Annotated in this window: 43 protein-coding genes, 2 pseudogenes and 1 riboswitch (1 of these 46 running past the window's edge); of the genes and pseudogenes, 20 read left to right on the forward strand and 25 right to left on the reverse strand. The window is 68.5% G+C overall.

Annotated elements, in window-relative coordinates; genetic code table 11:
• Window positions 1–682, reverse strand: the 5' portion of a protein-coding gene (locus K228_RS0107215; RefSeq protein WP_025617816.1) for a nitroreductase family protein. 26 nt of this gene lie to the left of the window's left edge; only the first 682 of its 708 coding nucleotides appear in the window; it begins with the start codon at window positions 680–682; the stop codon falls past the left edge of the window.
• Between the two features lie 48 nt (window positions 683–730).
• Here K228_RS0107215 and K228_RS0107220 point away from each other — a divergent pair, with 48 nt between their 5' ends.
• From K228_RS0107220 to K228_RS0107235, 3 genes are all read left to right on the forward strand, one after another.
• Window positions 731–1,462 carry a helical backbone metal receptor gene (locus K228_RS0107220; RefSeq protein WP_025617817.1) on the forward strand — a complete coding sequence of 244 codons (732 nt, stop codon included), beginning with the start codon at window positions 731–733 and terminating at the stop codon, window positions 1,460–1,462.
• A 113-nt stretch (window positions 1,463–1,575) separates the two neighbouring features.
• Window positions 1,576–2,139 (forward strand): DoxX family membrane protein, encoded by a 564-nt coding sequence (locus K228_RS0107225; protein ID WP_025617818.1) that lies wholly within the window; start codon window positions 1,576–1,578, stop codon window positions 2,137–2,139.
• Between the two features lie 140 nt (window positions 2,140–2,279).
• Complete coding sequence (locus K228_RS0107235) at window positions 2,280–2,657, forward strand: FKBP-type peptidyl-prolyl cis-trans isomerase (RefSeq protein ID WP_025617819.1); 378 nt, start codon at window positions 2,280–2,282, stop codon at window positions 2,655–2,657.
• Between the two features lie 87 nt (window positions 2,658–2,744).
• On the opposite strand, the gene K228_RS0107240 is transcribed toward K228_RS0107235, so the two are convergent.
• The 4 genes from K228_RS0107240 to pdhA form a co-directional block, all read right to left on the reverse strand.
• On the reverse strand, window positions 2,745–4,010 hold the full coding sequence (locus K228_RS0107240; protein WP_025617820.1) for a L,D-transpeptidase: 1,266 nt from the start codon (window positions 4,008–4,010) through the stop codon (window positions 2,745–2,747).
• A gap of 260 nt (window positions 4,011–4,270) precedes the next feature.
• A complete protein-coding gene (locus K228_RS0107245) occupies window positions 4,271–5,629 on the reverse strand; it encodes a dihydrolipoamide acetyltransferase family protein (RefSeq protein WP_025617821.1) in 1,359 nt (452 codons plus the stop codon).
• Window positions 5,614–6,618 (reverse strand): alpha-ketoacid dehydrogenase subunit beta, encoded by a 1,005-nt coding sequence (locus K228_RS0107250; RefSeq protein WP_025617822.1) that lies wholly within the window; start codon window positions 6,616–6,618, stop codon window positions 5,614–5,616. Before K228_RS0107250 ends, K228_RS0107245 begins: the two co-directional genes overlap by 16 nt.
• A complete protein-coding gene (pdhA, locus tag K228_RS0107255; protein ID WP_025617823.1) occupies window positions 6,618–7,799 on the reverse strand; it encodes a pyruvate dehydrogenase (acetyl-transferring) E1 component subunit alpha in 1,182 nt (393 codons plus the stop codon). The genes K228_RS0107250 and pdhA overlap by 1 nt, the downstream gene beginning before the upstream one ends.
• Window positions 7,800–7,871: 72 nt before the next feature.
• Between pdhA and K228_RS0107260 the strand changes: the two genes are divergently transcribed.
• A complete protein-coding gene (locus K228_RS0107260) occupies window positions 7,872–8,423 on the forward strand; it encodes an Lrp/AsnC family transcriptional regulator (RefSeq protein WP_025617824.1) in 552 nt (183 codons plus the stop codon).
• Here the strand turns inward: K228_RS0107260 and K228_RS0107265 are convergent.
• Complete coding sequence (locus tag K228_RS0107265; protein ID WP_080671552.1) at window positions 8,364–9,440, reverse strand: DNA polymerase domain-containing protein; 1,077 nt, start codon at window positions 9,438–9,440, stop codon at window positions 8,364–8,366. The genes K228_RS0107260 and K228_RS0107265 overlap by 60 nt on opposite strands.
• 43 nt (window positions 9,441–9,483) lie before the next feature.
• Window positions 9,484–10,365 (reverse strand): metallophosphoesterase family protein, encoded by an 882-nt coding sequence (locus K228_RS0107270; protein WP_025617826.1) that lies wholly within the window; start codon window positions 10,363–10,365, stop codon window positions 9,484–9,486.
• Window positions 10,366–10,478: 113 nt separating this feature from the next.
• Window positions 10,479–10,569: riboswitch (ZMP/ZTP riboswitch) on the forward strand.
• A gap of 30 nt (window positions 10,570–10,599) precedes the next feature.
• Between K228_RS0107270 and K228_RS0107275 the strand changes: the two genes are divergently transcribed.
• Window positions 10,600–12,036 carry a glycine hydroxymethyltransferase gene (locus tag K228_RS0107275; RefSeq protein WP_025617827.1) on the forward strand — a complete coding sequence of 479 codons (1,437 nt, stop codon included), beginning with the start codon at window positions 10,600–10,602 and terminating at the stop codon, window positions 12,034–12,036.
• A 24-nt stretch (window positions 12,037–12,060) separates the two neighbouring features.
• On the opposite strand, the gene K228_RS0107280 is transcribed toward K228_RS0107275, so the two are convergent.
• From K228_RS0107280 to K228_RS0107290, 3 genes are all read right to left on the reverse strand, one after another.
• Window positions 12,061–12,861 carry a DedA family protein gene (locus K228_RS0107280; protein ID WP_025617828.1) on the reverse strand — a complete coding sequence of 267 codons (801 nt, stop codon included), beginning with the start codon at window positions 12,859–12,861 and terminating at the stop codon, window positions 12,061–12,063.
• An 85-nt stretch (window positions 12,862–12,946) separates the two neighbouring features.
• The gene (locus tag K228_RS0107285; RefSeq protein WP_188116174.1) at window positions 12,947–13,780 is read right to left on the reverse strand and encodes a helix-turn-helix domain-containing protein; all 834 of its coding nucleotides are present in this window, start codon (window positions 13,778–13,780) and stop codon (window positions 12,947–12,949) included.
• Window positions 13,781–13,944: 164 nt separating this feature from the next.
• On the reverse strand, window positions 13,945–14,184 hold the full coding sequence (locus K228_RS0107290) for a DUF397 domain-containing protein (RefSeq protein WP_018252881.1): 240 nt from the start codon (window positions 14,182–14,184) through the stop codon (window positions 13,945–13,947).
• Window positions 14,185–14,419: 235 nt separating this feature from the next.
• Between K228_RS0107290 and K228_RS0107295 the strand changes: the two genes are divergently transcribed.
• Complete coding sequence (locus K228_RS0107295; RefSeq protein WP_025617830.1) at window positions 14,420–15,067, forward strand: GGDEF domain-containing protein; 648 nt, start codon at window positions 14,420–14,422, stop codon at window positions 15,065–15,067.
• A gap of 26 nt (window positions 15,068–15,093) precedes the next feature.
• Here K228_RS0107295 and K228_RS0107300 read toward each other — a convergent pair whose 3' ends face one another.
• Window positions 15,094–15,717, reverse strand: a complete 624-nt coding sequence (locus tag K228_RS0107300; protein ID WP_025617831.1) for a DUF998 domain-containing protein — start codon at window positions 15,715–15,717, stop codon at window positions 15,094–15,096.
• Between the two features lie 222 nt (window positions 15,718–15,939).
• Between K228_RS0107300 and K228_RS0107305 the strand changes: the two genes are divergently transcribed.
• The 6 genes from K228_RS0107305 (at window position 15,940) to K228_RS0107330 (ending at window position 21,389) form a co-directional block, all read left to right on the forward strand.
• Window positions 15,940–16,209 (forward strand): metal-sensitive transcriptional regulator, encoded by a 270-nt coding sequence (locus K228_RS0107305; RefSeq protein ID WP_025617832.1) that lies wholly within the window; start codon window positions 15,940–15,942, stop codon window positions 16,207–16,209.
• 131 nt (window positions 16,210–16,340) lie between these two features.
• Window positions 16,341–17,753: an MBL fold metallo-hydrolase gene (locus K228_RS0107310; protein WP_025617833.1), complete on the forward strand. Its 1,413-nt coding sequence runs from the start codon at window positions 16,341–16,343 to the stop codon at window positions 17,751–17,753.
• 75 nt (window positions 17,754–17,828) lie between these two features.
• Window positions 17,829–18,425, forward strand: a complete 597-nt coding sequence (locus K228_RS0107315) for a rhodanese-like domain-containing protein (RefSeq protein ID WP_025617834.1) — start codon at window positions 17,829–17,831, stop codon at window positions 18,423–18,425.
• A complete protein-coding gene (locus K228_RS0107320) occupies window positions 18,422–19,321 on the forward strand; it encodes a sulfite exporter TauE/SafE family protein (protein ID WP_025617835.1) in 900 nt (299 codons plus the stop codon). Before K228_RS0107315 ends, K228_RS0107320 begins: the two co-directional genes overlap by 4 nt.
• A 101-nt stretch (window positions 19,322–19,422) precedes the next feature.
• The gene (locus K228_RS28765) at window positions 19,423–19,599 is read left to right on the forward strand and encodes a hypothetical protein (RefSeq protein WP_188116175.1); all 177 of its coding nucleotides are present in this window, start codon (window positions 19,423–19,425) and stop codon (window positions 19,597–19,599) included.
• Between the two features lie 101 nt (window positions 19,600–19,700).
• The gene (locus K228_RS0107330) at window positions 19,701–21,389 is read left to right on the forward strand and encodes a long-chain-fatty-acid--CoA ligase (protein WP_025617836.1); all 1,689 of its coding nucleotides are present in this window, start codon (window positions 19,701–19,703) and stop codon (window positions 21,387–21,389) included.
• A 353-nt stretch (window positions 21,390–21,742) separates the two neighbouring features.
• Here the strand turns inward: K228_RS0107330 and K228_RS0107335 are convergent, their stop codons facing one another.
• A complete protein-coding gene (locus K228_RS0107335) occupies window positions 21,743–22,885 on the reverse strand; it encodes a fatty acid desaturase family protein (RefSeq protein WP_025617837.1) in 1,143 nt (380 codons plus the stop codon).
• A gap of 15 nt (window positions 22,886–22,900) precedes the next feature.
• Window positions 22,901–23,992, reverse strand: a complete 1,092-nt coding sequence (locus tag K228_RS0107340; RefSeq protein ID WP_025617838.1) for a ferredoxin reductase — start codon at window positions 23,990–23,992, stop codon at window positions 22,901–22,903.
• 87 nt (window positions 23,993–24,079) lie between these two features.
• Between K228_RS0107340 and K228_RS0107345 the strand changes: the two genes are divergently transcribed.
• Window positions 24,080–25,324: a PucR family transcriptional regulator gene (locus K228_RS0107345; protein WP_025617839.1), complete on the forward strand. Its 1,245-nt coding sequence runs from the start codon at window positions 24,080–24,082 to the stop codon at window positions 25,322–25,324.
• 90 nt (window positions 25,325–25,414) lie between these two features.
• Here K228_RS0107345 and K228_RS0107350 read toward each other — a convergent pair whose 3' ends face one another.
• Both K228_RS0107350 and K228_RS0107355 read right to left on the reverse strand, forming a co-directional pair.
• On the reverse strand, window positions 25,415–26,188 hold the full coding sequence (locus K228_RS0107350) for a hypothetical protein (protein ID WP_029723400.1): 774 nt from the start codon (window positions 26,186–26,188) through the stop codon (window positions 25,415–25,417).
• Complete coding sequence (locus K228_RS0107355) at window positions 26,188–27,471, reverse strand: VWA domain-containing protein (protein ID WP_025617841.1); 1,284 nt, start codon at window positions 27,469–27,471, stop codon at window positions 26,188–26,190. Before K228_RS0107355 ends, K228_RS0107350 begins: the two co-directional genes overlap by 1 nt.
• Before the next feature lie 100 nt (window positions 27,472–27,571).
• Between K228_RS0107355 and K228_RS25410 the strand changes: the two are divergent.
• Window positions 27,572–28,819: pseudogene (locus tag K228_RS25410) on the forward strand (MFS transporter).
• Window positions 28,820–28,846: 27 nt separating this feature from the next.
• Here the strand turns inward: K228_RS25410 and K228_RS0107365 are convergent.
• Both K228_RS0107365 and K228_RS0107370 read right to left on the reverse strand, forming a co-directional pair.
• Window positions 28,847–29,980: a hypothetical protein gene (locus K228_RS0107365; protein ID WP_025617842.1), complete on the reverse strand. Its 1,134-nt coding sequence runs from the start codon at window positions 29,978–29,980 to the stop codon at window positions 28,847–28,849.
• A 146-nt stretch (window positions 29,981–30,126) separates the two neighbouring features.
• Window positions 30,127–30,543 carry a cold-shock protein gene (locus tag K228_RS0107370; protein WP_025617843.1) on the reverse strand — a complete coding sequence of 139 codons (417 nt, stop codon included), beginning with the start codon at window positions 30,541–30,543 and terminating at the stop codon, window positions 30,127–30,129.
• A gap of 179 nt (window positions 30,544–30,722) precedes the next feature.
• On the opposite strand from K228_RS0107370, the gene K228_RS0107375 reads away from it, so the two are divergent.
• Window positions 30,723–31,403 carry a formylglycine-generating enzyme family protein gene (locus tag K228_RS0107375; protein ID WP_025617844.1) on the forward strand — a complete coding sequence of 227 codons (681 nt, stop codon included), beginning with the start codon at window positions 30,723–30,725 and terminating at the stop codon, window positions 31,401–31,403.
• A gap of 15 nt (window positions 31,404–31,418) precedes the next feature.
• Here K228_RS0107375 and K228_RS0107380 read toward each other — a convergent pair whose 3' ends face one another.
• Window positions 31,419–32,015 carry a TetR/AcrR family transcriptional regulator gene (locus K228_RS0107380; protein WP_025617845.1) on the reverse strand — a complete coding sequence of 199 codons (597 nt, stop codon included), beginning with the start codon at window positions 32,013–32,015 and terminating at the stop codon, window positions 31,419–31,421.
• A gap of 114 nt (window positions 32,016–32,129) precedes the next feature.
• Between K228_RS0107380 and K228_RS0107385 the strand changes: the two genes are divergently transcribed.
• Window positions 32,130–33,620, forward strand: a complete 1,491-nt coding sequence (locus tag K228_RS0107385; protein WP_025617846.1) for an MFS transporter — start codon at window positions 32,130–32,132, stop codon at window positions 33,618–33,620.
• Here K228_RS0107385 and abc-f read toward each other — a convergent pair.
• Window positions 33,562–35,154 carry a ribosomal protection-like ABC-F family protein gene (gene abc-f, locus K228_RS0107390; protein ID WP_025617847.1) on the reverse strand — a complete coding sequence of 531 codons (1,593 nt, stop codon included), beginning with the start codon at window positions 35,152–35,154 and terminating at the stop codon, window positions 33,562–33,564. The genes K228_RS0107385 and abc-f overlap by 59 nt on opposite strands.
• A 193-nt stretch (window positions 35,155–35,347) precedes the next feature.
• Here abc-f and K228_RS0107395 point away from each other — a divergent pair, with 193 nt between their 5' ends.
• The 3 genes from K228_RS0107395 (at window position 35,348) to K228_RS0107405 (ending at window position 39,074) form a co-directional block, all read left to right on the forward strand.
• Window positions 35,348–35,932 carry a TetR/AcrR family transcriptional regulator gene (locus tag K228_RS0107395; RefSeq protein WP_025617848.1) on the forward strand — a complete coding sequence of 195 codons (585 nt, stop codon included), beginning with the start codon at window positions 35,348–35,350 and terminating at the stop codon, window positions 35,930–35,932.
• A 375-nt stretch (window positions 35,933–36,307) separates the two neighbouring features.
• Entirely contained in the window at window positions 36,308–37,150 is an 843-nt protein-coding gene (locus K228_RS0107400) for a HalD/BesD family halogenase (protein WP_025617849.1), read from the forward strand.
• A 118-nt stretch (window positions 37,151–37,268) separates the two neighbouring features.
• Complete coding sequence (locus tag K228_RS0107405) at window positions 37,269–39,074, forward strand: choline/carnitine O-acyltransferase (RefSeq protein ID WP_025617850.1); 1,806 nt, start codon at window positions 37,269–37,271, stop codon at window positions 39,072–39,074.
• Window positions 39,075–39,164: 90 nt separating this feature from the next.
• Here the strand turns inward: K228_RS0107405 and K228_RS25415 are convergent, their stop codons facing one another.
• The 6 genes from K228_RS25415 to K228_RS29400 all read right to left on the reverse strand — a co-directional run bounded on the left by K228_RS25415 (window position 39,165) and on the right by K228_RS29400 (window position 48,887).
• On the reverse strand, window positions 39,165–42,845 hold the full coding sequence (locus K228_RS25415) for a discoidin domain-containing protein (RefSeq protein WP_029723401.1): 3,681 nt from the start codon (window positions 42,843–42,845) through the stop codon (window positions 39,165–39,167).
• A 149-nt stretch (window positions 42,846–42,994) separates the two neighbouring features.
• The gene (locus K228_RS0107415; protein WP_025617852.1) at window positions 42,995–44,557 is read right to left on the reverse strand and encodes a glycoside hydrolase family 5 protein; all 1,563 of its coding nucleotides are present in this window, start codon (window positions 44,555–44,557) and stop codon (window positions 42,995–42,997) included.
• Window positions 44,558–44,565: 8 nt separating this feature from the next.
• A complete protein-coding gene (locus K228_RS0107420; RefSeq protein ID WP_025617853.1) occupies window positions 44,566–45,354 on the reverse strand; it encodes a carbohydrate ABC transporter permease in 789 nt (262 codons plus the stop codon).
• A 34-nt stretch (window positions 45,355–45,388) separates the two neighbouring features.
• On the reverse strand, window positions 45,389–46,348 hold the full coding sequence (locus K228_RS0107425; protein ID WP_025617854.1) for a carbohydrate ABC transporter permease: 960 nt from the start codon (window positions 46,346–46,348) through the stop codon (window positions 45,389–45,391).
• A gap of 27 nt (window positions 46,349–46,375) precedes the next feature.
• Complete coding sequence (locus K228_RS0107430; RefSeq protein WP_223160741.1) at window positions 46,376–47,491, reverse strand: extracellular solute-binding protein; 1,116 nt, start codon at window positions 47,489–47,491, stop codon at window positions 46,376–46,378.
• Window positions 47,492–47,531: 40 nt separating this feature from the next.
• Window positions 47,532–48,887, reverse strand: a complete 1,356-nt coding sequence (locus tag K228_RS29400) for an ROK family transcriptional regulator (protein ID WP_025617856.1) — start codon at window positions 48,885–48,887, stop codon at window positions 47,532–47,534.
• A 319-nt stretch (window positions 48,888–49,206) separates the two neighbouring features.
• Here K228_RS29400 and K228_RS29405 point away from each other — a divergent pair.
• Window positions 49,207–49,320 (forward strand): annotated as a pseudogene (locus K228_RS29405) (nuclear transport factor 2 family protein); the annotation flags it as partial.
• Window positions 49,321–49,645: the final 325 nt, after the last annotated feature.

Raw genomic sequence — 49,645 nt, forward strand, 5'->3', positions numbered from 1 at the left:
GCGGCTTGCGGGAAATGTCGGGCACGGTCGCCCCCTCCGCCGGGTAGCCGACCGGAACGATCAGGTTTCCCCGCTCCTCAGCAGGCCGTTCCAACAACTCGTTGAGGAAACGCATCGGACTCGGGGTATGGGTCAGGGTGGCGAGGCCAGCCTGATGCAGCGCGGCGAGCAGTAGCCCGACCGCGATCCCCACCGACTCCTTGACGTAGTAGGGGCGTGGACTCTGGGGGCCGCGGTGGACCTCGAAGACGACGATCACCGCTGGGGCGGTCTCCAGGAACGGCTTGCTGGCGTCCGTTCCCAGCGGCGCCAGCGCCGACAACCACTCCTGCGGCGCGCGCTGCTCGTAGAACACCCGCTCTTCGGCCTCCGCGGCGATGCGCAGCCGCCGCTTGAGCTCCGGTTCGGTTACCACCACGAACCGCCACGGCTGCCGATTTGCGCCACTCGGCGCCGAGGCCGCCGCCCGGAGGGCGTGCTTGAGCACCCCCTCCGGGACTGGCTTCTCGCTGAAGTCCCGCACGGTACGACGCCGGACCATCGCATCGGCGAACCCACGTACCCGAGCCAGCGCCGCCGCGGGCGGCACGCCGTAGTCGGACAGTGGTCGGACGGCAGGGGGTTGCTCAGCACGGTTCGGCGACATCCGGCCATTGTCGGCCTCCCGGGTGGCCGTGGCCACTCCCGCAACGGCATGATCGACCTAACGGACCTACCGGAGGCGGAGCGGATGCGGGTCGTATCACTGGTGCCGTCGCTGACCGAGGCGGTGGCGTTGACGCTGCCCGGAGTGCTGGTCGGCGCCACCGACTGGTGTACCCACCCGGTGGGGCTGGAGGTGCCCCGGGTCGGCGGCAGCAAGTACCCGGACCTGGACCGGGTACGCGCGCTCCGGCCGGATCTGGTCCTGCTCAATGTCGAGGAGAACCGGCGCGAGGACGCGGACGCCCTGGTGGCGGCGGGGGTTCCGGTGCGGGTCACCTACCCTCGTACCGTCGATGGGGCGCTCACCGAGCTGGCCGAGTTACTCACCGAGTTGGGTTCGCCAGGTGAGCCCGACTGGTTGGTAGCCGCCCGCCGCGCCTGGGCGGAGCTGCCCGAGGAGGGGCCGCCGCACCGCGCCGTGGTGCCGGTCTGGCGGCGCCCATGGGTGGTGCTGGGCCGGGACACCTTCGCCGGGGACGTGCTCCGCCGACTGGGGCTGACCAATCAATACGCCGGCCACGCCGAGCGGTATCCCCGGCCGTCCCTGAACGAGCTACGCGGCCAGGCTCCCGCGCTGGTCGTGTTGCCCGACGAGCCCTACCGTTTCACCATGGATGACGGGCCGGACGCATTCCCCGAGCTGCCGTGTGCCCTCGTCTCCGGTCGGCACCTGACGTGGTACGGCCCGTCCCTGGTGGAGGCACCCACCGTCCTGGCCGCGCAGCTGGCGGCGCCGGTCACCTACCCGGCGGGGTGATCCACAGGCCCAAGGTCCCGTCCGACGGACCCGATTGACCCTGCCCACACACCTTGCCGCTGCGATCGAATTGAAGAGCCACAGACAGTGCGCGAGGCACCGGCAGGAAGGGCGTGGAGACGATGACCGCTACGACCAAGCGGAACGCCACCGAGACAACCAGCAACCTGAACCAGGTCGAAACCGGGCAGGGGCGAGCCGCCCGTTACGTACTGGCTGGCACCCGCCTGGCGCTGGGCTGGATCTTCCTCTGGGCCTTTCTCGACAAGCTGTTCGGGCTGGGGCGGGCCACCGAGGCCGACAGCGCCTGGATCAACGGTGGCAGCCCAACGAACGGGTTCCTGAGCTTCGCTGCGACCGGCCCGTTCAAGGGCTTCTACAACAGCATCGCGGGCGCGGCCTGGGCCGACTGGCTGTTCATGATCGGACTGGCGGCCATCGGCACCGCCCTGCTGCTCGGGATCGGCATCCGGGTCGCCGCCGCGACCGGCGGACTACTCATGGTCCTGATGTGGACGGCCGCCCTGCCGCCATCGAACAACCCGTTCATGGACGACCACCTGATCTACGCCGCGGTACTGGCGGTCATCGCCCTGCTCAACGCCGGTGACACCTGGGGTCTCGGTCGAGCCTGGGCCGGACTCCCGATCGTCCAGCGGATGCCCTGGCTCCGTTGACGATCTCGGCACTCCGCTGGGCGGGCGTCACCAGTGGTGACGCCCGCCCAGCGCTTTGCCGCCCCCCAGGAGTTCGGCCACCCGCGCCGATCCGGCAGGATCGGGCAGGTCAGCCAGCACGACAAGGACAGGAGACGCTGGTGAACCAGGCAACGAAGCCCGAGGTGGGACCGATCGAGGGCGCCCCGCCGAGTGGCCTCCTCGTCGAGGAGATCACCGTCGGCGAGGGAGCGGAGGCGCAGGCCGGGCAGGTCGCCCGCGTCCACTACGTCGGCGTCGCCCACTCCACGGGCCGTGAGTTCGACGCGTCATGGAACCGTGGCGAGCCGCTCGAGTTCCCCCTCGGCGGCGGGCGGGTCATCGCCGGCTGGGACCAGGGTGTGGTCGGCATGCGGGTCGGCGGCCGACGGCGACTGACCATTCCGCCGCACCTCGCCTACGGCGACCGCGGCGCTGGCGGCGTCATTCGGCCGGGCGAAACACTGATCTTCGTCGTTGACCTGGTCGGCCTCCGCTGAGGAGGTCCGACCAGCCGGGCCCGGGCGTTCCCTCCGGCTCACCGGAGGGAACGCCCGTGGGTCCACTCGTCATGTCAGCGCTGGCGGTCAACCCCCGCTCACGGAGGGCTCCGGGGCAGGGGAACCGCTGCCCTCGGACGGCACCGGTGCGGGGGACCCACCGGCCACCGCGCCCGGGTTCGGGGCGGCCGGACTTGGTTTCAGGCCGGCGGGCACGGGCAGGGCGCTGCCCTTGACATACTCCTCCCAGCTCACGTTCCAGGCGGTCCAGCCGTTGCCCTCATCCAGCGTCACCTCGGTGCCCTTGATGGTCACCAGGTCGCCGACCTGAGTGACGCCCATCAGCCAGTCGGCGCTGGCGGCCGAGAGGTTGGTACAGCCATGGGAGACGTTTTGGTACCCCTGAACTCCCTCCGACCAGGGCGCGCCGTGGAGGAACTCACCCCGCCAGGTCAGCCGCTGCGCATCCTCGACATCCACCACGTACGGGTCGGCCGAGCCACGGGTGTCGAAGGTGGTGAACTCATGCTTCTCCATGATCACCATCTTGCCGCTGGAGGTCGGCGTGCTCGGCTTGCCGAGGCTCACCGGTAGCTCCCGCAGCAGCTTTCCGTCCTGGAACACCGACATCTGCTTGGTCTCGTTGTCGATCTCCAAGGCGACCTGGCGACCAATTTTCGAGGTCGCCCGCCGGTCGGCGTCGCCCACGTACTCCTCACCGATCGGCAGGCCCTCCAAACCGGCGCGGAAGCTGATCGTCGTACCCGGTCGCCAGAAGTCCGGTGCCCGGTAGTAGACCTGACTGCCGTCGGACACCCAGGACCACACCCCCGGCTGGGACGGGTTGGTCCGCACAAACAAACGCCGCTGAACGGCGGCCCGGGCCTCCTCCGGAATCGGCGGATCGAACGCTACGGTCACCGGCATGGCGGTTCCGTACGTCCGGTCACCCATGAAATACAACGTGCTGGTAATTGCCGGTTTCGTGGACTTCGGCCTAGTGGTGAAGGTGGTTTTCCGGGTGGTAGTGGTTTTACCGGAGCTACCGGTAGCAGTCACCTCAGCAGTATATGTCCGTTTTGGCGTTAGTGGCGTGCTCGGTACCCAGGTCGAGCCATCCTCCCGGGGCTCCCCCTTGACCTCGGCCCCCGCATCATCGGTGACGCGGACCGCAGTAATCGTCCCGCCCTTGACCGCGGTGCCGACCTCAGCGCTGATCGGGACATCTGTCGCTTGGTCGGCCGGCGTCACGGTCAGTTCCGGCGGAGCCGGTCGGGCCTCCTCGCGCCCGCTGCCGGTACACCCGCCGAGTGCTACCGATACGGCCGCGACAGTTACCGTGAGCAGCGTCATTCGCCGCCTGAATGTCATGTGCGCCCCCCGTTGTCGCCTCCTCCGCCACATTCTCTCCGCCGTGCTGCCCGGGGAACGCATTTTTGACAAATTCGACGGGGTGATTATCTTCCCCATTTTCTGGCTTTGCGCTATCTGTTCCGAGCCTGCCCGATCATGGGTCACCGCTCACATCCGAACCGTCCGGGGCGGTTCGTCCGAAATTCACTCCAACGTGCGGCGGAGCCCGGAACGCGGGGCCGTGCGGCCCCGCGTCCCGGTCAGAGGTTCGCGATCAGCACCGCTGGCCGCTCGACACAGTCCGCGACATGCCGCAGGAAGCCACCGGCCACCCCGCCGTCACAGACCCGGTGATCGAAAGTGAGGCTGAGCTGCGTCACCTTGCGGACCGCAAGCTGCCCGTCAACCACCCACGGCTTGTCCACGATCCGTCCGACGCCGAGCAACGCCGCCTCCGGATGGTTGATGATCGGCGTGGACCCGTCCACCCCGAACACGCCGTAGTTGTTCAGCGTAAACGTCCCGCCGGTCAGCCGATTCGGTGGCAGTGTGCCAGCCCGCGCCGCCGCCGTGGTCTCGGCCAGCGCCGCGGCCAGCCCCGCGGTGGTGAGCTGCTGCGCGTCGCGCAGCACCGGAACCACGAGCCCTCGGTCGGTCTGGGCGGCGATACCCAGGTGCACCCCGGCGGACTGGATGATCCGCTGTGCCGCACTGTCCACCCGGGCGTTGAGCTGGGGGTACCGTCGCAGCCCAGAGAGGCAGATCCGGGCGAACAGCGCCAGAATGCTCACCGGTTCGGCCGGGTTGGCCGCGTTGATCGTCGCGCGGGTCTCCAGCAGGGCGGTCGCGTCGGCATCCACCCAGATCGTCACCTCGGGAATCTCCTGCCGGCTACGGGAGAGCTTGTCGGCGATAACCTTGCGGATCCCGGTCAGCGGCACGATCACATCGCCGTCGACGGGCACGGCGTTCGCAGCGGGCACGGTGACCGGAGCCGGGGTGGCGGCCTCCACATCAGCCCGGCGAATCACGCCGCCACGGCCGGTACCACGCAGGGCGGCCAGGTCAACGCCACGCTGCCTCGCCAGCCGCCGCACGATCGGCGAGATGACCCGAACGCTCTCGCCGGCCGGACCGAGGCCGCTACTCGAGGCGGCCTCCGTCCGAGCGACGCCGCCCGAGGCGGCCTCGGTCCAAGTGGCGCCGCCCGAGGCGGCCTTGGTCGGTGCGACCCGGGGCCGGCGCCGGCGAGCCGTTCCGCCATGGCCGGTGCCATATCCGATCAGGACGTTCCCGGAGCCAGCCCGCTCCTGCTCGCGGTTGACCATGGGCCCGCCAGAGACGCTCTCCGCCTCGCCCGCTTCCGGCGACGCGATGGTGATCAAGGGCTGGCCAACCGGCCGCACCTCGCCCGCCGTGCCGTGCAGGGCCACCACCCGTCCGGCGTACGGGCAGGGCACGTCTACGACTGCCTTGGCGGTCTCCACCTCCACGACGGCCTGGTCCACCGTCACCGTGTCGCCCACGGCGACCCGCCACTCGACGATCTCCGCCTCGCTCAGCCCTTCCCCAAGATCCGGCAGAAGGAAGACTCGCTCACTCATCAGGCCGCCACCCACCGCTCGTCGAGCTGGTCGTCCCACTGGAGGCGGGCCACCGTGTCGAGCACGCGATCCACCGACGGCAGGTGGGTGTGCTCCAGCATCGGTGCCGGGTACGGGATGTCCAACCCGGCGACCCGCAGCACCGGCGCGTGCAGGGAGTGGAAGCAACGCTCCTGCACCCGCGCGGCGATCTCCGCGCCGACGCCGGCGAAGCCCTGGGCCTCGTGGATCACCACGCACCGGCCTGTCTTCCGCACCGACGCCGCGATCGTGCCGTCGTCGAACGGTACGATCGTCCGCACATCAACGACTTCAAGGTCCCGGCCCTCTGCCTGGGCCGCCTCGGCGGCCGCCAGGGCCACCGGCACCGCCGGCCCGTACGCGACCAGGGTGGCATCGGTGCCCTGACGGCGTACGACGGCGCGGCCGAACGGCTCGGTCCGGGCTGGCAACTGCGTCTCGGCGCTGGCGAAGTAGAGCTTCTTCGGCTCCAGGAAGACGACCGGGTCCGGATCGTCGATCGCCGAACGCAGCAGCGAGTAGGCGTCGGCCACGGTGGCCGGGGTGACGACCTTCAGACCGGGGGTGTGCGCGTAGTACGCCTCGGAGGAGTCGCAGTGGTGCTCCACCCCGCCGATGCCGCCAGCGTACGGAATCCGGATGACGATGGGCGCGGTCAGCGCGCCCCGGGTGCGGTTGCGCAGCTTCGCCACGTGCGAGGCGATCTGCTCGAAGGCCGGGTACCCGAACGCGTCGAACTGCATCTCCACCACCGGCCGTAGCCCGGACATGGCGAGGCCAACCGCAAAGCCGACGATGCCGGCCTCGGCGAGCGGGGTATCGAAGCAGCGCTTGTCGCCGAAGCGGGCCGCCAGCCCGTCGGTGATCCGGAAGACCCCGCCGAGTTGGCCGACATCCTCGCCGAAGACAACCACCCGGTCGTCGTCGAGCATCGCGTCGGCGAGCGCGGCGTTGAGCGCCTTCGCCATGGTCATGCTTGCCATCACCCGGCTCCCTCCTGGTCAGCGGCCAACTCGGCACGAACCTGCGCCCGCTGTTCGACCAGCTGCGGCGTCGGTTCGGCGTAGACGTGTTCGAAGAGCGTCAGCGGGTCGACGGTCGGCTTGTCGTGCATCCGCTCGCGCAGGTCGCCCGCGTACTCCTCGGCCTGCGCGGCCACCCGCGCCACCGTGGTGTCGTCCAACGCCCCCCGGTCCCGCAGGTAGGTCTCCAGCCGAACGACCGGGTCCCGGTCCTGCCAGCTCGCCACCTCGTCGGTGTCCCGGTAGCGGGTGGCGTCGTCGGCGTTGGTGTGCGGCTCCATCCGGTAGGTGTGCGCCTCCACCAGGAAGGGACCGTGACCGGCACGGGCGTGCGCCACGGCCCGGTTGAGCACCGCGAGGACGGCGACCGGGTCGTTGCCGTCGACCTGCTCGCTGCGCACGCCGTAGCCGACGCCCTTGTACGCGAGACTCGGTGCGGCGGTCTGCCGGGACAGCGGCACGCTGATCGCGTACTGGTTGTTCTGCACGAAGTAGACGACCGGCGCCTTGAAGACGGCGGCGAAGTTGACCCCCTCGTGAAAGTCACCCTCGCTGGTGGCGCCGTCGCCGAGAAAGGCCAGTGCCACCGTGTCCCGGCCCTGGTACGCCTCGCCGTGGGCGACGCCGGCGGCGTGCACGCACTGGGTGGCCAACGGGGTGCACTGCGGGGCGGTGCGCCGGACAGCCGGATCGTAGCCACAGTGCCAGTCCCCACGGAGCAGGGTCAGCACCTCCACCGGGTCGATCCCGCGGGCGGTCAACGCCATCGACTCGCGATAGGTCGGGAAGACCCAGTCGTCGTCGCGCAGCGCGAGAATCGCGCCGACCTGACACGCCTCCTGGCCCCGGGCCGACGGGTAGACAGCGAGTCGACCCTGTTTGGTCAGGGCGGTGGCCTGCAGATCAAAGCGGCGGCCGAGAACCATCCGGCGGTACAACTCGACAAGCACCTCAACCGGGGGTGCCGGGTAGTCGGGGTGCGCCGGTAGCGGGGTGCCGGCGGGGTCGAGCAGGCGAATCTGCTCACTGGCTGGCAACAGTGGGCGGGCCGGGTCCGGCGGTGCGGCCAGCCGGGATTTTCTGCGAACCGCCCGGGGTGTGGTCGTCACGGCGGATACCTCCTGGACATCTGGTGCGCCCATGCTCCTGTGGTCGGATGGTTGACTCAAGATCCCCCGCAAACGCAGGATGGTTGGTATGCGGGAGGTACTACGATGAGCCAAGAGTCCGGCCCAGGTGGGGCCTCGACGACCGGGTCGGGACGATCGGCCCGGCCGCTGGACCATGTGGATCGCCGGATCCTGGCCGAGCTGGTCCGGGACGGACGCACATCAGTACGGACACTCGCCGCGCGGCTGCACATCTCCCGAACCAACGCGTACGCCCGGGTGGAGCGGCTACTGCGCGACGGTGTGGTCACCGGCTTTCAGGCCCGGGTGGTACCGGAGGCCGCCGGGTTGGGTACCTCGGCGTACATCGCGATCACCATCGAGCAGAACACCTGGCGCGAGGTCTCGGCGGAGCTGGCCCAGGTGCACTACCTGGAGCACGCCGCGCTGGTCGGCGGCGATCACGACGTACTCGCTCTGGTCCGGGCGCCGGACAACGCCACCCTGCGAGACGTGGTACTGACCCGGGTGCAGAGCATCCCCGGAGTGCTCTCCACCCGCACCTGGCTGGTCTTCCACGAGTTCGACGGCGAGACGTCACCCTGGGGCCCGGCCGCGTCCCCTCCGCTCCCCGGTCCCGGGCGCCTGGGACCCTGAACGCTCCGGTGGCACCGGCAGCTTCTCCCGGTCGGCCAACTCCAGCAACGGCTCCAGCGAATAGGCCCGCTCGTCCAGGCCCGCGTGTGGGTCACCGTGCTCGGTGAAGCGGGCCGGCATCGTGGTGATGTCGAAGTCCTCCGGCCGGGCATCGTCCAGTTCGGTCCAGGCCACCGGTGCGGAGACCAGCGCCGCCGGAGTGGGCCGGATCGAGTACGCCGAGGCCATCGTGTGGTCCCGGGCCATCTGGTTGTAGTCGACGAAGACCGGCCGATCCCGCTGCTCCCGCCACCAGGTGGTGGTGACCAGGTCGGGCCGGCGGCGTTGGATCTCCCGGCCCATCGCCAGCACCGCCCGGCGGCAGTCACCGAAGCCCCACCGTGGCTCGATGGTGAGGTAGATGTGCAGCCCTCGTCCCCCGGTGGTCTTCGGGTAGCCGACCAACCCGAGCTCGTCGAGGAACGCGCGGACCTCGTGCGCCACCGGGACCACCTGGTCAAACCCGACCCCGGGGAGCGGATCCAGATCGATGCGTAGCTGGTCTGGTCGCTCGACGTCACGTCGGGAGACCGGCCACGGGTGGAATCGGAGCGTGCCGAGGTTGACCGCCCAGGCCACCACGGCCAGCTCACTCGGGGCGAGTTCGTCCGCGCTCCGACCGCTTGGAAACGTCAGGTGCGCGGTGCGAACCCAGTCGGGGGCACCCGCCGGCAGCCGCTTCTGATAGAAGGCGTCACCACGGTTGTCCGCCCGGGTCGCGATCTTGGCACCGGCGAAGACACCGCGCGGCCACCGCTCGAGCATCGTCGGCCGGTCCCGCAGGGCGCGCAGGATGCCCTCGCCGACGGCCAGAAAATAGCGCACCACATCGAGTTTGGTCAGTCCCAACTCGGAGAAGTAGGGCTTGTCCGGGTTGGAGACGCGGACCAGTCGCCGTCCCACCCGGATCTGCTCGGCCGCGGTCGCCACGCCCACACCGTAACCGTGATCCGGGCGCGCGCCGGGCCGGACGCGCATCACCAGCAGCACGGATCCGACTACCCCCGGCGCGGCAACGGGGCTACCAGGCGGTCGGTGGCGACCCTGCCGGCACCGGCAGAATTCGACGCGGCTGTCCCGGCGGCCCGCTCCGTCGCCGCCATTCTCGGGGGTAGCCCACCGACACCTCCTCGAAGCGCACCCCGTCGTACCAGGTGGTGCGAGGGATGTGGAGGTGGCCATAGACCACCGCGACGGCGTCGAAACGCCGATGCCAGTCGGCCGTCGCCTCGGTGCCGCACCACTGCGCAAAGATCGGATAGCGGAGAACGCGGGTGGGCTCGCGACGCAGCGGCCAGTGGTTCATCAGGACCGTCGGCAGCGCCGGGTCCCGCTCCGCCAGCCGCCGGGCCGTCCCGGCGACTCGGGCGGCACACCAGGCCGACCGACTCTCGTACGGGTCAGGGTGCAACAGGTACTCGTCAGTGCAGACGATCCCGGTCCGGTACGCCTCGGCGAGCGCCGCCGCCGACGTGTCGAGGCCCGCGGGGCGCCAGCTGTAGTCGTAGAGCAGGAACAGGGGCGCCACCGTGACCGGGCCGCCGGGCCCCTCCCACACCGGGTACGGGTCCTCCGGCGTGACGACACCGAGCTCTCGACAGAGTTCGACCAGGTGGGCGTAGCGGGCGGCACCGCGCAGGGGCACCGGGTCGGCCGGCAGACTCCACAGCTCGTGGTTGCCGGGCGACCAGAGCACCTTCGCAAACCGGGCAGCCAGCAGCCGCAGCACCCATTCGACCTGCCCGACCGTGTCGCCCACGTCGCCGGCGACCAGCAGCCAGTCCGCCGGCGACTCCGGGCGGAGCTGTTCGACGACCCTCCGGTTCTCCGCGTGCCGCACGTGCAGATCGCTGATTGCGAGCAGACTCCCCCGACCGCCCGCCCGATCGCCCGGCCCCGCCATGTTCCGATCCTAGCCGCGCTCGCCATCGCCGTCGATCTTCGATTCGGGTTCCGGGCGGCCGAGCAGTGCATACGAACGGGTGCCGGCGCTGCAGAAGCGATGCCGGTAGGATCCCCTCGGGTCGGGACTGGCGCGATTTGGGATGGAGCACCATCGGGGAACGGCCCATCACGAGGACGCACGCCGAGCGCCTGGGCCTCCACACGTCCACCGGAACGTTCACCAGGAGGTCACATGTCGGGTAACGCCGAGTCCACCGCCTATCGGAGCGCACTCGAGGTGATCGGTGCCGTCGAGCCGCGGGTCGCCAACGCCATCCGCGCCGAGCTGGCCGACCAGCGTGAGTCGCTCAAGCTGATCGCCAGCGAGAACTACGCCTCCCCGGCGACGCTGCTGGCCATGGGCAACTGGTTCAGCGACAAGTATGCCGAGGGCACGGTCGGCCGTCGCTTCTACGCCGGCTGCCAGAACGTCGACACCGTCGAGGCGCTCGCCGCCGAGCACGCCCGGGAGTTGTTTGGCGCGCCGTACGCCTACGTGCAGCCGCACTCGGGGATCGACGCCAACCTGGTCGCCTTCTGGGCGGTCCTTGCCGACCGGATCGAGTCGCCCACGCTCAAACGTGCCCAGGCCCGGCACGTCAACGACCTCACCGAGGCCGACTGGTTCGCCCTCCGCCGTGAGTTGGGCAACCAGCGGATGCTGGGCATGTCACTGGACGCGGGGGGCCACCTCACCCATGGCTTCCGGCCGAACATCTCCGGCAAGATGTTCGACCAGCGCAGCTACGGCACCGACCCGGAGACCGGGCTGATCGACTACGACCGGGTCGCCACGGCGGCCCGTGAGTTCAAGCCGCTGATCCTCCTCGGTGGCTACTCGGCGTACCCCCGGAAGGTCAATTTCCGAATCCTGCGGGAGATCGCCGACTCGGTCGGGGCCACCTTCATGGTGGACATGGCCCACTTCGCCGGGTTGGTCGCCGGCAAGGTCTTCACCGGTGACTTCGACCCGGTTCCGCATGCGCACATTGTGACCTCCACCACGCATAAGTCGTTGCGCGGGCCCCGCGGCGGCCTGGTGCTCTGCGGTACGGAGCTCGCCGAGCAGGTCGACCGGGGCTGCCCGATGGTGCTCGGCGGCCCGCTGCCGCACGTGATGGCCGCCAAGGCGGTCGCGCTCGCCGAGGCCCGGCGGCCCGACTTCGTCGACTACGCCGGACGAATCGTCGCCAACGCGCAGGCCCTGGCCGACGGGTTGCAGCGTCGGGGCGCGAAGCTGGTCACCGGCGGGACCGACAACCACCTGGCGCTGATCGACGTGACCGGGTACGGGCTCACCGGCCGGCAGGCCGAGCAGGCGCTCCTCGACTCGGGCATCGTCACTAACCGCAACGCGATCCCGCAGGATCCGAACGGCGCCTGGTACACCTCCGGGATCCGGGTCGGTACGCCGGCGTTGACCACCCGGGGCTTCGGCACCGCGGAGCTGGACGCCACCGCCGAGCTGATCCACACCGTCCTGAGCCGGACCTCGCCCGGGACGAACGCCGACGGCACCGCCTCGAAGGCGAAGTACGTGCTGGACCCGGGCGTCGCCGACCGGGTCGGCAAGCAGGCCAGCGACCTGCTCACCGGCTTCCCCCTCTACCCCGCCATCGACCTCGGCTAGCCTGCCGACACCTCGATCGCCACGTCAGCCCACGGTGGTGTCCTCAGACCAGCTACTCCGGTAGAGGGTTCCCCGGCCCTGCGGGTCGGGGACACCATCGAGGGGCGGCATCGGCGCTGGGAACTCGTCCGCCGCCCCGTTGGGCCGCACTCCCCCGGTCGTCCGGGAGCGACGGAGCCGGGTGACGACGAACCAGACGAGCCCCGCCACGCAGGCCAGGATGACGATGTTCTGGAGCACACCGGCGTACTCCTCGACCAGGTGCCAGTTGTCACCGAGCAGGTAGCCGGCCATGACGAAGGTGGTGTTCCAGATCAGACTGCCCAAGGTGGTGTAGACGACGAAGGTCCACACCGGCATCCGCTCCACTCCGGCCGGAATCGAGATCATGCTCCGGAAGATCGGAATCATCCGGCCGAAGAACACCGCCTTGACACCGTGTCGGAGAAACCACTCTTCGGTCTTGTCAACGTCGCTCAGCTTCACCAACGGAAGCCGGGCGGCGATGGCCCGCATCCGGTCCCGGCCAAACGCCGCACCGATGTAGTACAGCGCGAGGGCACCCACCAGCGAGCCCAGCGTGGTCCAGAAGATGGCGCTGATGACGCTCATCCGCCCCTGGCCGGCAACGAACCCGGCCAGCGGAAGGATCACCTCGCTGGGAATCGGCGGGAACAGGTTCTCCAGCGCCACGGCGAGGCCCGCACCGGGCCCGCCCAACCGTTCCACCAGACCGATCACGTGCCCGACCAGGCCATCCTGAGGGGGTTCAGCCTGGTTGGCGATGGTACTGGCGGGGAGGAGGGCATGCACGGTTTGAGGCATGGGCTATACGGTACGAACTCCGCCTGAGTGCACACCCAGGCGGTCGGCGGCACCCGGGTGATGAGATCGGTGAGCTGGCGCCGGGTCAGCCCGAGGCCAGGTCGGCCAGGATCCGGCCGAGGAGTTCCGGCGTGTGCTCCGGCGGCTCCGCCTCCACGCAGAGCCGCTCCATCGCCAACGCGTAGAACTCCAGATCTTCCCGCTTGTCGAGGTAGAGGGCGCTGGTGAGCTGCTCAATGTAGACCACGTCGGGCAGTTCCTGGTCACCGAAGCGCAGGATGGAGAAGGCGCCGCCCGCAGCGGCGTGCCCACCGGCGGCGAACGGTACGACCTGGAGCCGCACGTTCGGCAACCTTGTCGCCTCGATCAGCGCCGAAAGCTGCTGCCGCATGACCGCCACGCCGCCGATCGGCCGGCGCAGGGCCGCCTCGTCCACCACGGCCCACAGCTGCGGCGGATCCTCCCCGTGCAGCACCTCCTGCCGTCGCATCCGCAGGGTGACCCGCCGGTCAATCTCCGCCGCCGCGGCGCGGCTGTGACCGAGCAGCACCACCGCCCGGGCGTAGTCCTCGGTCTGGAGCAGGCCGGGCACGAACTGGAGCTCGTATGTGCGGATCAGGGCAGCTGCCGCCTCCAGCCCGAGGTACGCCTGGAACCAGGACGGGAGCACATCACCGTACCGGTGCCACCAACCGGGGCTGTTCGCGTCCCGGGCAAGGTGGAGCAGGGATTCCCGCTCCGTTGGGTCGGTGATGCCGTAGAGAGTCAGCAGATCGGCGACGTCGCGTTCCTTGAAACCGACCCGCCCCAGCTCCATTCTGCTGATCTTCGACTCAGAGGCCCGAATCTCCCAGCCCGCGCCCTCCCGGGTCACCCCGCGGGCCTCCCGTAGCCGGCGCAGCTGTGCGCCAAGCATCATCCGCAAGACGGTTGGGCCAGCCGATGACCCACCCTCAACGGGTATCGTCGCCACTGCCGCCCCTCCGTTTGCTGGACCGCGCCGGGCCGGACCTGACCCGGTCGCCGGGCCAGCATGCCATGGACCGCCGGTGAGGGGAATCGGTCCCGGCGGCGCGGCGTCGATCAGTGGATCAGGTGATCAAAGTCACCGTCCCGGGCGCCGAGCACGAAGGCTGCGATCTCGTCCACGGTGTAGATCAGGGCAGGGCCGTCGGGATGCCGAGAGTTGCGCACGGCGATGCCCGCACCATCGGGAAGTTCGGCCAGCTCAACGCAGTTGCCGCTGGGGTTGCTACGGCGGCTCTTCTGCCACCGCAGCGGCGGCAGCTCGGGGATGGGAACGCCATTCGGTAGCGGCTGCATGTGCGCCCTTCTCGTCATGCATCCGTCCACACCGCAGCCCCAGCGGGTGCGTTTGGACAGAGAGGCTCCTGCACGTGCATCTGCTATTGCATCTGCATCGGACAGGGAGCATGATAGCCGACGGGAGTGGTGTCGATCCGCTTACCGTAAGTCACCTTTACTGGGCGACGACCAGGGCAGACACGGGGTCGGTGACCGTCGGCAATGCCGGGGCATCGGTGTGACGGGAGGACTCATGCCGGATCCGCTGACGATCGCGTCCGGCGTCTGTGCCGCGGGCGCCCTCGTCTCGTCCTGGCAGCTGCACCGCCGGGCGGTGCAGGCCGAGGCGGAGATCGCCGTCCTCCAGGCCGAACTCGCCGCCGAACGCCACGCGGCCAGCCACGACCCGCTCACCGGCCTGCCCAACAGACGAGCCTTTCATCGATTGGCCGCCGCCCTGCTGACCCGAGCGGACGGACGACCGTTGATCGCCGTCGTCCTCGATCTTGACGACTTCAAACAGATCAACGATCGGTACGGGCACGCCGCCGGCGACCAGGTACTGGTCAACGTCGCCCAGCGGCTCGCCGACTTCGCGGGGGACGACCCGGTCGCCCGACTCGGCGGGGATGAGTTCGCCGGGCTGCTTACCGCCCCCGAGGTCGAGCGGCGGTGGCTTGAGCACGCCACCCGCCGGCTGCACGACCTCCTCGCCGCACCGATCCGGTTACACTCCGCAAGCGTGCGAGTGACAGCCTCCGTCGGGTTGGCGCCGGTCACCTGCCCCACCCAGCTCTCCGAGGCGTTGGACCGGGCCGACGCCGCGATGTACCGGGCGAAGAGTATCGACTCGCCCCACCTCCGCCAACTCCTCGACAGCGCGAGCAGCGGCGACCGCTGACCGACGGGCCGCCCGCCCTGCGGTCGTCACGGAATACGTCGTCGGGCGACCTGTCGACGGGCCAGCAACACGACGGCCAGCAAGACGAGCCCCTCGAATCCGATCAGCACCCGCTGGGCCAACCCCTGGTAGTCGGCCTGACTGAGTTCACCTCCCGAGATGTCGTAAATGATCCGCCATCCCACCAGCACCAGCTGCACCGCACTGAGCAGCAGGCCCCACCGAAGTCGCACTGGTCCGGTGCGGTTGGCGGCAAAGGTCGGCCACAGCGCCGCCGCGAGAAACACCAGCGAACCGGAGACCGTGTGGGCGTTGACCACCGCCACGGCGACCGGACGCCCATCCACCCACCGGTCGGGAAAGGCGGCCACGGCGATCGTGGCGACGCCCGAGCAGGCGAGCATCAGGCGCCCCGCCATCCGCACCGTACGCAGGCCAACGGCGGACAGCACGAGACAGAGGCCGGAGCCGAGAATAAAGAGGGTCATCACCCAACGGTGGCTGGCGCCGTGCGCGGCGAGTTCACTGATCGAGTAGCTGACCTGGTCGAGGCCGCGCGGCTGGAGGGTGACCGCGAACGCCGCGCCGCCGATCAACAGCAGCGGGGCCAGGAGGGCGGTAACCACGGTCCAGCCGGGCACGGTGGGCATGGAGCCATCATCCGACGAGCAGCACCACCCCACCCTAAATCTGGTGATATGAGAGGGCCTTGTATTGCCTACAGCTGTCATTGGCCCGCCGGACTCGCCCCTGCCGGCGCCAGATCCATGACCTCTGCAACGCCCCTCATACCTGAGTGGGTCTGGGCAGCATGATAAAGAGCACAGCACCAAAGATACCCCCCCGGGTATAGTGGCAGTCGGAGGTGCCACGTGAAGCTTCGACCCGAGATGACCAGTGACGCACTGACCCGACTCAAGCGCGCCCGAGGCCAACTCAACGCGGTGATCGACATGATGGAAGACGGCCAGGACTGCCGGGAGGCGCTGACCCAGCTCGCCGCGGTGTCGAAGGCTGTCGACCGGGCTGGCTACAAAATCATCGCTTCGGGCATGCGCCACTGCAACACCGCCCGGGAGAAGGGCGAAGCACCCGAGATGACCGAGGAGGAGCTGGAGAAGCTCTTCCTGGCCCTGGCCTGAGCCAACCGAAGAACCAACCCTCCGGCCGCATCCCAGCGACCGGAGGGGGTATCCGCACGCCAACCGAGAGATACCCATCTGCCCAATCGATACCCCCGGGGGTTTGGTCTTTCCCTGGAAGGAGCACGACGGTGAAGTTCAACGTGTCAGTCCTCGCGACCTCATCACTGGGCGACCGCAGCTACCTGGCCTCCGACGGTCAGGTGGCGGTCGTCGTCGACCCGCAGCGTGACATCGACCGAATCCTGTATCTTGCCGGAGCGGCGGGGGTCCAAATCACCCACGTGGTCGAGACCCACATTCATAACGACTACGTCTCCGGTGGGCTCGAACTGGCCCGGGTCACCGGTGCCCACTACCTGGTCGCCGCGGCCGAGCGGGTCGAGTTCGGACGACTACCGGTTGCCGACGGCGACACCCTCGCGATCTCCGACACGATGCGCCTGCGGGTGATCGCCACTCCCGGCCACACCTTCCACCATCTGTCCTACGTCCTGGACTACGCGAACGATGGCGACTGGCAACCGACGGGAGTCTTCACCGGTGGCTCGCTCCTCTTCGGCACCACCGGTCGCACCGACCTGCTCGGCCAGCAACACGCCCACGAACTGGCCCAGCACCAGCACGCCTCGGCCCAGCGGCTGGCAGACCTGCTGCCCGACGGCGCCGAGGTGTGGCCGACCCACGGGTTCGGCAGCTTCTGTTCCGCCAGCCAGACCGACGCGCCGGAATCGACCATCGGCCGGGAGAAGGAGGCCAACCCGGTGCTCCGGCTGGCCGCCGACGACTTCATCACCGAGACCCTCTCCGGGTTGGACGCCTACCCGGCCTACTACGCCCACATGGGCGTTACCAACCTCGGCGGGCCGGCACCGGTAGACCTGACCCCAATCGCCCGCGCCGACGCCGCCGAGCTGCGTCGGCGAATCAATGCTGGACAGTGGGTGGTCGACCTACGACACCGCAAGGCGTTTGCCGCCTCCCACCTGGCCGGAACGGTAAGTCTCGGACTGGACGGGCCGATGTCCACCTGGCTCGGCTGGCTGATCAGCTGGGGCACACCGATCACCCTGCTCGCCGACACCGCCGCGCAGATCGCCGAAGCACAGCGCGAACTGGTACGCATCGGCATTGACCGGCCAGCCGCCCAGGCCACCGGCGCGGCCGAGCGGTGGGCCGCGGACCACGAACAGCTACGTGAGCTGCCGCTGGCAGACTTCGCCGCGCTGGCCGCCGCCCACGCCGGACAGCTTCGCACCGGGCTGCCCGCCCCCGACGTCGTACTTGACGTGCGAATGACCAACGAGTGGATCGCAGGTCACATCGCCGGAGCCGTGCACCTTCCCCTACCCGAGCTACCCCAGCGTCTCACCGACCTGCCCGCTGGGGCGGTCTGGGTGCACTGCGGTTCCGGCTACCGCGCCACCGTCGCCGGTTCGCTGTTGGCGAACGCGGGACGCGACGTCGTCGTCATCGATGACCGGTTCGCCGAGGCAGCGGGGGCCGGAGTCACCCTGGTCGGGCCGAACACCCCCCGCGCCTGAACCGGCGCGGACCGCCCGGCGACGAGCGGCGCCCTTCGCCCCATCCCATCGGAGCACCCGAAAGACGAGGAAACCATGACCACCGCCGCCCGCACCACCCTCGACCCCGCCCAGTTGCGGGAACTCATCGACTCGGGCCGCACCCCACGCCTGCTCGACGTGCGCACCCCGGCCGAATTCGAGACCGCACACATCCCCGGTGCCTACAACGTGCCCCTCGACCTACTCAAGGAACATCGCGCGGAACTCCGCGGCCACCTCGACGAGGACGTGGTCCTGATCTGTCACTCGGGGGCCCGGGCCGCCCAGGCCGAACGGACGCTCGCCGGGGTCGGCCTACCGAACGTCAAGGTCCTGACCGGCGGCATGGTGGCGTGGCGGGGCGCTGCTGGGCCCGTTACCGAAGGCGCCCCCCGGTGGGACCTGGAGCGGCAGGTCCGGCTGGTCGCCGGCGCCATCGTGCTGGCCAGTGTCGTGGCGTCGCTGTTCGTACCCGGTGCCGAGTGGATCGCCGGTGTCATCGGCGCAGGTCTGACCGCCGCCGCGCTGAGCAACACCTGCACGCTGGGCAGGTTGTTCAGCAAGCTTCCGTACAATCGGAACGCCAGTTGTGACCTGGACATCATCGTCGGCCAACTGAGCGACGCCTCGCCCGCTGGCCCACGGTCGTGAGCGTCAGCCTCACCCTGACCGTCGGGTTGGCCGTCCTGATCGGGCTCAGCCTCGGGCTACTCGGCGGGGGCGGCTCCATCCTCGCCGTACCACTGTTGGTCTACGTCGCCGACCTGCCGGCGAAGGAGGCGATCGCCACCTCACTGCTGGTGGTCGGCGTGACCAGCGCGGTCGGCGTGCTACCGCACGCCCGTGCCGGACGGATCCGCTGGCGCACCGGACTACTCTTCGGGGCCGCCGGCATGGCTGGGGCCTACGTTGGGGGCCGGCTGGCCGCGTTCGTCCCGGCGACGGTCCTGCTCACCGGCTTCGGGGTGATGATGCTCGCCACGGCGACCGCGATGATCCGCGGTCGCCGCAGCACCGGCGGCCCGCCGGTACCGCGCGAGCTCCCGGTACAGCGGATCCTGCTGGACGGCGTCGTGGTCGGCCTGGTCACCGGCATCGTCGGCGCGGGTGGCGGCTTCCTGGTCGTACCCGCACTCGCACTGCTCGGTGGTCTGCCGATGCCGGTCGCCGCCGGCACCTCACTGGTGGTCATAGCGATGAAGTCGTTCGCGGGTCTGGTCGGCTTCCTGTCCAGCGTCAGCATCGACTGGGCCCTGGCCGCCGCGGTCACCACCGCCGCGGTCGCCGGCAGCCTCGCTGGCGCCCGGCTGGCCGGCCGCGTGCCCGAGGTCGTACTCCGCCAGACGTTCGGCGGATTCGTGGTGGTCGCGGGTGTGTTCATGCTGGTCCAGCAGATACCCGGAGATGGTCGGGTCAAGATCCTGGTAGCCGCCCTCGCCAGCGCCCTCGGGGCGGTGGCGCTGCTGGTCGCCGGCCGCCGACGCAGGCCCATCGGGACAACAGGGCCGGCGCCCCGCGCCGCGCAGGACCACCAGGCGGACAGCTGACCACGCGGGCAGGAACTCGCCGGTTCCCGCCCGGCATGTTGTCAGCCAGGCCGGGAAGGCGGCGGGGCACCCGCAACGACGGGGGCGGGACGGAGGTCGACATGCGGGTAGTACTGTGGGTCATCGGCATCGTCGCTGCCGCACTCATCCTGGTGGGGCTGCTCTGGGACGCAGCCCAATGGCTGATGGTCATCGGTGCGATCGCGCTGGTGGTGGTGGTCATCATGGCGGTGGTCAAAGTGCGCCAGATGACCCGGCAATCGCAACGGCGACACTAACCACGGGGCGCCGAATCGGCGGTGCGGCGACGGGCACCTCGCCGGGTTCTACCAGACCGTAGATTGCGGTCCCGTAGACGAACGTGGGGAGGATGGACACCATGAACCTGAGCGCCGAACGGCCGTGGCTGGGTAGCTACGCACCGGGAGTGCCGACGACCATCACCCCGACCGAGGAGTCCCTGGTCGACCTGTTGCGGGAGGCCGTTCACCGGTTCGGCGACCGGACCGCACTGGACTTCTTCGGCGCCACCACCAGCTACCGTGACCTGGCGGCACAGGTGGACCGGGCGGCCGAGGCGCTACGCCGCCTCGACGTCGGCCAAGGCGACCGGGTCGCACTGGTCCTGCCGAACTGCCCGCAACATGTGGTGGCCTTCTACGCGGTGCTGAGACTCGGTGCGGTCGTGGTCGAGCACAACCCGCTCTACACCGAGCAGGAACTCGCCCACCAACTCGCCGACCACGGTGCCCAGGTCGCTGTGGTCTGGAACAAGGTCGCCCCACTAGTGCAGCGCACCGCCAACGCCACCAAGGTCGAGACGGTCGTCGCAGTCGATCTCAGCGCGGCCCTACCCTGGCTCAAACGCTGGGCGTTGCGGCTACCGGTGCCCCGAGCCCGCACCGCCCGCGCCGCGATCACCGCTCCCGCACCGGGCACCCTGTCCTGGGAGCGCCTGCTGGCCGACAGCGGGCCGCTGGCCGCCGACCACCCCGCGCCAGAGCCGGAGGACACCGCGCTGTTGCAGTACACCGGTGGCACCACCGGCACCCCGAAGGGAGCGATCCTCACCCACCGTAACCTGCGCGTCAACGCCGCACAGGGCCGCGCGTGGGTGCCGGGACTCCGCGACGGCGCCGAGACCGTGTACGGCGTGCTACCACTGTTCCACGCGTACGGGCTGACGTTCTGCCTGACCTTCTCGGTCAACATCGGCGCAACCCTGGTGCTGCTGCCCCGCTTCGACGTGAACGAGACCCTCCAGGCGATACGTCGCCGTCCGCCGACGTTTCTGCCGGCGGTGCCGCCGATCTACGAGAAGCTCGCTGTCGCTGCCCGGGAACGTGGGGTCGACCTGACCTCCATCCGATACGCCATCTCCGGGGCGATGTCGCTGCCCCCGGCCACCGTGGCGCTGTGGGAGTCAGTGACCGGCGGGCTGCTGGTCGAGGGGTACGGGATGACCGAGACCTCCCCGGTGGCGTTGGGTAATCCGGTGTCCACGGCCCGGCAACCCGGCACGGTGGGCATTCCCTTCCCCGCCACCAATATCCGCATCGTTGACCCGAAGGACCCGGCCCGGGACCGCGCCCCCGGTGAGGCAGGCGAGTTGCTGATCAGCGGGCCGCAGGTCTTCGTCGGGTACTGGTGCCGGCCGGAGGAGACAGCGGCGGTGCTGCTGCCCGGCGGTTGGCTCCGAACCGGGGACATTGTGGAGATGAACTCGGACGGCTTCGTACGGATCGTTGACCGGATCAAAGAATTGATCATTACTGGTGGATTCAACGTCTATCCGTCCGAGGTGGAGGAGGCACTGCGACAGGTCCCCGGCGTCCGCGACGCCGCGGTGGTCGGTCTACCCGGCGCCGCCGGGGGCGAGGAGGTCGTCGCCGCGGTGGTGCTGCACCCCGACTGCACCACCGACGAGGCGGGCATCCGGGCCAAGTGCCGGGAGCAGCTGACCGCGTACAAGGTGCCGCGCCGGGTGGTGGTGGTCAACGACCTGCCCCGCTCCCAGATCGGCAAGGTCCTGCGCCGGGAGGTCCGCGACCAACTGCTCGTCACCTGACCGGACACCGGCTGACCGAGCCGATGCCACGTCAGCGGCACCACAGAGTTCAGCCGGCCGGATTTGTCCGGGAGCGGCGTCACACCCAGGGGCGGGTGCCACGGCGGCGCGACGCAGCAGTGGCGCGGTGACCCGCAGCCGGGCTCGGAGACGCTCGAAGGGCCCGCCCACCACCGTTCTGGAGGCGACGAGCGCCGGCCTGCCAGTGGTGCCGACGCGGCACTTGACAGCAAAGCACATGGGATGTCTGCGCCAACAGACCCGAGGGCTGGAACAGCTCTACCCCGGGGTCGCGGGAGCCATCCGGCCCCCGCGAGCGCGACCGTCACCGGCCTGGCTTGACCTACGCCAGCTCAGGCACCAGAGGTGCGCAGCGCCGGTGCGGACCGGTTGCTGGCCCGGTCGCGCGGCCGGCGGTTGGGCAACGACAGCCGGATGACCTTCTTCCAGGCGGAGAAGACCTGCCGGGGCAGCGATCCGGTGGTGTACTTCAGACCGTACCGGTCGAAGAGCGCCCGGACCTCCGGGACGACCTCCCGGTAGCGGTTGCTCGGCAGGTCCGGGAAGAGGTGGTGCTCGATCTGGTGGGAGAGGTTGCCGGACATGATGTGCAGCAACCGGCTACCGCTGATGTTCGCCGAGCCGAGCATCTGCCGCAGGTACCATTCGCCGCGGGTCTCCCCCTCGATCGAGGTCTTCTCGAAGGTCTCCACGCCCTCCGGGAAGTGCCCGCACATGATCACGGAGTGGCTCCACAGGTTCCGGACCAGGTTCGCGGTGAAGGTCGCGGCGAGTGTGCTCAGAAACGATGGTCCGGACAGCAGTGGGTGCAGCACGTAGTCCTTCAGGACCTGACGGCGGATCTTACGGCCGACCGCTCGGGCCCGGGCCCGGAACGCCGGATCCCGGTGCCGGCCCTTCTTCAGGTTGCGCCCCAGTTCCAGGTCGTACGCGGCGATGCCGTACTCGAAGAAGCAGGCGTTGATCAGATTCCACAGCGGCTGCCCCAGGTAGAGCGGGTGCCACCGCTGGTCCTCATCGACACGCATGATGCCGTACCCGAGGTCGTTATCCTTACCGATCACGTTGGTGTAGCGGTGGTGCAGCTCGTTGTGTGAGTGCTTCCACTGCTCGGCCGGAGAGACGTGGTCCCACTCCCAGGTCGTGGAATGGATCTTCGGGTCCCGCATCCAGTCCCACTGGCCGTGCAGGATGTTGTGCCCGATCTCCATGTTCTCCAGGATCTTGGCGATCGACAGACCGGCCGTCCCGATGATCCACGCCGGCGGGAACAGCGAGAAGAGCAACACCGCCCGACTGCCCAGTTCCAGACGCCGCTGCGTCCGGATCAGCCGGCGAATGTAGCGGGCGTCCCGTTCCCCCAGGTCGGCCATCACCCGGTCCCGGATCGCGTCCAGTTCCTTTCCGATCACCTCAATGTCTTCGGCGGTGAGGTGAGCGATCGGGTTGACGGGCTTGCGTTGCATGACGGTCACGTCGGTACTCCGGAATCAGTGGTCGAGGTCGCAGGGGCCGGCAGCGGCCGACACGCAGGTCTGGACGAGGACACCGTCACCGGGAACCGCTGTGGTGAGCGACCCGTTGCGCAGGTCACGGACGGCACCCTGGCGCAGCGGCAGGACGCAGCCGTAGCAGATGCCCATGCGGCAACCGGACGGCATGAGTACACCGGCCGTCTCCCCCGCCTCCAGCAGCGGGGTGCTGCCGTCGGCGGCGACGGTCACACCGCTGCGGCCGAAGGTGACGGTGCCGCCCTCACCGGGCGAAATGATGGTCGGGCGGAACCGCTCGGTGTGCAGTCGCTCGCCGCGGCCGGCGGCGGTCCAGTGCGCGGTCAGGCCGTCGAGGAGCCCGGCCGGGCCGCACGCCCACGTCTCCCGCTCGAGATGGTCCGGCACCAGCGCGGCCAGGTCGGCGAGGCTGAGCTGACCGTCATCCCTGGTGTGCCGCTCCACCAGCCGGAGCGCGCCGCCGGCGGCCAGGTCCCGCAGCGCCGCACCGAAGATCACGTCCGCTGCGGTGGGCGCCGAGTGGACCAGCGTGACGTCCGCCCCGGCGAGGGCCCCACTGCGCAGCATCCCCATGACGGGAGTGATTCCGCTGCCCGCGGTCATCAGCAGCACCCGCGCCGGCGGTGTGGCCGGTAGCACGAAGTCGCCCTGCGCCTGGTCAAGCTGCACAATCGTGCCGGGCTGAGCGTGCCGCACCAGATGGTTGCTGACCAGACCGTCCGGGATCGCCTTGACGGTGATCGTGATCGGGTCGTGGCGGCCCGCCGGAGCCGAGGTCACCGAGTAGGACCGCCACTGCCGCACGCCGTCGACATCCACGCCGAGCCGGACGTACTGCCCCGGACGGTGTCCCTGCCAGTCCCGCCCCGGCTGGATCACGACGGTGGCGGCGTCCGGGGTCTCCGGGCGCACCTCGACGATCCGGCCCCGTAGTTCGGCGCCGGCACGCAGCGGGGCGACCAGGTCGAGGTAGTCGTCGGGCAGCAGCGGGGTGGTGACCGCCGCGGCGAGCCGCAGCAGCCCGCGACGCAGGGACGCCGGCGCGGACGGACGCTGGACGGTGGTGGTCATACCCCCGATCGTCGCGGCACACTGGCATAAAATCTTGACCTGGGAAGGTGAACCCGACGCGCGAATTTATACGAAGGGAACAAGATCGTGGCCGAACGGTCCGAGGCAACCCGGCGGGCGGCCGGGCTGGACCTGGATGATCGAGTTGCCGCGGAGCTCCGCAACCGGCTCGCCCTGCTCGCCGAGCACACCGTCACCGCCATCACCGCCGAGGTACCCAGCTACTCCGGCACCCTCACCGGACAGATGCGGGACAAGATCGAGAATGCGGTACGAATCGCCCTCGGCACCTTCCTCCAACTCGTCGAACGCTCCTACGGGGCCGACCCCAGCACCCCACTCGTTCCCGCCGTCGAGGCTGCGTACGCGCTCGGCAGCGGAGAGGCCCGCTCCGGCCGCAGCGTGGACGCGTTACTCGCCGCGTACCGGGTGGGTGCCCGAGTTTCCTGGCGGGAGATGTCCGCCATCGCCGTACGCGGAGAGCTGCCGGCCGCCACGGTGGCCGAGTTCGCCGAGCTGATGTTCGCCTACATCGACGAGCTCTCCGCCGCCAGCGTCGCCGGGCACGCCGACGAATTGGCCAGTACCGGCCTCATCCGCCGCCGAAACCTGGAACGACTCACCCAGCAGCTGGTCACCGGAGCCGACGAAGAAGTACTGCTGCGCAGCGCCGAGCGGGCCGACTGGCCACCGCCGCACACCCTCACCGTCGTGCTGCTGCCCCGGTCGAACCTACGCCCGGTGCTCAAGCTGCTGCCCACGCAGACGCTGGAGAGCGCCGACGACCTGCCCGGTGGCGGGCCCGGTGACGAGACCGCCGGCCTGCTCGTCCCGGATGCCCACGGCGACCGGCGACGGCAGCTTGCCCGACTGCTGCGCGGTCGGCAGGCGGTGCTCGGCCCGGCCCGCCCGTGGACCCAGGTCGCCTACTCCTGGCAGCGGACCACCCGGGCGCTCGCTCTGGGTCTGCGTCCGGACGGTGCCGGTGCACCCCTGGACACCGAGGCGCACCTCGCCGAGCTGCTACTCAGCCACGACCCGGAAGGCCTGGCGGACCTGCGGGCACGGGTGCTGGCGCCGCTGGCGGCGCTGCCACCCACCACCGCCGATCGGTTGACCGAGACGCTGCGCTCCTGGCTGCTGCACCACGGCCGCCGCGACGATGTCGCCGCCGACCTCTTCGTGCACCCACAGACCGTGCGCTACCGAATGGGCCAGCTGCGCGAACTGTACGGGGAGCGGCTCACCGACCCCGTCACGGTGCTCGACCTGACCCTGGCTCTGGCATTCCCACCCCGCGGACGGATCAACGAACTACTGCCGCAGGACTGACCGGCAGTGGTCCGGTCATCGTGACCAAAACGGCCGGGAGGGTGCCCGCGTCCGCAGGCACCCTCCCGGCCTACACCGGTACCGTCGTCGTCACCGACGGCGGGGGCGCCGGGTCAGACCGAAGCCGACGACTCCCGCCACGGCAGCGAGGATGCCGCCGACCGTGCTCCAGGCCCAACGCGATCCGAGCTCAGGCAGCCAACCGAAGAAGCCGTCGTCGTCGCCCTCGGCCAGCTCCGTCGGAGCGGCGTCGAGGATGGTGCCAGCCTCGGTGGGCAGCACCAACGGCTCCGCCAAGACGCCGTCGTCGCGGGACCCCTCACCCACCGCGCCGACCAGTAGGTCAACCTCGATCGGCAGGCCAAGGTCTTCCTCCGGCAACTCGGCCACGGAGAGCCGGACGTAATAGGTCCCCGGTAGCGGATCGGCGGACCACGGCTCCGCCCAGGAGCGCACCTGCCGCAGGGTGCACCCGAGCGAGACGCTCTCAGCCTCGGCGGTAGCCGTCGGCGTCTGGGCACCGGCGGTGCAGGCCTGACGCCGCCGCAGCCCGTCGAAGACCTCCACGGTCCATGTGGACTCACCACTACGCTGCTTGGGGAACGACACGGTCGCGGTGATCTCGTGGCGCTCGCCGGCCGCCGCCGGGAACGACCAGTACAGGTAGTCACCGGTTGCGGCGTCCATCTGCACCGGCTGCCCGGCAGTGATATCGGTGGCGGTCAGGAAGGAGGTCCCCGCTCGGGTGACCGGGGTCGCCCCCGGTGAGGGTGTCGGAGTAGCCCGGGCCGCCCCGGGCAGGACCAGCAGGGCCAGGCCGACAGCGGCCAGGACGGCTCCACCCTGCATTGACCGGAAGCGCATCACTTCTCCCTCCAGGTCGCCACCCACCACCGGGTGAGTACCCCGGACGCCAGTCCGGCCACCAGACCGGTCACCGTCAGCAGGACGAGCAGTACCCAGCCACGACCGAGATCCGGGGCAGCCGGAGCCGGCGAGGACGCGACCATGTCCACGGTCAACTCAACCGGCATCCCCGGCGAGGTCTGAGTCCCCGGCTGGGGCGCGAAGGCGTTACTCACCACGAGACAGACGACGGTGGCTTCGGCGTCGGTCGTGGTGGACGGGGTTGGGGAGGGCCCATCCTCCGGCTCCTCCCCCGCCGACCAGCGCAGACCGGCGGAGACGACGTCGGTCCGGCCGCTACCGGCGTCCACGCCACGCACCAGCTCCCGACCGTCGGTGGCCACCGCCCGCAGCAGCACCGCGTGGTCGGGGTTGACCGGCCGGTCCAACGCCACGCTGACAGAGGCACGCAGCTCCTGCCCGGGATACACCGGCACCCGATACCAACGGTGCTCCGAGAACTTCTCCCGGTCGCTGTAGACGCCGGCGCCCAGGAGCGGGGCGTCGGCGCAGACCGAGGTGCCGGCGACCACAGCCGGCGTGACCGTGTGCGTATCCCCGGCCCGGTCGACCAATTGCTTGATCCGACCAGTCAGCTCGTCCGCGCTCTGCGCCGCGGTATACGTGCCACCAGTGGCCGCAGCGATGCAGAGCAGCTGCTGGCGCACCTTCTCGTCTGGGGCCAGGCCAAGGGTGTCCACGACCAGCTTCGTCCCCTGCGCAGCCAGCTCTCGGGCCACCTCACAGGGGTCCGGCGGGGCGCAGGTGTCCTCACCGTCGGTGATCAGCACGATCCGCCGGGCGGTGCTACCGGTGCCGAGATCCTCGGCGGCCGAGCGCAGTGCCAGCCCGACCGGGGTGTACCCAGTCGGCCGAAGGGTCGCCACCGCCGCCTTGGCCTGCACCCGGTCGACCGGCCCGACCGGCACGATCTGCTGGGTGTCCTGGCAGCCCTTCTCCTTGTTATCACCGGGATAGGTGGCACCGAGGACTCGAATGCCCAGTTCAGTCTCATCCGGTAGCGCGTCCACCACCTCGTTGAACGCCTGCTGGGCAACCGAGATCCGGCTTCGCCCGTCGATGTCGGTGGCCCGCATCGACCCGCTGACATCAAGGACCAGCTCGACCTTCGGCGGCTCGACCGGGGTCTCCCAATCCGCGAGGGCCGGTGCTGGACCAATCATCACGCTCGTCGCCAGCAGCCCGACGAGAGCTGCCGCCAATCGTCTCGTCTTGATCATCGCGCGCAGTCTAGGGCAGCTCCACATCGGACAAGCACTCGGGTTGGGTGACGCAGATCACGCATGCTTCCAATCAGGCCCGTGCCTAGCGTCGGGTGACGTGGTTGATCAGTCGATCGAGTATCAGGAACCGCCGACCTCCGGGCCGCCGGTGCGGCCACTCTCCCAGAATCGTGAATTCGTCATTCTCTGGGTGAGCCAGTCAATCTCCGCGCTGGGTAGCGCCGTCTCCTCGGTGAGCTTCGTCCTGCTGACTCTGGCCATCACCGGTTCAGCAGCACACGCGGGTGCCGTCGCGTCAATCGCCGCCATCACCACTGTGGTGTGTCGACTCCCGGCGGGCTCCCTGGCGGATCGACACGACCGACGACTTCTCATGATCGTGGCAGATCTGGGACGCGCGCTGGCACTGAGCAGCCTGGTCATCGCCGGCGTCATCGGCCAGGTTACATTCGTCCACATTGTGGCGGTGGTGGCCACGGAAGCGGCCCTGAGTAGTTGCTTTCAACCAGCGGAGACGGCATCCCTTCGGTTTGTCGTGGCGCGCGACAGGTGCCCCAGGCCGCCGCCCGAAACGAATCCCGCACGCAGCTCGCGACGCTGGTGGGACCCGCCCTCGGCGGCATCCTCTTCAGCACCGGCCGGCTGGTGCCGTTCCTGGTGGATGCCGTCTCCTACCTCGTCTCCGCAGTAGGACTGACCCTGATCCGACGCCCCCTGCGCAACAACACCGGGGATCGTACGCCGCACCGAAGCCGCGGTTTCGTCAGCGCGGGTCTGCGGTGGCTGTGGCAGGAGCAGTTCGCCCGGGGCGCGGTGCTCTGGTTCGCCGGTGTTACCTTCGTCTCAGTCGATCGGGCTGGTCTGCGTCCTTCTGGCCGAGCGCCACGGCGCGGGGCCGGCCGCCACGGGGCTGCTGTTCTCGATTACGAGCACGGGCGGGCTGGTGGGCGCGTTGGCGGCACCCCGGCTGGTCGCGCGGTTCCAGCCACGGACGCTGATCACGGCGTTCGGGTGGGTTGCCGCGCTGGTGACTCCGCTGTTGGCGGTGGCACACTCGGCGTATCTCATCGGTGTCATCGGCGCGCTGGTCTTCTTCCTCGGGCCCACGGCCAACGCCGCGATCATCGGCTACATACTCACCCGCGCCGAGCCCGCCCTCCAGGGGCGGGTGAGTGCCGCTGTGCACTTCCTCGGCGGGAGCCTGCTACCGATAGCCCCCGCACTCGCCGGGGTACTGGTCCAGTGGCTCGATGCCGTCCCGACTGTGCTGCTGTACTCGTCGGCCCTGCTCGCCCTCGCGATCTTCGCGACGGCAGCGCGCAACCTCGGCGTGCGTCCGCGATGAACCCGGGTCGCGGCCAGCCAGCACAGGTCAGGTGCGCTCCGGGTCCCCCGGATCCGTGGAGCGCAGACGCGCACACGCCTGCTCACACGCCCGTTCAAGTCGTTCCGTGGCGTCCCGGGACAGACCGCGTTCGGCTGCGATCCAGGAGGCCCACCCATAGACAACGTCCGGAAGGACGTCACTCACATCCGGATCACCGATGGCGTCTCGGGTCAAACCTGGCAGGCCCAGGGCGGCCATCACCCGACGCGGGCCGAGTCGCATCGGATGGCAGCAAGCTCGATCGATGAGCTGCTCGACGAAGAGGTCCACCGCCTGGCTCGTCGCGTCGTCCCCGGGCAGCTTGGAGCCGATGCCGGAGGCGAGGAACGCCCGCTTCATGAGTGCGACATCCACGCGGTCGGGCAGCGGGTCCGGCGGTGCGGCGGCGACGCTCAACGCCCGGGCCCGGGCCAGGGTCAGCGCCCGCATCTTCCGGTATGCAGCCGGCGCCGGATTCGGCTGGTAGTCCCGATCTTCCAGCACCTCGTCCGAGGTGACGACCGCGTCCTCAAACAACCGCCGGGCATACGCCGGGTCGACCGGCTCGGTAACCAGACCGTCGACTCCGTCGGCGCGGCGTAGGACATCCTGCAGCACCTCCACGTCCATGCCGAGGGTCAGCTCTCGAAACAGGCCACCATCCACGGCAAGGTCGATCATGGCCAGGATGCCGTGCTCATCGTCTCCGTCGTAGGAGAAGACGCACAGCAGGAAGGCGGTCTCGTCGAACGGGTCGTGCGCCCACCAGCAGCCCTCCACCCGCACCCGGCCGATCGTGGACGCCCAGGAGGCGTCGGGAACGCCCTGTCGGGTCAGCCGGTCGGCGTGCAACCCGGCCAGTTCCCGCTGCGTGTCGACCGGACTCATCGCCTGGAAAGCCCGCAGCGCCGCCACCGCCGCCGGTGTCTCCCGCCGACCCAACTCCTGGATGACCCGGGCATCCTCGCGCGCTGCGACAGTCAGGGACGGCCCGATCCCCTCCGCGCCCTGATGGGCGAGCAGCTGCGTCATTCCCTCCTCGATGCGCCACGGCGAACGATTCGCCATGATCGAAAAGTTCCACTCCACGAAGTCAGCGCCCGCAACGGCACGATCGATGCCCTGATCGCTGTCATCCATTTCCGGATTGTCGCAGCCGATCGGTGACCAGACGACTACCTCACCGCGCGCGGCGAGCCACTGCCCGCCCCGGAGAGCGCAGCGCCCTCCCGGGGCCCACCCCCGAAGGTCGGAGGGGGCGGGGCCCGGGCCGCCATGTGCGGCGGCTAGTCCTCGACCCAGCCATACTGACGCGCCATGGCGACCAGCGCCCGACGGGCCTCAACGATCTGCGCACCGGTCATCGTGGGCACGTTCGCCAGCAGCAGCTCGGTCACGGCGCTGTCGAACTGCTCGACCGCCAACACATCACACTCACCGTCCTCGTCGGACAGGGGCTGCGGGCGACCCGGCACACCACGGTTCGTTACGGCCGGAGCCGTCTCCAGCACGACGCTCGCGACCTTCAGGCCCCGTTCGGACTGCACAACCTCATAGCTCACCCGCATGCCGGCCGCGACCTGGTGCCGCTGATCACCGAAGTCGTTCGCATGCACAAAGACGTCATCGCCGCCCCCGAACGGTGCGATAAACCCGTAGCCGCGAACGTCATCGAACCGGACAATCGTCCCTTTTTCCACCACAATCCCCCAACAAAGACCAACCACCAACACCCGAAGCGCGCAACCTACCGATGGATCCCACGCGCTGCCAGCCTAGCGACCCTGCCACCGGGACGAGACCGGACGTCAGCGAGGTGGCCTCCGGCAGCACCGGAAGCGCCAACAGCAGAAGCCCTGACCACGGGTACGATCGGCTCCTTGTGGACGGGAACCAGCAGGATTTGATGATCGCTGTCCCGGCGGGGCAGGTAACGCTCTCCGACCGCCGAACACAGCGCCGATGGTCGGTCGAGTTGAAGCCGTACGAGCTCGCCCGCTTCCCGGTCACGCAGGCCCAGTACGCCGCGATCACCGGCGCCCGCCCGAGCACGACTCGCGGAGATCAACTGCCGGTCGAGGGGGTGTCCTGGTGGGATGCGGTCCGGTGCTGCAATGCCTGGTCGCGACGGGACGGGTTGCCGCCGGCCTATCGGTTCTCCGGCGCCGAGGAGATCGAGTGGGACCCCTCCGCCGACGGGTACCGGTTGCCGACCGAAGCCGAGTGGGAGCACGCGTGCCGCGCCGGTACGACCGGCCCCCGCTACGGACCGCTGGACGAGATCGCCTGGCACCGCGACAACTCGCGGGAACGAATCCACGAGGTGGGCGGCCGACAACCGAACGCCTGGGGCCTACACGACATGCTGGGCAACGTCTGGGACTGGTGCTGGGATCACTACGACCCGGAGGTCTACGGCAGCTACCGGGTCCTCCGTGGTGGCGGCTGGTTCGACGAGCACTGGAGTTGCCGGGCCTCCGTACGGCGCCGGAGTCATCCGACGTTCCGCGTCGACGACGTGGGTTTCCGCGTCGCGCGTTCCATTCGCCCCGAGTGGAACTGACCTGGCGCCCGCGCCTCACGCCACGGCATAGACCTCGGAGATCGCAGCGAGCACCTGATCCCGAGCGGCCTCGGCCGGACAAACGCCGATAAGCACGTAGTAGGCCAGCCCTTCAGCAAGCGCCACCAGGGTCACGGCCACCTCCGCGGGATCGGCCCCGGCACGGAGATGACCAGCGGCCTGGTCGCAGCGGAGCAGATCGGCGAGCTGGCCGTGGAGTTTGGCGTAGTCGACGCGCAGCCGGGCGGCGATTGCCTCGTCGGCCAACGCCACCGCGGTGAATGACTGGCGTACCCGCAGGTGAGCACGGGTGACGGCGTCGTACGGAATCAGCTCGGTGAGCACCACGGTAAGTAGGCGCCGTCGGCTCACGTCCTGGTCATCGGGTCTGGCTTTGGCGGCTATCCGATCGCTGGACAGGGCGTTGCCCCGTTCGAAGGCAGCCTCGACCAGGCCTCGCTTGGTGGGAAAGTAGTGCTGGACCCGGCCGGGCGACACGCCGGCCTGGGCAGCCACCGCGACCAGGGACACAGCCGCCAGGCCACGTTCGGCGACAACAGCCAGGACCGCGTCGGCGATCTCGTTGCGCCGACGCTCATGCTCGAAGCCCACCCCTCGAGTTCGACCGGTCGCCAACCCTTCCCCCAACCAGGTTGCCCAGACGCTACGTCATGACTATGTTCTAGATTATAGCAATGTGATCACACTGATTTAATCGGGGGAGTCATGCGGTGGCGGCGGGGCGGGGACGAGCCGGGCACGCAGCGCGTCCGGCGCCGCACCCCGGACGCGACCTCGGGTCGGGCTGCACTTCTGCTGGCCTGCACCGCACAGTTCCTGGTGGTACTCGACGTATCCGTGGTCAACGTCGCACTTCCGTCCATCCAACGGGCTCTCTCCCTTTCACCGTCTGGCCTACTGTGGGTGGCCAACGGCTATGCGCTGGTGTTCGGAGGCTTCCTCCTGTTGGGTGGCCGACTGGGCGATGTGTATGGCCGCAAGTTGGTCTTGATCTCCGGGCTGGGGCTGTTCACGGCCGCGAGTCTCGTCGGCGGGCTCGCCACCACCGCCGGTGTGTTGGTCGGCGCCCGCGCGTTCCAGGGCCTGGGTGCCGCCACGCTGGCACCCGCCACCTTGACAATCCTCACCACGACATTTCCACCAGGGTCCGCGCGCAACCGGGCATTGGCTGTCTGGACCGCGGTCAGCCTGGCCGGCGGCGCGGCCGGCAACCTCCTTAGTGGCGCCCTCACCGCGTACCTGACCTGGCGGTCAACCTTGCTGATCAACGTACCGATCGGCACGTTCTGCATCGTCCTAGCGGCTGTCACGTTGGCCGGAGGGCGGCCGCGTGACCGGGTTGTCCAGCTCGACGTCAAGGGCGCTGCCCTGATCACCACCGCCCTGATCGCGGTGACCTACGCCGTCACGGCCAGCTACCCGCACAGCCGGCGAGGGCCGACCGCCACCGCGGCGTTGGTCGTCGGCCTGATCTGCCTGGCCGCCTTCGTCGCGGTCGAGGCACGCGGCGCCGAACCACGACTCCTGCCGCTGCGGCTACTGCGAACCAGGGCAATCTGGCTGGGCAACCTGCTGATGCTGCTGGTCGGGGCCGGCTTCCAGATTCCGCTGTGGTATTTCCTGACCCTGTACCTGCAGCAGGTACTCGAACTCACCCCGCTGCAAGCCGGGGCCGGGTTCTTACCACACACCCTGCTTATGATGCTGGTCGGAATGCGCGTGACCCCATGGCTAATGCGACACGTTGCCGCGCGGAGCTTGGTCATCGTCGGAACCGCCATCGCCGCGGCCGGGTTCTGGTGGCAGGGTCAGATCACCGTCCACAGCACCTACCTGTCCGGCGTCCTCGGCCCGGCCGTCGTGATATCGGTCGGCGGCGGGCTGCTCATCGTGCCACTAACCGCCGTGGTGACCTCCGGCGTCTCCGGCCCCGATGCCGGGGCAGTCTCCGGGCTGGCTAACGCCGCCAAACAGTTTGGCGGCGCCCTTGGCCTGACCGCACTCATCGCGTTGACCAGCCGGCATTCGTCCACCAAGGCCGATCTTGTCAGCGGCTACGCGCAGGCATTCGCGTTCACCGCCCTTATCTTGACCCTCGTCGCCGTCGTGGCGTTCGCACTACCAGCCGGGGATGCCGTCAGGCCACCTCCCAGGTCTCGCCGGACCACCGCCGGCGCAGCCGGCGGTCGTGACTGACCACCACCACGGCGCCTTGGTATTCCTCGAGAGCGGCCTCCAACTCCTCGACCAGGCCCAGCGAGAGATGGTTGGTGGGCTCGTCCAACAGCAGAAGGTCGACGGGCTCGCTAAACAGCCGGGCCACCGCCAGCCGCTGGCGTTGCCCGGTGGAGAGCCGACCGATCGGCACGGTGAGGCTCTCCGGGGTGAACAACCCGAGCGAGAGCAGACTGGAGATGTACTCCTCGGCTGGACCGGGCCGTCCGTGCGCGAAGGCGGCCAGCAGAGTCCGCTCCGGCTCGGCGGTGGAAGCCTCCTGCGGGAGGTACCCGATCCGGCCAGAACGGGTCACCTGACCACCGTCCGGGGCGAGGTCACCAGCGAAGATCCGCAGCAGCGTGCTCTTCCCGGCGCCGTTCGGCCCCCGGATCAACAGGCGTCGACCCGTCGCGACGGTCAACGTGGTGGGCTTGAGCCGACCGGCGAACGTCACCTCCTGGGCGGCAAGTAGCACCCCGGCGGCGACTGCCGTAGGCGTGGGCGGCTCGAACCGAAGCGGGTCGGGCGGCGGCGGCACCGGGTCCTCGTGGAGGCGGCGCAGGCGTAGCTCCGCGTTGCGGACGCGGCTCGCGACCGACTGCTGCACCCGGCCCGCGTTGCGGTCATAGGCAATCTTGTTGCGATCCTTCATCGCCCGGCCGGGCGCCACCTGTCGGGCCGTGGTCGCCGCGACCTCCCGCAGCCGGTCCAACTCCGCCTGCCGCTGTTCGTATGCCTGCTGCCAGCGTTGCCGGGCCGCCGCCCGCTCGATCAGGTAGCCGGCGTACCCGGTGCCGTAGCGGACCAGGGTACGCCGGTCCGCGTCCACCTCGATCAAACCGGTGGCGACCTGCTCCAGGAAGACCCGGTCATGGGAGATCACGACCGTGGTGCCACGCCGGGAGCGGAGGTACCCCTCCAGCCAGCTCAACGCGGCGTCGTCGAGGTGGTTGGTCGGTTCGTCGAGCAGCAGCACCTCGCTGTTGGCGGCCAGCACCGAGGCCAGGTGCACGCGGGCCTGCTCCCCGCCGGAGAGGCCGCCAAGCGGACGATCCCGCTCCACCGCGGTCAGCCCCAGCCCGTGCAACGCCTGCTCGACCCGGGCGTCGGCCTCGTAGCCTCCCCGCAGCTCGAAGGCGGTCGCCAGGTTCCCGTACTCGGTCAGGTCGTTCTGGTTGCCGCCAGCGAGCCGTGGCTCCAGTTCCCGTAACCGCGCCTCCATCGCATGTAGGTCGGCCAGGGCGACATCGATCGCCTGCTGAACGGTCAGCTGCCCCGGCAGGTACATGTCCTGGGCGAGGTACCCGACACCGCCGTCGGCGGTGACGGTCACCTGTCCACCGTCCGGCTCCTCTCGGCCGGCGAGCAGGCGCAGCAGCGTCGACTTGCCGGAGCCGTTCTCGCCGATGATCCCCGTACGCCGGTTCGGGCCAATGGCGAAGGTGACGCCGTCGAGCAGAAGTCGGTCGCCGTAGGCCTTGGTCACGCTATGGACGCTGATCTGGGTAGACATATGGATACTCCGAAGTGTCATGGTCGGGAACCCGCCGGGGCGGGAGGTCGGACACGGGGAACACTGAGCGGAGCATCATGCCTCCCTAAAGCTATGGATGTAGCGATAAGATGCTGACATGGTCCAGCCCCCGTCGACAACCGATAAGTCGCCGCGCCGCCCAAACGGACGCAGTGCGCGCGTCCGCCGCCAGGTGCTCGACGCCGTCCGCGCGCAGCTGGTTGACGGCGGCTTCGACCTACTGACCATGGACGCCGTGGCCGACCGGTCGGGCGTACACCGGACCACGGTCTACCGACGCTGGCGGGACATCGGCGGCCTACTGGCTGATGTCCTGACAGACGCAACCGGCGACGACTGGAGCCCGCCACAGACCGGCTCACTGGAGACAGACCTCGCCGCAGTCAACCGTGAGGTCCACGCGGCACTGACCGCCGACCCATCGATCAGCACCGCGCTGATCGCCGCTTCGTTTCGCTCCCCCCAGGCAGCAGCGGCGCTGCGGACCTTCTGGGCCGATCGCAACGCGCGCTGTACTGCCATCGTGCGACGCGCCATTGACCGCGGCGAGGTCCCAGCCGACACCGACCCGCGCGCCGTGATCATCGCCGCGACCGCACCGCTCTACCTCACCCTCGTCCTACTCCGGTCTCCCGCCGACAGCGGCCTCGCCACACGCTCGGCCCACCAGGTGAGCGTCGCCGCCCGGGCGGGCGCCTTCGCCCGTCCCAGCAACGAGCCCATGACCGCCGGCACACCAGGATCCGGGGTGCGGTGAAGCCCGCCGACGCACCGGGTCACCGGGTCACCGGGTCACCGAGGCATAAGTCCTCGCCAACCTGATCTTTAAGTGCGGCTGGTAGCTGCGTCGACAGTACTGACACGTCCGCTCCGCCGGCCGGTCCCATACGCTCGCGCTCGCTGTCGAGCTGCCCTCGCGGCTGGGGCACAGACCGATGGGGCAGCTCGACACCCAACACCACAACGCCGACTCCGTGGCGTGTGGCAGCTGCGAACCTGGTCGAGCTCCACCAACCCGAGCTCTTCAATGCTGCTGTGAAAAAGGTAACCAACATGAGGCTGCGCGCCGGTGATTCCTGTTAGGATTCCGCAATTCTTCATGTCGCCGCCATTGAAGAAGGGAACCTTCTGAATGCATGACGTGGACACCGTGCGCTATCCACTGGCCGCTCCGGGAAGCGACGCATGGGAACGCGTCGTCACAAAAACCCGCGCCGACCTGCGCGACCATGGTTGCAGTGTGCTGCCGGAGTTCATTCGACCGACTAGCTGGGAGACGCTACGACGGGAAGGCGCCACAGTTGCCCCGTCGGCATACTACGACGTTACGGAAACTAACGTCTACAATACGAAACTCGATGCCGATCTGCCGGCGGAGCACCCGGGTCGCATCATCATGCGCCGCGGCAACGCGTTCGTCCCACGAGATCTGATCCCCGCCGACAGTGTCATCCACCGGCTCTACCGCGACCCGTCGTTCGTGCGCTTTGTCGCCGCCTGCTTCGAACTTCCGGCGCTCCACGAGCTCGCCGACCCGCTCTCCGGCCTGGTACTCAACGTCGTGCAGCCCGGCATGGACCATCCGTGGCACTTTGACCTCAACGAGTTCACCGTCAGCCTGCTGACCCAGGAGCCGGAGGACGGGGGCGTCTTCGAGTACTGCCCGAACATCCGTTCGGCGGGTGCGGAGAACTTCGACGCTGTCCGTTCGGTGCTCACCGGCGTCGATCGGGCACCGGTACGAGCCCAGACCCTGCGCCTCGGTGACCTCCAACTGTTCAAGGGGCGGTACGCGCTGCACCGGGTGAGTACCGTGCGCGGGGACACCGCCCGACACACAGCGATCTTCGCCTACTCCCAGCGCCCCGGCGTGATGGGCAGTGTCACCCGGACGCGACAGCTCTTCGGCCGGGTCCTGCCGACGCACCGCGATGCCGAGCGTCATGCCATCCGAGTCGACCAGCTGCTGGACTAGCGCTCGCAATGCTACCCAGTGCGTTTTGACCCGCCCGGAAGGCTTCCGGCGACATACCCTTTGACCGCGACCACTGGCCCAGAAGCGGCCCGACGAGCAGCACATTCCAGGAGGCCGAGTGAGTACGTTCGACAACGAGGACAAGCTGCCCTCGGTACCACTACCCAGGCTGGAGGAGACCTGCGCACGGTTCCTCGAGTGGTCCAAGCCGCTGCTGACGGAGCAGGAGTTCGCCGACACCGAGGCCGCGGTGCGGGAGTTCAGGCGGGCCGATGGTCCGGGTCCGAAGCTCCACGCCGACTTGGTGCGGTACAACGAGGACGCCGCCACCCACAGCTGGCTGGACGACTTCTGGCCGGCCCGCTATCTCGGCCGGCGCGACCGCATCGCGTTGAACGCCAACTTCTTCTTCCTGTTCCGCGACACGCCACTGCGCGGGTTCACCGACCCGCAGGTGGAGCGCGCGGTACGGCTCATCGCCGCCATCGTCAACTACAAGATCCAGCTCGATGCGGAACGCATTCCCCCTGCCGTAACCCGCGGGCAGCCGCTGTCGATGGAGCAAAACAGATTTCTCTTCTCCACCACCCGCATCCCGGGGCCGGAGCAGGACAGCGTCCGAGCGCCGTACAGCGACGAGATGCCAGGCCCCGCAACCGCACGGCACATCGTGGTGTTCTGCCACGGCAACGCCTTCCGGATGGACGTACTCGGTCCGGACGGGCACCCGTACTCCCTCGATGACCTGACTGCGGGCCTGCGGGAGCTGCAGAAAGCCGGCCTCGTGCCGGCGGCGATGACCACCGCGGCCGGCCATCTCACCACCATGGCCCGAACCGAGTGGGCGGCGGCCCGCCAGCGACTGGTCGCGCTCGACGCCAGCAACGCCGCGGCGCTGGAGACCATCGAGACGGCGCTGTTCTGCGTCTGTCTGGAGGACCTGACCCCGGCCGACGACCTGGCGGCCTGCGACCAGCTACTCCATGGCGACAGCGGAAGCCGGTGGTTCGACAAGGCAGTGTCGCTCATCGTCTTCGCGGACGGCACAGCCGGTATCAACGTCGAACACTGCGAGCTGGACGGCACCACCATCCTCAGCTTCGTCGACGCAATTCTCACCGGAACGCCGGAGGAGCACGCCGCGCGGTCAGGAGCGGTGGCACAGGGCGTGCCAGCAATCGAGCCGGTCACCTTCGTTCTCGACGAAGGGCTGCAAGCCGAGATCGCCACCGCAGCACAATCCTTCGCCCAGTTCGGCGCGGACACCGCCACCGCGACCCTGTCCATCGACGAGTTCGGGATGGACGAGGTCAAGCGGCTACGGATGTCACCAGACGCCTTCGTTCAGCTGGGCTACCAGCTCGCGCACAAGCGGGCCAAGGGGTTCACCGGTGCCACGTACGAGTCCATCGCCACCCGCCAGTACTCGCGGGGACGGACTGAGGCGATGCGCGTCGTCACGCCGGAGGTGCTGCGGTTTGTCGCGGTCATGGACGATCCCGCCGCGGCCGGAGACGAACGACGGGCGGCGTTCCGTGCCGCGGCCGACAAGCATGTCGAACGGGCGAAGCAGTGCCAGGCCGGTGCCGCACCAGAGCAGCACCTCTGGGAGCTACAACTCATCCAGCAGCGGCGGGGGGCCGAACTCGGCGTGCCGGAGTCACCCCGACTCTACGAGACGCCGGGGTGGCGCACGATGCGCGACGACTACCTGAGCACCAGCTCGGCGCCGTCACCGAATATCCGCTACTTCGGATTCGGGGCCACCAGCAGCCGCTGCATCGGAATCGCCTACGTGCTGCTGCCGGACCGGTTCCAGCTGTACCTCAGCACCCCACGCCCAGTCGCCGAGATGATGCACACGTTCGCCGACCGGCTCCGCGAGGCGTTGCGTGAGCTGCGCGCCCTCCTCGACGAGCAGTAGCCGACCAATGGACTACTTCCACACCTGAGCCAGGGTCTCGGTGCGGCCTGCCGGCGGTTCCCGCCGGCAGGCCGCACCGAGAAGAGTGTCCTACTCGAAAACCCGCAGTTCGGCGATGGACCACCAGTTTGCCGTCCCGCCGGTCAGCCGGAGCCGCAGGTATCGGGCCTGGGTGATGGGGACGTTGACGGTGGTCACCTGCCCCGTCCCGAGCCCGGTGGCGATGGTCGTCCAGCTCGAGCCGTCGTTCGAGATCTCCACGTTGAACCGGCGTGGTTGGTCGCCCGGGCTGTCAGCTCCCGCGTCGATCATGATGTGGTTGAACCAGCTACCCGCACCGAGGTCGACCCGGTACCACTCTCCGGCAGCCTGAGCCGCGCCGGTGGTCCACCGGGTGCCGGGATCGCCGTCGACCGCTTGGTTGGCCGAAACTCCCGCCCCGGTCGTCGACGCAGTGACTGACCAGCCGCTTCGCTCACGTTCCCGCTCGCCGTACACCTGCAGGTCATGGATCGACCACCAGCTGGTGGAGGTGGCCGTGAGCACCACTCGGACGTAGCGGGCGTACTGGGCCGGGAACTCCGCCAGCACCGTGGACCCGGTTCCGGAGCCGGTGCGCACGGTGGTCCAGCTGCTGCCATTGTGCGACACCTGAACCTCGTACCCACGTGGACCGTCTCCCGGTGAGCCACTGCTGTCGAGCAAAAGCCGGTGAAACGGTTGCGCCACGCCCAGATCGACCTGGAAGTACTGCCCGGCAGCCTGTCCCGCCCCCGCGCTCCACCGGGTGGTCCGGCTCGGGTCGACAGCGTTCCTCGCCGGACTTCCGTCTTCGGCGGCTGATGCCGAGACGGTCCAGCCGCTGCGGTGCAGCGCCGGCGTACCGTAGACGTGGAACTCGGCGATGGACCACCAGTCGGGCCCGACACCGGTCTGGACGATCCGCACGTACCGGGCGTACTGCGGCGCGAAAGGCAGCGCCTGTTTCCAGCCCCAGCCCTGCCCGCTGCGTACTGTGGTCCAGTTGACGGCGTCATCGGAGACCCGGATCTGGTAGCCGCGGGGATAGTCCCAACGCTGGTCGCCGCGGGTCTCGAAGGAGATCTGGTCGAAGACCCGTTTGGCGCCGAGGTCGACCTGGAACCACTGGCCGCCGTCCTGTGGGACACCGGTGCTCCACCGGGTGTTCGGATTCCAGTCCAGGGCGTTCGCCGGCCCGCCCCCGGCCTCGGTCGACGAGGCGGTGGCGGTCCAGCCGGTCTGGTCCAACGGGATGGTGGCCAGCCACGGCTGACCGCGGGTGAACCGGCTCACCACCTCAATGAAGGTGGTGTTGGGCTGGAAATGTGGGGTGGCGAACCTGTCGGTCTTGGCCATGATGGTGGCCGGAGTGTCGTTGTTGATGATCGGCACTGGGTTCGGGTTGCTGTTGTAGAAGCCCCAGTAGCCCCCACCGCCGTTGTAGTGGTCACCGCGAACCTTGTAGTTCCAGTTGGTCCAGGACACATTGAGCGCATTGAGGCCGCCCATGAACTTGGCCCAGAGATCGTCATTGTGATAAAGCGAGTATTCGCCGTAGAGGACCGGCACACCCCAGGTTGGGTCGTTGATCCTCGCCGCTACCTCCGCCAGCTGGGTGTTGACCAGGGACTCCTGTGCGCCGTGGTCCTTGCCGCCCGGGAAGTCGTACGGATGCACCTCGTACATGACATTCGTCCAGCCGTACTGGGCGGGCGGGGCGATGGAGTTCCAGCCGAAGAAGGCCGCCATCACGATGAGATGGTCGGGGTCGATGGCACGAATGGCATCGTAGAGCCGGTCGTAGTAGGCGCTCTTCTGGCCGACGTCGTCGGCGTCCTCGTTGTAGTCGAGCAGTGGCTCGTTGATCAGGTCGTAGCCGGCGACGGCCGAGTTCCCCACGTATCGGGTGGCGATGGCCTCCCAGATGGTGACGACCCAGTCCTGGTAGGTCGCGGTGGTCCAGAATCCGTTGGGGTTGGGGCCGACCCGCCCGCAGCTACCCCACGGACAGCCGCCGCCGGGGACGGTGTGTAGGTCGAACAGGACGTACATGTCGCGCTCGGCTGCCTCGGCAACCAGCCAGTCGATCATCGACCAGGGGTCCGCCTTCCACGTGCCGTCGAGGTTGAGCAGCTCGGTCCAGCCGATCGGCACCCGGATCAGGTTCATCCCCATTGCTTGCAGGTTGGTCAGGTCCGACTCGGTGATCCAGGTCTGCTGGTGTCGGTTGATGATGCTCTCCGTGGTGGTCGGGCCAAACCGCCGCTGGTAGGCCAGGTTCATCGAGTAGTCGTCGTTGTGGAGTGCCGCGGTCAGTTCGCCGACCGACCACCAACTGCCCGAGCTGCCGGTCTGGACTATGCGGAAGTACCGGCCGCGAGCCGCCGGAAAGTTGATCGGTGTGGCCTTCTCGCTACCGGCTCCGGTGGCGACGGTGGTCCAGTTGCTGGCGTCATGGGAAACCTGGACCCGATAGCCACGGGGGTGGTCGTACTCGTCCGCGGAGTTCTTCGCGGTACTCAGGACGATCTGGTTGAAGGTCTGGGTAGCACCCAGGTCGACCTGGAGCCACTCCCCACCGGTCTGCCCGGCGCCGCTACTCCACCGGGTGCCGGGGTTGCCGTCCACGAGGTTGGCGGTTGACCCGCCCGGTTCGGTGGACGACGCCGTGACGCTCCATCCGGTCCGGTCGAAGGTGCCTTCCGAGGTGATCGCGACCTCGGCGATCGACCACCAGTTCGCGGAGCTACCGGTCTGCACTAGGCGCAGGTAGCGGGCGTAGGTGGTGGTGAACAGTTCAATGACCACGATCCGGGTGCCGGCGTAGTCGCTGGCGACCTTGCTCCAGCTGACGCCGTCGGCGGAGGAGAGCAGCTCATAGCCGCGGGGGGAGTCGTCAGTGGCGGCGGGACCGGAGTCGATGAGCACCTTGTTGACTGGCTTGCTCCCGCCAAGGTCGATCGTGAAGGTCTGGCCGGGGGTCTGTGCGGCGCCACTGGTCCACCTGGTGTTGACGTCGCCGTCGATCGCCATGGCCGGGCTGTGCCCCGCGGCGGTGGCGAAGGCGCTGGCGGAGGCCGGACCGTTGTGCAGCACCGGGTCGGAGAAGAGGTTGAACTCGGCAACCGACCAAGGGGCCGCCCCCGCGCTGGTCTGGATGACCCGCACGTACCGGGCGATCTGGGGGCTGAACGGGACAGCCAGCAGTTGTCCGCCGCCGAGGCCGCTGGCGACGTCCTTCCAGGTACTGGCGTCACTCGAGGCCTGGATGCGGTACGAGATGGGGGCCGTGCCGGTGAACCCGGCAGCGTCGAGGTAGACCCGGTTGAACAGGGTCGGTGTGCCGAGGTCGACCTGGAACCACTCTCCGCTGGTCTGGCCGGTGCCGGGGGTCCACCGAGTCGTGCCGCTACCGTCGAGTGCCGCGGCGGCGGTAGCGCTACCGACTGAGGCGGAGGCAGCCCAATCGGTTCGGTCCAGGGCGAACTCCCCCAGTGGTGACATCCAGTCCTCGTACGTGAGCCAGCCGCCGAGGTTGGTGCCGCGCAGGGTGATGACCTCACCGGTGCCACCGGCACGGTGTAGGACCGGGCCATCGGCCTTGAGGAAGTCGCTGGCGCCCAGACCGGCCTGCGCGGGTGGCGCGGCGGGGACGACCGCGGCAGCCGGAGCAATCAGCACGATTGCGAGAACGAGCAGCAGGGGGAACCGTCGTGGGCGGACGGTACGTGCGTCGGGACGGATACGCATGCGGGGCTCCCGGGGGTGAGTCTTTCGACGTACAGCGGTGGTGCGCCGAGCACTTTCCGGTGACCTCACCGAGGGTGCGCTCGACCTGGGTGGCCGGGCTGCGGCGGTCAGCCCCGGAACACGACAACGGAGCCGCCTCCGTTGACCCGTCAGGAGGCGGGCGTGACCTGCAGCCCGTCGAGAATGACGTCGGTGGTGGCGATGAGCTGGAGGGTGTGCCGGCCCGTTGCCACCGGACCACGTGTGGTGACGGTGCTCTCGGCTGGCGCCAGGGGCTCGTCGTCGAGCCGCAGGGTCAGGCCGCCAGTAGCCCGTACGGTGATCTGTAGTCGGCTGGGAGCGGCGAGGTGAACGTCGTAGCTGACCCAGTCGCCGGGACAAAGCTGTACGAGCAACTGGTCATCGTCAGCGCGGGGGGCACCATCAGTGTGCGCGAAGTCCAGCGGCCGGCCGTGGGCCTGCGGCGACCGGACGATGGTGACCTGGTCATCGGAGCGGAACTCGGTCAGCGGGGTGGCCCAGCTGGTTCGGTAGGAGTGGCCCGCACCCCGAAACGAGAAACCGGTGCCCGGCAGCCGTAGCGGTGGCCGGCGCAGCAGGGCGTTGATGACTTCCCGACGATAGTGGCAGGCGGATGGGGCGACGTTGTCGAGCAGTTCGCACAGAATGTGCCAGGAGCGATCTGGATCCGGCCGATCGGCCTTGCCAGCGGCGTAGGCCGCTACCTCCGACCACCCGGCCGGCGCCACCACCGAACACGGCGAGGTGAAGGTGTCGACCTTCTTCCATGGCCAGAAGTTCCACGAGATGCCCTCATCCTCGTAGAGCTGGAAGGCGGTCTGCAGCCAGTCGAGGTTGTTCTCGCCCCCCTCACCCATGTAGATGGGCAGGTTGAGTCGGTCGCGCACATCGAGGAAGCGCTGGATCCCCGGGCGGTCCGGCGGCGACCAGTAACGATGGAACTGCAACATCGACCGCGGGTCCCAGACCTCGGTGAAGATGTCCCAGTTGCTGGCCCAGTGGGTACCCTCATAGATGATCAAATGGTGCGGGTCGACGGCGCGGATGGCGTCGGTCAACTCCTGGTAGAGCGTGACCAGGTCGACGGCGTACCGATGTTGGTAGTCGTTGGGCAGTGGCTCGTTGAGCAGGTCGTAGCCGGCGATGACTGGCTCGTCCCGGTAGCGGGCGGCGAGCGCCTGCCACAGCGCGATGGTCTGCTCCTGATAGTGCCGCTCGACGAACAGGTCGGGCCGACCGTTCGGCGAGTCATCGATGTTGGTGCCGGTCTGCCCACCCGGGGCGCCGTGCAGGTCGAGGACCACCCAGAGGCCGTACAGCCGGCAGCGGTCGATGAGCCAGTCGACTAGTGCGATGCCATCCGGGTCGAATCCGCCCCCTTCGGCCAGCACGACCCGGGAGTTGATCGGCAGCCGGACGTGGTTCATGCCCTCGGCGGCGATCTGCGCGAGGTCGGCGTCGGTGATGAAACGCTTCCGGAACCCAGTCCAGAACCGCGCGGCGCGTTCGGCACCGACAAGGTCGGTGACCAGTTCCTCGATCTCGCGGGGGGACTGCGGGCCAGGGGGCTCGAACTTCCACATGTACCCCTCCGGTAGCAGCCAGTTACCCAGGCCGACGCCGCACAGGAGCACCGGCTTGCCTTGCCCATCGTGTAGACGACCATTGACAGCGCGAAGGAATCCAGTCATCACATTCCTCACTTCATGCCAGACATGGTGAAGCCGCGCACGATGTGCCGCGAGAAGACCACAAAGATGATCACAATGGGTACGACCATCAGCGAGGCGCCGGCCATCTGCAACGGCGGGTTGACGCTCAACTGCTGGTTTAACAGGGACAGGCCAACCGCGAGCGTGTACTTTTCCTCGTCGTTGGCGACAATGAGCGGCCAGAGGAAGCTGTTCCAGCCGGCAATGAAGGTGAGCACTGCCTGCACCGCGAGGATGGGCCGCGACAACGGCAGCACGATCGAGGCGAACACTCGGGTCTCACCAGCACCATCGAGCCGCGCCGCTTCCAGCAGTTCGTCGGGGATGGTCAGCATGAACTGGCGGAACAGGAAGACACTGAAGGCGCTCACCAGTGCCGGCAACGCGATGCCCACCAGTGTGTTGGTCAGGCCAGCCTCGTTCAGGAGCAGGTAGGTGGGGATCATGGTGACCTGGAGTGGAATCATCATGGTGGCCAACACCAACGCGAACAGCATGCCGCGGCCAGGAAAGCGGAATTTCGCGAACCCGTATCCGGCCATCGCCATCAGTAGCAGCCCGGCGAAGCTGATAAGTACGACGATGATGGTGTTAAACAGGTAGCGCCCGAAGTCGAGGTCTTCGAACAGGCGCTGATATGACGCGAGGGACACCTCCGACGGCAGCACCCGGGGTGGATACTGCCGGGATTCACCCAGCGGCTTGACCGAGGTGGTCAGCATCCAGACGAAGGGAAACGAGGTCAGCAGCGCCCCGACGGCCAGCAGGATCGCCACGGGGGCTCGGTGGCCTCGGCGGCGGCTGGGCGGCCTACTCATGCGCGAACCTCCCAGCGCGCAATTGGATCGCAGTGACGACAAAGATGATCACAAAGAGCACAAGTGACGCCGCCGAGGCGAAGCCAAACTCGTTGAACTGGAATCCTTGCTGATAGATATAGAGGGAAATTGAGGTCGTTGCTCCGGTCGGACCCCCTCGGGTGAGCACGTATGGCTCGTCGAAGAACTGCATCCAGCCGATCAGGGTTGTCACCGTGACGAAGAAGATCGCGAAGCGCAGCAGCGGCACCGTCACACTTATGATCTTTCGCCACTCCCCCGCGCCGTCCAGCGACGCCGCCTCGTAGTACTCCCTCAGGATAGACCGCAGCGCGGCGAGGAAGATGACGATGTTGAGCCCGGAGGCACGCCACACCGCAACCAGCGCCACGGAGAACTTCGCGGTTATCGGATCACTCAACCAGGGCACCGGCTCGACCCCAACCACGCCAAGCAGATAGTTAATCAATCCAAACTGCCCGTTTAACAGGTAGCCCCAGATCAGCGAGATAGCCACGACCGCGGTGACCGCCGGCAGGAAGTAGAAGCCGGTGAGGAAGCGAAAGAACCGCGACGAACTCGTGTTGAGTGCGATGGCGACCGCCAACGAACCAATGATGATTGCTGGTACACCGAGGACAATGAAGATGCCGGTGTTACCCAACGCGGACCAGAACTCGGCGTCGCCGAACAAGCGCTGGTAGTTGTCCAGCCCGATGAACCGCACCGTCGCCGGGTCGCCCAGCCCACGAAGGTCCAGGTCCGTGACGCTGACGCAGGCTGCCACGAGGATCGGCACCACACCGAATACCACGAGCAACACGAACGCGGGCCCAACGAAGAGGTATGGGACAAGCGCACCGCGACGGAGGCCACCCCGAACAACCGCCCCGGCCGCCGGTTGCGGCGCCCGGCGCGTAGCCGTGCCGGCGATGGGGGGCACCTCGGTCATCACTCTCCCGTCGGGGTTCTGGGTGTCCTACTGCTGCAGGTCGGTGACCTCCTGATGCAGCTCGGCGAGGGTCGCTTCCGGGTTGGCGCCCTGCAGCGCGATCCTGTTGAGGGCGGAGAGCATCTTCTGCCCGATCGGGTCCCAGGCGGAGGAGACTGGCAGCGGCCTCGCGTCGGCCAGTTGCTCGACGTACACCCGAACGAAAGGGTCCGCCGCGAGGGCCGGATCGTTCAGGGCGGCCGTCACGGCCGGTAGTTCACCGTTGAGCGCGTACCACCGCAGCTGCGTCTCCGGGTCAGTCAGGTAGCTCAGCAGCTGGATCGAAGCTTCGGTCTTTGTGGAGTTACTGAAGACGCCCAATGTCGATCCGGCATAGAGCGCGGTGCTGGCCTCAGCGCCGGGAAGCCGGGCGACCGCCCACTTTCCCGCGAGTTCCGGCGCCTGCTCCGTGAGCGCCGTGGCCAGATACGGGCCGGATATCAGCATCGGGGTGGCTCCGGAGACAAAGCCCTGGGTCTGGTCGAAGTCGGACGCGATGGGAACGAGATCGTCCGCATAAAAGCTGAGGTAAAAGTCAACCGCACGGCGAAACTCCGGCGTGTCCAGGTTGATCTTCCCCGATGCGTCGGTGACGTCACCACCAGCCTGCCAGATGAACTGCACAGGCAGTGGAACATCCCACTGTGGGATGTGGTACCCGTAGGCACCCTTGCCGCGAGCGGCGAGCTTGGTGGCGTACGCGCGCAGTTGCTCCCACGTGGCCGGCGGCTCACCCAGGCCCTGCTCAGTCAGGATGTCCGTGCGGTAGAACAGCACTCGGGTATCGCTGATCCAGGGCACCGACAGCATCCGGCCGGCCGGATTCAACCTGTCCGGTGCTACCGAGTCGAGAAACCGCCCGGGGGCCAGGTTTGGGTGGGCATCGGTCAGGGGCGCCAGGTCAGCGAGCGCACCGGCATCGACGACAGCCGGCAGGTGGGAGAGCCCGATCTGCATGACATCCGGTCCGTTGCCCGAGGCGACAGCGGTGGTCAACTTTTCGTTGACATTGTCCCAGGGAATTGCATCAACATCGATTCTGATGTCGAAAATACGGCTGAAATCCTCGACCAACTGCTCGAACTTCGACCCGTCGTCGCCCATGATCCAAACCTTGAGGGTACTCGCGTCCGTGCTGGCTGAGTCACGGCCGCCACATGCAGTCAGCGTCGCCGACAGCACGAGGATGGTCGCGACCGCAGCCCCAACTCTCGACAACCTGGACATGTTCCCTCCTGTTTATGTGATGGTGGCGGTAGTCACTTCCTCGCCCCCCCGTGGACTGCGCCTGCGACGACGGCGCGCTCCTCGCCAACAGCTTCCCGTCGACAAACTGCTCCAGCGGCAGCAGTGCGGCGCCGAGGGCCACTGCGTCGTCACCAACCTTGCTCAGCACAATCGTCACGTTCTCCGCCGGTCGCTTCAGCGCAAACTCGGCGATGTGCTGATCGAGCTGGGCGTGCCGACGCTCCACTAGGCGCAGTCCAGCCCATCCACCTATCACCAGCTGATCGGGGTTGAACAGGTTGACCAGATTTGCCAGCCCCAGCCCCAGAATCTCCAGCGTCTCGTCGAGCAGTCGAGTAGCTGTCGCATTGCCGCTGTCTGCGGCGTCGATGAGACCGACCAACGCCTCCTCGTCTGATCCCGTCACGTCGATGCCGGCCCTGCGCCAGCGGCGGACGACCGCACTTCCGCCCACATACGCCTCAAGACAGCCGCGGGCGCCACACTGGCAGGTCGGGCCACCGAGTGAGACCTTGATGTGGCCCCATTCGCCAGCGCTACTCGACGAACCTCGCAGCAGCCGTCCGCCGGCGATGACTCCGATGCCGAGGCCACGTCCCACGAGGACAACGATGCTGTGACTCTGCCCGGCGGCCGCACCGAACCAGGTCTCGGCCATGGCCAGGGTCTTGGCACCGTTGTCGGCGAAGATCGGCACATCGGTGGAGCCAACCATCTCGGCCAGCGCGGTCGGCTCCCACCCGAGACTCTGGGCATGGATGATATCCGTGCCGTCCTCGGCCGTGCCGACGATGCCCGGAAGCCCCAGGCCAATGCCGACCAGCGTTTCATCCGATTCAGGATTGGCCGCGCGGAGCTGGTCGAAAGCCGCACCCAACGCATCGGCGACCCGACCAGGACTGGTGACACGAGTGGGGAGTTGGTGGAAGACCCGGTCCACCCGCCGCAGCGACAGGTCGAACAGTTCGGCGGTCACGCCGTGCTCGCCGACATCAACGCCGATCAGATGGGCCCCGGCGCCGACCGGACGAAGCCGGGCGATCGGCCTTCCCCCGTCGGAGGGAAGTGATCCATGCTCCTCGACCAACCCTTCACGGATAAGGCCGCCAACCACACTGGTCACCGTCGCCGGTGACAACGCGCACTCGTTGGCCAGCGCGGCTCGGGTGGTCTCGCCGACCAACACCACCCGTCGGAGCACCGCAGCCCGGTTGCGGACCCGGATGTCCTTTACGCTGTTTCGCCCCTTCATGGCACCCCTAAAGTCGAGTCTTAATCTAAGGTCTGAAGTAACCCCAAGCAATAGACCCGAGCAAGATTATTTCGAGAAATATCGATCATCTGATCGATACGAAGCAACATCCGCACATCCAAGGCCAAACCCGATTCGACTAATCCGAGGACAACGCGGATCATCGCGGGCGACGGGGCACACATCCAGGCCCCCAGGCATCCAGACATCCAGGTGAGACATCATCTAGCACATAATGGACATTCTGCTGCCGGCGGTGCGAATCTCTTGGGGCCACGGGGAACACCGCGTGGCTGCCGAGACGAGAGGAGCCGCAGTCATGAGCGACCTTACCGACACTGTCCAGCGCTACATCATTATGTGGAACGAGACGGACCCAACGCGTCGGGCCGAAAGAGTTCGCAATATCTGTACCGAGAATGCGACCTATACCCTGATTCTTCGCGGGTCTGACGCCTGTCGATGATTGAGGGGCCGGCATTGTAGCTGGTGGATGTCTTGGGCTCGTCGGGTATGGCTGTGGGCCGGCTGTCGCGCCGGTGGGGCGTGGTCTCCTCGGGTTCCTCCTGGTCGTCGGGGCGGTGGTGGGGTGGTCAGGTGGCGGGCATGGGCATGCGGCGGATGGTCTCGATGGCGGTAGCTAGGTCGGTGGCCCAGGGCCAGGTGCGGGGCAGGCGCAGCCAGCGGTAGCGGCGGGCGCGGACCAGGCGTGCGGGAGTCTGGAGGATTCGGTAACGCAGCGTTTTGGGTTCGGCCTT

The organism is Salinispora cortesiana, assembly GCF_000484695.1.
GTDB classification, from domain to species: Bacteria; Actinomycetota; Actinomycetes; order Mycobacteriales; family Micromonosporaceae; genus Micromonospora; species Micromonospora cortesiana.

Bases quoted from the DNA above. Each gene is read 5' to 3' on its own strand.
- K228_RS0107220 (WP_025617817.1), top strand. From the start codon at position 731: ATGCGGGTCGTATCACTGGTGCCGTCGCTGACCGAGGCGGTGGCGTTG.
- K228_RS0107240 (WP_025617820.1), bottom strand. From the start codon at position 4,010: ATGACGCTGCTCACGGTAACTGTCGCGGCCGTATCGGTAGCACTCGGC.
- K228_RS0107250 (WP_025617822.1), bottom strand. From the start codon at position 6,618: ATGGCAAGCATGACCATGGCGAAGGCGCTCAACGCCGCGCTCGCCGAC.
- pdhA (WP_025617823.1), bottom strand. From the start codon at position 7,799: ATGGGCGCACCAGATGTCCAGGAGGTATCCGCCGTGACGACCACACCC.
- K228_RS0107260 (WP_025617824.1), top strand. From the start codon at position 7,872: ATGAGCCAAGAGTCCGGCCCAGGTGGGGCCTCGACGACCGGGTCGGGA.
- K228_RS0107265 (WP_080671552.1), bottom strand. From the start codon at position 9,440: ATGCGCGTCCGGCCCGGCGCGCGCCCGGATCACGGTTACGGTGTGGGC.
- K228_RS0107270 (WP_025617826.1), bottom strand. From the start codon at position 10,365: ATGGCGGGGCCGGGCGATCGGGCGGGCGGTCGGGGGAGTCTGCTCGCA.
- K228_RS0107275 (WP_025617827.1), top strand. From the start codon at position 10,600: ATGTCGGGTAACGCCGAGTCCACCGCCTATCGGAGCGCACTCGAGGTG.
- K228_RS0107280 (WP_025617828.1), bottom strand. From the start codon at position 12,861: ATGCCTCAAACCGTGCATGCCCTCCTCCCCGCCAGTACCATCGCCAAC.
- K228_RS0107285 (WP_188116174.1), bottom strand. From the start codon at position 13,780: ATGATGCTTGGCGCACAGCTGCGCCGGCTACGGGAGGCCCGCGGGGTG.
- K228_RS0107290 (WP_018252881.1), bottom strand. From the start codon at position 14,184: ATGCAGCCGCTACCGAATGGCGTTCCCATCCCCGAGCTGCCGCCGCTG.
- K228_RS0107295 (WP_025617830.1), top strand. From the start codon at position 14,420: ATGCCGGATCCGCTGACGATCGCGTCCGGCGTCTGTGCCGCGGGCGCC.
- K228_RS0107300 (WP_025617831.1), bottom strand. From the start codon at position 15,717: ATGCCCACCGTGCCCGGCTGGACCGTGGTTACCGCCCTCCTGGCCCCG.
- K228_RS0107315 (WP_025617834.1), top strand. From the start codon at position 17,829: ATGACCACCGCCGCCCGCACCACCCTCGACCCCGCCCAGTTGCGGGAA.
- K228_RS28765 (WP_188116175.1), top strand. From the start codon at position 19,423: ATGCGGGTAGTACTGTGGGTCATCGGCATCGTCGCTGCCGCACTCATC.
- K228_RS0107330 (WP_025617836.1), top strand. From the start codon at position 19,701: ATGAACCTGAGCGCCGAACGGCCGTGGCTGGGTAGCTACGCACCGGGA.
- K228_RS0107340 (WP_025617838.1), bottom strand. From the start codon at position 23,992: ATGACCACCACCGTCCAGCGTCCGTCCGCGCCGGCGTCCCTGCGTCGC.
- K228_RS0107350 (WP_029723400.1), bottom strand. From the start codon at position 26,188: ATGCGCTTCCGGTCAATGCAGGGTGGAGCCGTCCTGGCCGCTGTCGGC.
- K228_RS0107355 (WP_025617841.1), bottom strand. From the start codon at position 27,471: ATGATCAAGACGAGACGATTGGCGGCAGCTCTCGTCGGGCTGCTGGCG.
- K228_RS0107365 (WP_025617842.1), bottom strand. From the start codon at position 29,980: ATGGATGACAGCGATCAGGGCATCGATCGTGCCGTTGCGGGCGCTGAC.
- K228_RS0107385 (WP_025617846.1), top strand. From the start codon at position 32,130: ATGCGGTGGCGGCGGGGCGGGGACGAGCCGGGCACGCAGCGCGTCCGG.
- abc-f (WP_025617847.1), bottom strand. From the start codon at position 35,154: ATGTCTACCCAGATCAGCGTCCATAGCGTGACCAAGGCCTACGGCGAC.
- K228_RS0107400 (WP_025617849.1), top strand. From the start codon at position 36,308: ATGCATGACGTGGACACCGTGCGCTATCCACTGGCCGCTCCGGGAAGC.
- K228_RS25415 (WP_029723401.1), bottom strand. From the start codon at position 42,845: ATGCGTATCCGTCCCGACGCACGTACCGTCCGCCCACGACGGTTCCCC.
- K228_RS0107415 (WP_025617852.1), bottom strand. From the start codon at position 44,557: ATGACTGGATTCCTTCGCGCTGTCAATGGTCGTCTACACGATGGGCAA.
- K228_RS0107425 (WP_025617854.1), bottom strand. From the start codon at position 46,348: ATGACCGAGGTGCCCCCCATCGCCGGCACGGCTACGCGCCGGGCGCCG.
- K228_RS0107430 (WP_223160741.1), bottom strand. From the start codon at position 47,491: ATGGGCGACGACGGGTCGAAGTTCGAGCAGTTGGTCGAGGATTTCAGC.
- K228_RS29400 (WP_025617856.1), bottom strand. From the start codon at position 48,887: ATGAAGGGGCGAAACAGCGTAAAGGACATCCGGGTCCGCAACCGGGCT.